The organism is Chloroflexota bacterium, assembly GCA_020850535.1.
GTDB lineage: Bacteria > Chloroflexota > UBA6077 > UBA6077 > JACCZL01 > JADZEM01.
Genome location: JADZEM010000042.1, coordinates 1 through 53,490, shown reverse-complemented (window position 1 = coordinate 53,490; position 53,490 = coordinate 1). Strand labels below are relative to the sequence as shown.

Here is a 53,490-nt window from a genome sequence, read left to right as displayed (position 1 = left end):
GCCCGACGGCGATCTTCTCCATGTAGGCGATGCCCTTCCAGGGGAGCATCGAGCCGCGCCGGGCCAGCGCCACGACGGCCACGGAGTTCGGCAGCCCCTTGGAGAGCAGCGTCGTGCCGTCAATCGGATCCACGGCGATATCGACCTCGGGCGGCAGACCGTTCCCGATGCGCTCGCCGGTGTAGAGCATCGGCGCCTCGTCCTTCTCGCCCTCGCCGATCACGACGATGCCATCCATGTCGACGGAGTCCAGCGCAAAGCGCATCGCGTTGACGGCCGCCTGATCCGCCGCGTTCTTGTCGCCCTTCCCCATCCAGCGGGCCGACGCCAACGCGGCGGCTTCGGTGACGCGCGCCAACTCGAACGAGAGGTTGCGGTCCAGGGCGTTCGCGGTCGCGCGAGTCCGGCGCTCTTCAGCGAGCATAGGAATACCTCCTCGGCGCCCTTCAGCGGGGCCAGGTCCACGCCACGGCAGTGGGGCGTGGCTTGGCAGGAATCGTAGGCGGGCCGCGCGCCGAGATCAAGGGGAGATTCCCCGACAGCCGGCGTCAGGAAAATCCTTCGTCGTGAGGCGTGAGGCGTGAGGCGTGAGGCGTGGGTCGTGGGTCGTGGGTGTTGGTGAAAGCGTGCGAGTTCCAGTTGTCATCCTGAGCGCAGCGAAGGATCTCACCCGCTGACCGTCATCGTCTGCCCTACGCGCTGACCGTCATCGTCTGCCCTACGCGCTGACCGTCATCGTCTGCCCTACGCGCTGACCGTCAACATTCGCGTCAGCGGGTGAGATCCTTCGCTGCGCTCAGGATGACAACTGGAACTCGCACGCTTTCACTGACATGCTCGCACGACGCACGACGCACGACGCACGACGCACGACGCACGACCGTTACTCGACGGGGGCCACGACCGCCGAGAACCAGCCCAACGCCTCGAACTGCTGCCGATTCAGCGTCTGCTGCCCGTAGCGCGGGCCCGTGCCGCCGGGGTTCGCCAGCACCAGCACGTCAGCAGCCGCGTCGTAGCCGCGGACCGCCGTCCAGTGGTTCCAGGCCCGGCCGCCCATCGCCACGGGCGCGCGGCCGGCCCAGCCGGCGACCGCATCGAAGGTGACCGGCGAGCGGTTGAACGCCCGCACCCCCCACCGCTCTCGGAGCACCGCCACGATACCGGCGCCGGTCGCGTCGAGCAGGCCGACGTCGCTCCGCACGTACTGTGGGGACATCGCGTCCTGCGCCTCCTCCGGCGTCACGGCCACGCCCAGCGACTTCAGCATCCACATGGTGGCGCGAATCGCACAGGTCCAGTCCTGGCGCTGCAGCTCGGTCGGCGTTGTGGGGTCGAACGGCTGCCGCCCCTCCCCGTGCGGCTCCGGCCCTGACGGCAGCTCGAGCGGCGCTGCCGCAAGCTCCAGATACCGGCCGGCGGCCCAGCCTTCCATGCCCTCCGCCGTCTGCACCTGCACCCAGAGCAGGCCGTCCACGGTCGCCGCCAGCCCGAGGGGGCGCAGCAGCATGTCCTCGGCCAGCCGCCCCACGATGGCCGCCCCGATCCCCGGCCCAGCCCGCAGGTTCAGCGAGTCCGGGCTGACCCGCGCCACCCGCAGGGAGAGGGCTGTCAGGGAGACGCCCGCCCCCGGTGGGGCAGGGCGGTGGTCCGATTGGCCTGCATACGCTGACCGGATGATCGGGCCGGCCAGCCGCCGCCGCGCACCTGGGCGCTCCACAGTCGCCTCGCACATGCTGCCTCCCCGCGCCATGATGTCTCCTCCTTCGGATACCCACGCGCTCGCCGGTCGTCTCCCCAGGCCGCGCCGCGGCCGCTCCTCGGCGGCCCGCCGTCGAGCCACACGCAGTGTCAGAGCGGAGCGGCGTCACAGCGGGATGAGATCACCAGTGAGCGTAGGAGCGCGCAGGATGCTCCAGGATCGGGAAAACTCCTGACGATGGCCCGCACCCTGCCTACGGAACGTCGGGAGATCGGCGCATTCACGGCAGAACCCGAGGCAGGATCGCGGAAACAGCAGCGACATACAGATGATGGGGCGGCGTCTGGGTGTCGAATCTGCTACCTTACGAGCATCGACGTGCAGCCCAGCCAGCCGGCCCCGGGCACGACGCAACCAGGCTCACCGGAGCGGCGCCCACAGCCCTGTGTCCGCCAGCCGACGAGCACGCACACCACGCTGGACGAAAAGGAGCCCGTGGCCCTGCGCGCAGCAGGCTACGGACTCCGAGCGCGAGCTCACGACGACGTGAACCGATGAGGAGGAACAGGGTCATGACCACCGGATCGGCAACCAATGGGAAGCCGGCGCCGGATCCCGCGACCAGCGGTCTGGAAGGGATCGTTGCCGCGCGAACGCCGCTCAGCGAGGTCGATGGTCTGCATGGTGTCCTGACGATCCGTGGCTACGACATCGAGCAGATCGCCAGCAAGATCAGCCTTGAAGAAGCGGCCTTCCTGCTCTGGCATGGCAAGCTCCCGACCCAGCAGGAGCTGGACGATCTGCACCGCCGGCTGGTCGGCTACCGCCGCCTGCCCGACGAGGCCCGGATGGCCGTCCAGGCGGCCGCGAAGCGGATGCTCCCGATGGACGCGCTCCGTTTCGCCGTTGCCGCGCTGACCGCCGACGACCCAGACCCCGGCAACAACGCGCACGAGGTCAACCTCACGCGCGCCGAGATGCTGGTGGCCCGCGTGCCGATCATCGTCGGCATGTACCAGCGGCTCAGGAGCGGCGGGCAGGTCGTCGAGCCGCGCGCCGACCTCGGCATCACCGCCAACCTGCTCTTCCAGATGACCGGCGAGGAGCCGGACCCCGCCAAGGTGCGCGGTCTGGAGACCTACTTCGTGACGGTCACCGACCACGGCATGAACGCCTCGACGTTCACCACCCGGGTGATCGCGTCCACGGCGTCGGACATGGTCTCGGCGGTCGTCGGCGGCGTCGGCGCGCTGAAGGGCCCCCTCCACGGCGGCGCTCCCGGCCCGGCCCTGGACATGATCGAGTCCATCGGGACGCCGGACCGCGCCGAATCCTGGATGAAGAACGCCGTGGCGCACGGGCAGCGGCTGATGGGCTTCGGGCACCGCGTCTACAAGGTGCGCGACCCGCGCGCCGAGGTGCTCTACCGCGCCGCCTGGCTGCTGGCCGAGCAGACCGGCGAGCAGACCTCGCTGGAGCTGGCGCGCGAGGTTGAGCGGGTGGCCATCAACGTGCTGGAAGAGGCCAAGCCCGGCCGCAACCTGAACACGAACGTCGAGTTCTACACCGCCCTGCTCCTGCGCGATGTCGGCCTGACGCCGGACCTGTTCTCCTGCGCCTTCGGCATCGGGCGGACGGTCGGCTGGACGGCCCACGTCATCGAGCAGCACGACAGCGGCCGGCTGATCCGCCCGCAGTCAGAGTACAACGGGCCGCGGGGCCTGGAGTTCGTGCCGATCGAAAAACGATAGGTCAGCCATCAGCCAAGAGCATGTCATCCTGAGCGCAGCGAAGGATCTCACCCGCTGACCGTCAACAATCGCATCAGCGGGTGAGATCCTTCGCTGTCCTGGTCTCAGTCGTTGTCGTTGCCGTGCCCCTGGCCGTCGTTGTCCAGGCCGCGCCCGCCCTTGACGCCGAAGCCGCCGACGGCCACCTCTGCGCCATTCACGTAGACCCGCACCTCGTAGGCCGCGCCCGGCAGGTTGCCGTGGCCGCTGCGCTTCTCAATCGGGAACGCCGCCCGGCCCGAGCCGCCCTTGCAGCAGTCCAGCGTGCCCCAGCGGTAGTCCTCGCCGTTCGCCCGCACGAGATACGTCACCTTGGCGTTGCCGTCGTGATCGGTGTAGTCGAACGAGGCCCACACGACCTCTGTCCCACGGCCGAACTCGACATCCGGGTGAATCGCGCGGGCGTCGGAATCGACGCTCTTCGAGAAGGTCAGCCCATTCGTCGTGGTGTCAGCCGGCGCGGCAGCCACCATGGTCGGCTGGAACGCGCTCGACGCCCCGCGCCACGGCATGCCGATCACCACGAACGTCGCCAGCACCGCCGCGACCAGTCCAATCCTCACTACCATGACGAGCCTCCTCAGACCCAGCGGAGCGTTCCCAATCACCCGCGAACGCGCGGTGTTCGACAATTCTTCCTGATGCCTAACGACCAGCCTACGTTCAACGGGCCGCTCCGTCTGTCACGCTGACGACATCTGGTCAGCGTGCTTTCCGGCACGTCGAGCGTACCGCATCCATGGGAGGGTTTGTCACAGTGACGCACATGTCATGACGCGGCGTCGGGGATACGCTCCAGATCCTCGTCCAGCCCGGCGACAATCAGCGCATCCCCAGCCGCGAGGCGCTCCGCGGGCGCCGGGTTGAGGATCACCGTATCGGTCCGCGCCAGCGCCAGGACGGTCAGGCTGCAGCTCCGTGGGAAGTCGAGATCGCCGAGCGTCCGGCCAACCCATCGCTCCACCAGGGCCACCCGCGCGATACCGTAGCCCGGCGCGGCGTCGAGGTAGTCCTGGACGCCCGGCGCGTGGAAGCTGTGCGCCACCCGAAAGCCCGTCTCGCGCTCGGGATACACCACCCGCAGCACCCCAAGCTGCTCCAAGATCGAGCCGTGCAGCTCGTGGGCCGCCTTGGCGATCACCCGCTGGACGCCCATGCGCTTGAGCAGCACCGTCGCCATGATGCTCACTTCCAGGGACTCGGAGACGCCGACGATGACGGTGTCGAACTCGGCCAGCCCGAGCGCCACCAGCGCGTCAGGATCGGTGATGTCGGCCTGGACAGCGTGCGTCACGTCGTCCGCCAGGTCCTGCACGATGCGCTCGTCGCGGTCCACGGCCAGCACGTCGTGGCCCAGGCGGGCCAGCTCGCGGGCCACTGCCTGCCCGAACCGCCCCAGCCCGAGGACGGCTATCTGTCGTGTCGTGGGCATGCGCCCCTCTCTTCCTGCGCGCCGGCGGGCGCGTCAGCCGATCCGCACAGCCGCCGCCGGCCAGCGCAATGGCGAACCGTGCTCGCGCGCGGCCAGGGCGAGCGCCAGTGTCAGCGGTCCCAACCGGCCGACAAACATCATGGCCATCAAGATCAAGCGTCCAGCCGGGCTGCTCTCGCCCGTCAGCCCTATCGACATCCCGGCCGTCGCGAACGCCGAGACCACCTCGAACAGCTCGCGGAGGAACGGCTGGGTGCTGGTCAGCCCCAGCAGGAAGGTCGCGACGAAGACCAGCGCGAAGGCCAACACCGTCACGGCGATGGCCCGCAGCACGTCTGGTATCGGCACGCGCCGCTCGAACGCCACGACGTCCGGCAGGCCGCGAATGGCCGACGCCGTGGCGCTCAGCAGGATGCCGAGCGTCTGGACCTTGATGCCGCCGGCCGTCGAGCCGGCCGCCCCGCCGATCAGCATCAGCCCGATCAGCACCAGCAGGCCGCCATCTGTCACCGCCGCCAGATCCACCGAGTTGAACCCGGCCGACCGTGTCACCGTCGAGTGAAAGAAGGCGTTCAACACCTGCATCCAGAACGGCATCGGGGCGAATGTGTCGCCGTTCGCACGCTCCGTGAACAGGAGCAGCCCCGTCCCGCCGACGAGCAGTCCCGCGCTGACCACCAGCACCAGCTTGCTGTCGAGCGTCAGCCGCGCAAACGACCGCCGCCGCACCACGTCCTCGACGACGCCGTAGGAGAGGCTGCCGAGGATCACCAGCACGCTGAGCGGCAGGAGCACCATCGGCGCATCCGCGAACGGCACCATACTCTGATAGCCGCCCGTCAGATCGAAGCCGGCGTTGTTGAACGCCGTGATCGAGTGAAAGATCCCCCACCAGATGGCGGTGCTGAGCGGCTGCCGCTCCAGGAAGGCGAGCGTCAGCATGACCGCGCCGGCCCCTTCGACCACCACGGTGAACAGCAGGACGCGCTGCGCCAGCGTCAGCGCCGACCCGACATCGCTTCCGCCAATGGACTCCTGGAGCAGCAGTCGCTCGCGGAGACTGGTGCGCCGCCCGGCCAACCGGAGCAGAAAGGTGGACAGGATCATGAAGCCGAAGCCGCCGATCTGCACCAGCCCGGCCATCACGACCTGCCCGAAGAAGCTCCAGTGCGTCCCGGTGTCCACGACGACCAGCCCCGTCACGCAGGCCGCCGAGACAGCGATGAATGCCGCGTCGCGCAGCGGGGTCCAGCGTCCATCGACCTGGGAGATCGGCAGCATCAGCAGCACCGTGCCGATGGCGATGAGCGCCGCGAAGCCGCCCGCAAAGACCAGCCCGGCGTTCAGCGCGCGCCGTGGGGGCCGCGTGACCCCCAACGGCACCCGCACACTGCGCCGGGGGAGCTGCCGCCCCGCGGTGAGCGGCGTCCTGGGGAGGCGGGGGATCGGCAATCGCGGCACGCGGCGCTGGCTCCGGGGCTGTCAGGATGGCGGCATCATGATACGCGCCGAGCAATTCTCAGCCGAATGATTCTCAGATGAGTGGCGGTTGCTATACTGCGGATGGGGTGGGCTGCATGCTGCTCAACCGGGCACCACTCCAGCAACCTTGTGGCGTCTCCAGTAGAGCGGAGGTGCGACACGAACGCCGAAGACGGCGAGGGTCGAGGCTCATCGTCCAGCGGGCCGGCGAAGCCCGAGCCTCCTGATACCCCGCGCAATGGCGATGTCCGCGGCGGCGAGGCCCGCGGTAGCAGCGATGCCCGTGCTGAGAAGAGGGCGGCGGACGGCAGCACCATTCCAACGGTGCACATTCGGGAGGTGCGCCAGGGCCACAAGCCGGGCGAGCGGTACGTCCGCATCCACCGGCCGTTCCACGACACCTTCCGCGAGGCCTCCGGCGACACGCTGGTGGCCCGCGACACGGCGTATGCTCCGCGCGGCACGATGGGCAAGCTGTGGGGACTGTGCCGACGCTTCCTGATCGGGAAGCCGCTGGCGTCCTCTGAGCTGGCCCATGAGCGGCTGCCCAAGACGAAGGCGCTGGCCGTCTTCGCCTCGGACGCGCTGTCGTCCTCCTCGTATGCCACCGAGGAGATCCTGCGGATCCTGGTGCTGGGCGGGGCGCTCGGGCTGACGTTCACGCTGCCGGTCGCGGCTGCCATCGGGCTGCTGCTGGCGATTGTCGTCATCTCCTACCGCCAGACGATCAAGGCGTACCCGCACGGCGGCGGCTCCTACATCGTCAGCAAGGACAACCTGGGCAACGTTCCGGCCCTGGTGGCCGCCTCATCGCTGCTGGTGAGCTACGTCCTGACGGTGGCCGTGAGCATCTCGGCCGGCGTCTTCGCGCTGACCTCGGCCTACCCCGATCTCCACGACTTTCGCGTCTGGATCGCCATCGCGCTGATCGCCCTGATGACGCTCATCAACCTGCGCGGCGTCAGCGAGTCGGGCACCATCTTCGCCGTGCCCACCTACATGTTCATCGTCATGGCGATGCTGATGATCGGGTACGGCCTCTTCCGCATCGCCACCGGCGACCTCGTGGCGAACATGCCGCGTCACGAGATGGAGCTGGCCGGCTGGGAGGCGAAACACGCCTTCGAAGGGATCGGCCTGCTGCTGGTGCTCCGAGCGTTCGCGCAGGGCTGCGCCGCGCTCACCGGGACGGAAGCCATCTCGGACGGCGTGCCGGCGTTCAAGCCGCCGGAGTGGAAGAACGCCCGCACGACGCTGCTTTGGATGGGCATCATCCTGGCGGTGCTGTTCCTGGGGATCTCCTTCCTCTCGACCCAGCTTGCCATCATGCCAGACGTGGACGAGGCCGAGTCCGTCGTCTCGATGATCAGCCGCGAGATCTTCGGCGATGGCCTCCTGTACCTTCTGATGCAGTGGTCCACCATGCTGATCCTGGTGCTGGCCGCCAACACGGCGTTCGCGGACTTCCCACGCCTGTCCTGGTTCCTGGCCCGTGACCACTACATGCCACACCAGTTCAGCTTCCGGGGCGACCGCCTGGCGTTCTCCACGGGCATCTCGACGCTCGGCATCATCTCGGGCGTCATCGTCTTCTTCTTCAATGCAGACACCCACGCGCTGATCCCGCTGTACGCCATCGGCGTCTTCGTGGCGTTCACCTGCTCACAGGCGGGCATGGTCAAGCGCTGGTGGAGCCGCCGCGAGCCGGGCTGGCACTACGGGCTGATCGTCAACACGGCGGGCGCGCTGACGACGTTCGCCGTGGCGATCATCCAGTCCATCACCCAGTTCACGCACGGCGCGTGGCTGGTCATCGTGCTGATCCCGATGCAGGTGGCGGTGCTCTGGCGGATCCACGCCCACTACACCCGCGTGGCCGAGCAGTTGGCGATGGAGCCAACGGACGAGCCGCCGGACGGCCTGCCCGCCCCGATCCTGGTGGTCCCGGTGCCGGGGCTCAACCGCGCCGTCGCCCGGACGATCCGCTACGCGCGGGCGCTCTCCAGCAACGTGACGGCGCTGCACGTCACCGACGATCTTGAAGACGCCGCCGAGGTGCGCCGTCGCTGGAAGGAGTGGGGCACCGATGTCCCGCTGGTGATCCTGGAGTCACGGTATCGGGCGCTGACGGGGCCGATGCTGCACTACCTGGACGCCGTCTCCAAGCAGAATCCGGACACGCCGATCACGGTGGTGCTGGCTGAGTACGTGCCACGCCGCTGGTGGGAGTGGCCGCTGCACAACCAGACGGCGCTGCGGCTGAAGGGGACGCTCTTCTTCCGCCCCAACACGGCGGTCATCGACGTGCCGTACCACCTGATCCGCTGACGGCGCTTCTGGCCGTCGCAGTGCAGTGCCGCGGGAGGCTCAGCCTCGCCCCGGCCACTGAAGATCCTGGAACTGCTCCTCCACGATGCGGCGGAACCGCTCGACCGCTTCACGGACGACGGGCTGGTACGGCCGGCGGGTGGTCGGCGTCGAGATCAGGAATGGTGAGGCCTCGGTCACGGCCTTGCCGATGATGCCGTGCAGGTTGCCGGTCTCCTGGAGTACGTCGATAGCGCCGATGAACGCGTGCAGCCGTTTCTGACGCTGGCGCGCCGAGTCCCAGCGCCCCGCGACCACGTCGTTGTAGAGGTCGAGTACGAACCGCGGGTTGAAGTTCGTGAACCACGAGTTGATGCCGCGCCCGCCGAACATGAGGTACGGCGCCATGACGCCCTCGCCGACGAGGTGGCTGATCTGTGGCGCATCCGCCATCACCGACATGAACTCGGTGAAATCGACGCCGACGTGCTTCGTGCCGATGAGCTTCGGGAAATCGCGCTGGAGGACGGCGTAGTCCGGTCCGCGCAGGTAGTTGTGGCAGCGCGGCGTGTTGTACTGGACGAGGCCGAACCCGTCAGGCGCCGCTGCGCTGATATCTTCCCAGAACCCTCGGTACGATGCAGCGGTTGACGGCATGAAGAACGGGTGGCCGACGTGCGCGCCCAGGATGCCCCGGTCCACGGCGTGGCGCAGCCGGGCCACGACGCCCTCGGTGTTGCACCAGGTCACGCCGACCATGGCCGCCGCGCCGATGCGCTGTGTTTCGTCGGCAAACACGTCGACGATGTGCCGAAACTCGTCCAGCTCGATGGCGTAGAACTCGCCGTCACTGTCGGTCGTGTAGATGCCGTGAACGCCTGCGGCGTGCAGCCGCCGAATATTCTCGCGAAAGACCTCCTCGTCGAACCGTTCACGAGCGTCAAACGGGGTGCCAATCGCGGCCCAGACCCCGTGCAGGTTCTCGCGGGTGAGGCCTGCGCGCATCGATTCGCGTGTGAGCTGCGCCAGTGGCGTCAACATGGTCGGACTCCCGCGGCTCCCATCACCCGCTCGCACCAGAGTCCCGGTCGGGTAGCTGGAAGACATCGCCACTGGCCGGCGCACACCCGCGTCGGCGCAGTCCTGGATAGCTGGTCACGAGCTGCTTGACGCATGGCGGACTCTGTGCGGGTCATCGTATCGCAACAGGGCATGCCCACACATCGGCGCTGCCCCCATCGGATGCGGTACACCATTGGCCGTATGACGACGCACACACAGCGTGACGCGGCAGCATGAGGCGGCGCACTCCCGCGCTCGACTTTGCCGCGCTCCCGTTGGACGAGGCGACCGGCCTGCTGCGCGATCTCGGGCTGGGGCTGCTGCGACAGGCGTTGCTGGCGAACGCCGACGACGAGCGCCCCTCCCTGGCCGATCTCCTGCCAGACGGCGTCGCGCGGAAGCTGGCGACGCGCCAGGGCCATCGGCTGGCCCCCGTCAGCTACCGGGTGACCGTCGCCCGGGCCACCAGACGCGGCCTCTCACCGGCCGTCTGGCAGCGGCGGGTCTGGAGCCAGTTGCGGTCCCGAATCGGGCAGACCACCCCCGGCTACCTCCCCGACTTCCTCTGGCCGACGGTCGCCGAGCGCGCCTGGGCCAGCCCCGCCTTCCAGCGCGAGGCCGCCCTGCTGGCGAGAGGCGTCCTCCAGGAACAGTACCTCTTCCCGCAGGGCGGCCTGCCCACCCCCGTCTTCGCGCCGGGGACATTCTGGGCGCTGCTGGCGCTGGCCCAGGCGCCGCACACACCAGCGCTCGGGCCGGCGCTGCGCGGCCTGTTTCGGAGAGACACCCTGCGCTCCCCGGGCCGGCTCGCGGCCCAGCTCGGACGCGTCGGGTGGACGCTCTGGGGCCGGCTGCCGTTCAGCCGCTGGGAGTGGATCCCCACCCGGGCCACCCGCCGGCGGCAGGCCGCACGCGCCCTGGGACAGCAGGCCAGTGTCCAGACGCTGGCTGTCAGCGGCTGGGCCGGCTTCTGGGACCAGTACGTCATCATGCAGGCGATCCTGGCCTGGCACGGCGGGCATCCGCCCCTGCCGGCCGCGCTCCGCAAGGGCCTGACAGACCTTCCCGTTGTCAGCGAGGCGCTGGGACACGTATCCTCGCAGCGCACGGACGCTCGGGGGACACCGCCGGTGACCACGCTGCCGCTGCTCGCCCATCCGTCGTGGGAGGCCGACCGGCCAGCCTGGTTGGCCAGCCAGTACGATCCCCGGGCACTGGTCGGAGGATAGCGGCGCCCATGGTCTTCCCCGCACAACCGCTGATCTGGCTGGCGCGGCAGCACGGCGAGCTGTTCGGGCAGCTTGGGCAGGTCGAGGACGAGCTGAAGGGCCGCTTCTCCGGCCTGGACGAGGCGATTGACGCCCTGATGCTCTCGATCCTCAGCGGCGAGGCGCTGCTGCTGGTCGGGCCGCCCGGGACGGCCAAGTCGCGGCTGATCCGCGCGTTCTGCAACCTGCTGGGCCTGCTCGACCTGGAGAACCCGCAGGTTCGCCACCCGCACTACTTCGAGTACCTGCTGACGCCGTTCACCGAGCCGGGCGAGCTGTTCGGGTTCTACGACGTGGCCCAGGCGGCCACCCACGGCCGGCTGGTGCGGCTGTCCGGGGACTGGCTCCAGTCGGCGCGCGTCGTCTACCTCGACGAGGTCTTCAACGGATCGAGCGCCATCCTCAACTCGCTGCTCGCCGTCATGAACGAGCGCGTCTTTCACGACCGTGGCGAGCGCACGCCCGTCCAGTTGCAGTGCCTCTTCGCCGCCACCAACGAGATCCCCGACACTCCCGAGCTGCGGGCCGTCTTCGACCGCTTCCTGCTGCGCTGCACCGTCAAGAACGTGGACGTCCACGTCCCTGGCGGGCCAGAACGGGTCGGGACGCTGCTGACGCGCGGCTGGGCCGAGACGTTCGGCAGCCGTGGCGGCTCGCGCGTCTACACCACGCTGCTGGAGCTTGCCGACGACCTCCGCGACGAGATCCGCGAGCTGACCGACCGTGGCGTGCTCCAGCCCCAGGAGCGCAGCCCATTCTTCCAGGAGCTGGCCCGCCTGATCCGGATCACCCGCGACGACGACCTCTCCGAGATGTCGAATCGGCGGCTGGTGAAGATGCTCCACATCATGCTGCTGCACTGCGTGTACCGTTCCGTGCGGCGCGGTGAGCTGGACGAGCGGTCGCTGACGCTGGGGCCGGCCGAGCTGGGGCTGGTCGGGCGGTTCTTCCTGGACCGGGCCGACGACGAAGTGGTGCGGAAGCTGAACCGAGCGCTGGTCAGATAGAGGAGCAGCAGGCCCGTGCCTCCCCCGCCCCCGGCCCCGCTCAGCGAGCTTCAGGTGCGGCTCGTCGCGCCGCGCGTCTGGCAGCCCCAGGTGGCCGATGCGTTCGCCATGCTGGCCCCACACGGACCGGCCGCCGCGCGCCTCGCCGAGACGGTCCTCTGGACGCTCCACAATCGCCACGTCGGGATCACCCCCTGGCTGGTCTCGCAGCTCGTGCCGCTGCTGCTCGATCCCCGCACCAGCGCGCGCGGCGGGGCATCCGGCGGTGAGCGCGGCTGGCAGGTGGTGCTGCGGCGGCTGGTCCAGGAGATCACCCCACCCGCACGGGACGGCCCGCGGGCCGGCCAGTACCACGGCGGCATCGCCCTGGGCGCGTCTGGCACGTACACCGTCCTGAAGGTGTTGACGCCGCTGATCCTGGCGGCCTGCGCAGAGATCGGGCAGAACTGCCTGTTCGCCGCCGACGACGCCGGCACGTCAGTCTCGCCCGAGGCGTACACGCGCTACATGCAAGAGCTGGCAACGGCGATCCTCGACCGGGCGTCGAAGGTTCCTGCTCCCGATCCCGAGACCGGCGAGCTGCCCCGCGATCCGTTCTGGTTCGAGCCGGCCGCCACCCTCGCCGGGCTGGTGCGGCGAGGCACGGATGGGTCAGGCTCGCGGGCGCTGCCGTCCTCGGACCCTGTCGAGCTGGGGCTGCTGCTTCGGCTGCGTCCCCGCCTGACCGACAGCGCGTGGGCACGCCGCCGACAGTTGCCCACCCCGACTGCCCCAACCGGCGGCCAGCGGCGGCGCGAGGCTGGCTACGTCGGCATCCACCTCACCCACCGCGACGAAGATCTGCCGGCCATGCTCCTGAGCGAGATGATGATGCCGAGGGCGATCCGGCTGGACCGGTTGCTCAACACCGGCTACTACGCCCTGGAGCGCAAGCCGCGCCGGCAGCGCGTCCGCGACGTGCTGGTGGTCGGGATGCTGCCGCCGTCGCTGGCCGGGCGGGCCGGCGGCGATCTCGTCAAGGCGAGCTGGGTAGACTTCGCGCTGCGGCTCAGCACCCTGCTGCGCCAGCACCAGCTGCTCAAGAGCGAGCTACGGTGGCTCGAAGGAGACGCCTTCGAGCGGTTCCGCGCCTGCACCTTTGGCCTGGAGGACATCCCGCTCTCGGACGCCGCCGACGACCCCGTGCAGCTGAGCCAGGGCCGGCGCGAAGGGCTGCTGAACGCGATGCGCTGGCTGCCCGGCTACGTGGACGAGCGCGCACACTTCCAGGGCGACACCCCTATGCCGCCTCGCGGCGCCTCAGTAGATGAACGTGGACAGCTTCAGGGGGACTCCCCGCTCCCGCACACAGGGATATCGGCGACACGGAGAGGCGGCGCAGCCGAGATGATGTCGGCGAAGCCGGTATTCGCACCGCGCAGCGGAGGGACGGGGGGTGAGGGCCATCCCGGCATCCCCGATCCCGACGACATCCTGCTGGAGTCCACCGGCCGCTCTCTCGTGCCCGAGTGGGTCGTCCAGTGCTGGCGCGCGCAGCAGCCACGCGGCGGCCACGCCAGCTACACCGTGCGCGGCTCCGGCCGGGCCACGCACCAGCGGAACGGCCGGCGTCCGCATCCGGGCGCGCCCGCCGACGCCGCCCCCGTCGAGAGCTTCGCCTACGTCCACGTCATGCTCTTCCTGCCGGCCGCCATGCGCCCACGCGACGGCCTCGGGCTGGACAGCGCCCGGACCGTCATCCGTGAGCTGCGGGCGCGGCTGGGGATGGGCGCACGGGCCGACCGGCAGGTCAGCGTCACCTGGACGCCCGACGACCTCTCGGACGCGGGCGGCTGGACCGTCGACACTCGTCGGCGCGTCGGCGTGCGGCTGGCGGACGAGGACGCGCCGCCTGACACCCTTGACGAGCACGAGCTGGCTGGACGGCTGGTCACCACCTGGCTGACGGGCGTCACGGAGGATCTGAGCGGTGGCTGAACGCAGCCTGTTCCTGGTGCTCGACAACCTCAGCCCGCTGACCGCGCTCCAGATCCTGGCCGGTGCAGCGGTGGGGCTCCGCGCCGCCCGCCTCGATCCAACCCCCCTGTTGGAGGTGCGGGTCAGCATCGAGGTGCTCGGGGCGATCGCCAGCGCGACGCTGCTGGCTCCGGTCGCTGAGGGCCGGGGAGCGGCGCCCGGCCGGCAGCAGGCCACCGACGCCCTGCTGCGGGCCTACAGCGAGCGGGTGGGCAACATCCTGCCGTCGCCCCGCGGCATCTCCACCGACGACACCTGCCCGCTGGCCGAGGGGCTGGCCCGGCTGCTGCTCCAGCCCTCCGACGATCCCGTGCCGCCCGAGCCGTCGGAATGCCTGCTGGTCGCCGAGGGCATCGACGGGGAACGGGCGGCGCAGATCCTGGAGGATGCCGCCTTCGACGCGACGAGCGTCCGGACGCTGGTGGCCGAAACGCGCGGCGACCGCTGGCCGAGTCCGGCGGGCGGGCGTGGCGGCCTGGAAGACGCCGGCGTCTTCCTCTTCCACATCCGCGACGACCGTGGCCGCCGCTCGACGTTCCAGGGCGCGCTGGCCGGCGAGTGGTTCGCGGACTGTGTGCAGCTGGCCTGTTTCGACGCGGGCGGCGGCGCGAAGGTCTTCCTGCCGGCCGCGCTCGCACCCGGCCGCGCCGAGCTTGCCGCCTTCCGGGAGGTCGTGCGGGCGCTGCCGCTGACGAGCGGCGCTGGCCCCGTCACCGCGGTCGGCCCCGCCGCCCCGATGACGACTGCAGCCCCACCCCCTGCTGGCGCACGCCCCGACCGCGACGAGCGACTGGTGGCCGTCTACCCGGGCGGCCCCGACACGGCCCGGTTCGCCGTGGCCTACCTGGCCGGCCTCCAGTTCCGCGACCGCGTCGACCTGGAGCCGCGCCGCCGTGCAGGCGCCTTCGAGGTCGTCGATCTGCGAAGCAGCCCGGCCATCGCCAACCGCCTGCGCGATGTCATCGAGCGGTCTGGCGCGGGCATCGGCTACCGCCTGGAGCTGCGCCCGACCGACTACGCCGAGCCGCCCGAGGAGGGCGAGCTGGCCCGGCTGGACCAGGAGATCTTCGACCTCGAGCTGCGACGCGCGGCCCTGCGGAGCATCACCCTCCAGAAGCCGGTCCTCTACCGCTTCAGCCAGCAGCAGTTGGCGGGGCTGGCCGACGTGCTGCGCGCCTACCCGCCGCGCGTCCTGGCTGAAGGCCACTTGCAGTACGCTTTTCAGCCGGCCGCTGGCGCGCGCGGCGGCGAGCCGGTCCCCGGCGAGCGCTCCGGGCTGCACTACCTGCTGGTCGATCCGTCGCTGACCGGCGCGATGACCGAGAAGCTGCGGTTTCCGGAGATGCCGCTCGGCGGCCCGACGATGCGCTTCTGGCTCGACCCGTACTGGGCGCGCTACTACCTCGACGAGCAGAGTGAGCGCGACGACTGCCTGGTCTTCGTGCCGTACGGGACGGCCCTGTTCCCCGCCATGCACGACTGGAACGTCGGGGAGATGCGCGAGTACCTGCGGTTCGCCGTGAGCCGCTGGTTTGGCCCGACCGCTGGTCCGATGACGGGGCAGTCTATCGATCCGGACGCGGACGACAGCCTGCCCGAGCGTGCCGTCTACCTCTTCGACGGCCCGGCCGACCTGCACGCCACCATCCACGTCAGCGTGCTGGACCGCGACGGCTTCGTGCCGCTCCAGCAGCGCATCGGCTGGATCAACACCAACCTCGAAGCGATGCGCCCCGATCCCGACGTCGATGACATCATCGCCGAGATCGCGGACGCCCGCACCCGCGAGGCGGTGGTCGGGACGATCACCGCGCGGGCCGACGCCGCCGAGGAGACGTTCGACCGGACCGTTGAGGCCGCCAACGCGCACGTCGCGGCCCGCCTGCGCGAGCTGCTCGACGCCCTGAACAAGGAGATGGCCGGCCTGATCGAGCGGGCGCAGCGCACCACCACCGACGTGGTCCGCCTCAAGAACCGGCTGCGCGATCTCGACACGACCCGCCTGGACATGCGCCGACTCGACGCCGAGGTGACCGGCATGGCTCAGGAGGCCGGCGCGGCAGCCGACGGCCTCAACGCCTACTACAACGCGCAGTTGAGCAAGGCCCAGCAGGCCGTGCTGCGCGCCGACACCGTCCGCGTCACCGCCAACAAGGAGATCGCGGAGGCCGCCACGCGCCTCAAGGCGACCCGCGAACACCTCGAAAAGCTGCTGGACGAGCTGCTGTGACGGCGGAAGCTTCGACGCCGGCCCCGCCGCGCCGCCCGGAGCTGGGCCTGCGCGCCGTCTACCGTCAGCCGGCCGACCGGCTCGCGGATGGGGCCGCCGAGGCCGCTGCGATCATCGAGATGGGCGAGGCGGTCGTCGCGGAGCCGCCGCGCTGGCGGCTGGACCAGACCCCTCTCTGGACGGCACGGCTCTCGTTACGGGCGCAGCGGCTGGTCCGGACCTGGGTGCTGTTCCTGACATTCGGGCTGGTGCGGCTGGACAGCCCGCCGCGCGGCGTCGAGCCGGACCGCTGGACGCTCCGTCAGCAGGTGCTGGAAGACCGGCTGCCGGCCCTGCGCCGCGAGATCGAGGCGATTGGCCGCCGCCGCCATCCGATTGACCAGCGCGCCATCGGCCACGAGCTGCACGAGATCGGGCGAGTGCGGGCGGCCCTCTGGTGGAGCGCCCGCGCCATCCGCCTGCGCCTCCGCATCCTCAGCTTGCAGCTCCAGATCGCCATCGTCTGGCTGTGGGTCAACCGTGAGGCCATCCTCTTCTACGGCGTCGTGGCGCTGATCGTGGCCGGACTGGTCGGGCTGATCTGGCTGCTGCAGCAGAACCAGGGCTCGATCCTCGATATGATGGAGTCGGTGCGGTCGGCTGCGCCGCGCTTCGACCCGGTCCGCTCCGAGCCGTTCTTCTCGGGAGACGACTGACCGGTGGCCGCAAGATTCGACTCCCGTAGCCGTACCCGCCCCCCGGCACGTCCTACGGGCGAGCAGGCCGGCACCATGCAAGCAGGGCCAGGGGGCGACGGGCAGCCGACCCACCCGCAGGCCGCGCCCAGCCCATCGGCCACCCCTGCCCCATCCGCCCCGCCGCACGCCGGCATCCGCTCCCCGATGCTGGCGTCGCTGCCGCAGCCGCCCACCCTCGGCCGCCGGCAGCGGATCGTGCGGCGGGCGACTGTCGCCGGGGGTGTCGGAGGGGCGTTGCTGCTGGTGGTTGGCATCGTGCTGGGGCGGCTGGTCCCCCGTGAGGGCGCCCTTGGGCAGGCCCTCTACGGCCTGCATGACGGCGTCTTCCTGCCGATCAAGGGGCATGCCTACACGGCGTTCCTGCCGACCAGCCTGATCTGGTGGGGCTTCGCGGCGCTGCTGCTGGCGCTGCTCCTGGCCTCCTGGCTGAGCGACCGCTCGTTTGTGCGCCGGCCGCACGCCGTCATGGCCCGCTGGATAGTCGGCTGGCCGCTGCTGGATGGCGTACTGGTGCGGTCGGTCGGCGTGCTCCGGCGGCGCGGCCTCGCCTGCGAGCTGCTGCTGCGGGTCGCCGACCACGAGCGCAAGCAAGCCGTCCGCCGCCTGCTGACCCATCCGAACGCCGGCGGCATCGCCTGCCGCCGCGCCATCCGCCTGACCCTCCTGACCATCCGCCTCACCATGCTGTCGCCATTTGCGCCTGGACCGCTGAAGCCTCATCTGGACGACTTTGATCGCGCCGGTGATGCGTATGGACTCCCCCTCTCCCGCGCGCGGGAGAGGGGGGCGGGGGGTGAGGGGCGATCCGTTGTTCCGTCCCTACTGCCGCTCCAGGTCGCAGCGATCTGGTTGCGCGGTCTGCTGGCGGTCCGCATCCAACGACAGGATGCCCTGGCCGGCCCGCTGCTGGACGTTGCGCCGCTGCTGCTGGACGGTTTGCGTTCGGCTCAGGCCGGGGCTGACGCCGCCCCCTCCGACACGGGCTTCACCCTGGCGGCCTTCGCCCGAGACCTGGATCTGCTGACCGAGATCGAGCGGCGGCTGGCGCGCGCGGCGCAGTCAGCCGAGGCGCGCGGGGATCGGGCGCGCGCCCTGGCCGAGGCGATCCCGCTGAGCCGGCTCCGCGCCCTGGCCGTCGCCGTGGACGCCCGCCGCGACCTGCTGGAGCGGGTGCGCGGCATCGTCGAGGTACGGCGCTTCGGGGCGCGCGGCGGGGGGAGCGGTGGCGGGAGCAGTCTCCCGCTGCCGTTCGGCGCGAGCATCCCGCCGGAGCAACTGGCTCTGGCCGGGCAACTGCACCTCGATCTTGCGCTGCTCGTAGCCGATCTCGGGCAGGCGCCGGCCCTGGCCGAGGCGTCGTTGGAGGCTGTCGAAGCGCTGGCCCTGAGCCTCGACCTCTACGCCGCCCTGTCTGGGTCATCCGACCTGGAGCCACGGCTCTCGGGGCTGGTGGCCGGCCTCCCGAACGCCGAGCAGTACGCCGTCTGTGCGCGCATCGCCGCTGCCGACCCGCACGGCCGGCTGGAAGGGTGGGCGGGCAGGGCGTCCCCCAACGGCGTCGTCCACCCCGACGATCTGGCCCTGGCCCGCCAGCGGCAGACGGCCATGCAGCTTGCGGGCGGTCCGGACGCATGATCCCCCGCTGGCACACGCCCGGCCGCACGCCTGACCGCCGCTCCTGGCTTACCACCTGGGCCGCCCTGCACACGCTGCCGCTCAAGCGGCGGATCGATCCGATCTTCCTGGTCACGATCGGGTTGCTGCTGGGCGGGCTGGTCTTGCTCTGTGTGGGCGTCGTCGAGCTGGCCGACCGGGCCGGCTGGCTGAACGCCTGGACCGCTCGCCCGGTGGCCGACGAGCGCATCCTGACCAACCTCCGCGACCGTCTCCCCGCCGATCCCCTCCTGTCGGCTGTCCTCCACGCGCCGGAGGGGGCCGCCTACACGGCGCAGCGCGGCGGCACGGTCCATCGTTACGATCCCCGCACGGGCCTCTGGCAGACCGAAGATCCGCTCGCTGATCGGCTGCTCAACCGCGACTTCCTGCAGCTACGCTCCGGCTGCGGCAGCGATCCACGCTCACGGGAGGCCGGCCGCTGCCCCGATCCGTCCTCGCTGTGGGCGCTCAACGGGGACGGCGGCCTGGCGCGGCGGGCGGGCGGCGCCTGGGGCGTGGTGGTCGGGGACAGCAGCCTGCTCGGGCAGACCGGGCAGCCGCTGGAGAATGCCGACCTGACCGCCGCCGCCGTCTCGGCGGATGGGCGCTGGCTGGCCGTGGGCACGCGCCAGGACGGCATCGGCCTGTACGACGTGCGCGAGCATCGCTGGCTCCCGACTGCCGAGATCAGCCGCCAGCTTCCGAGCCTGCGGGTCACCCACCTCGCGTGGTGGCGCGACCGCTTCTGGATCGGCGGCACGGCGGGGCTGGCCTCGCTGACGGCGAGCGACGGGGGCGCGCGGGTCGAGTCCGTCGCCGGGGTCACCGGCGAGATCGCCGGTCTTGACGCCGATCCTGACGGCTCGCTGTTCGTGCTGGCGCGGCAGGCCTGCGAAAACGGCATCACCGGCTGCCAGCAGCTGGTGGCACTCGATCAGCTCGGCGGCCCCCTCCGCGAGATGGTGGCCGAGCGCCGTCTCTACCCAGAGCTGAGCCTGACCGGCCTGAGCTTCGCGCAGTACGCTGGCAACACCCTGGCAGTGGCCGGCCAGCGGGGCGTCTACGCCTACGATGCCCAGCGTCACGCCTGGGAGCAGATCGCCACGGACCCGATCCTGGCGACGCTCCCCCTGCCCGATGGCTCGGGGTTCTATTTCGCCTTCGCCGGTGGCGCGGGCCTGTTCCAGGAAGTAGACCAAGACCGCTGGTCGGTTGGCGACGAGCGGATCGTGCGGCTGGCCCCGGGCGCACCGAACGAGGCGCTGGCGCTGACCGAGCGCGGCAACGTCTACAGCCTGCTCCGGAATGCTGACGCCCGCCTCGTCTACGCCGGGACCGGCACGCACCTCGCACCGGAGCTGCTGCGGACCGGCTTCGCCGTTGGCACGACGGTCGTCCTGTTCGGCCCCGACGGCGCACTCCTGCACGATGTTGCCCGCCGCCGCTACGAAGATGTCCCGGCCGCCAACCTCCCCGACTGGCTCAAACAGCCGGGCCTCCGCTTCGTCAGCGCGTCCGACCGGCTGTACGCCATCCTGCCCTCGGCCACCAGTACGGCGGTCTTCACGCTCGACGGCGCGCGGCTGGCGGACGGCAGCTACTACAGTGGCGACTTGCGGCAAGCCCAGCCGGTCGTGGCGCCGGCCAGCCTGCCGGACGCCGACGCCCGGACCTGGGTCTGGCCCGATCAGACGCTCGGGCTGCTGGCGACGGATGGCAGCGTCTACCGGGTCACGAGCGCGGCTGTCCAGCGGCTGACGGGCGCGGCTGTGCCAGCACTGGACCGTGCCCGCCTGCTGGACGTGGCCGACGAAGACGGCGGGCTGATCGCGGCGACGGACGCCGGCCTGCGCCGCTACAGCGCCACCCGCCGCGAGTGGTCCGACACCTTCCGCATCCTCGGCAAGGAGATCGTCGAGTTTGCGCGGCCGGCCGGCCGGCTGCTCGGGCGGACCGCCGACAACCTGCTGGTCCAGGAGGGCGGCCAGGGTGTCAACGCCGCCGTGCTGATCGGGGAGAGCGGCTTCACCATCGGCGATGGCGGCCTCAGCGACGCCCTCCTGCGGGGCAACGATCTGTTCCTGGGCGGCCAGGGGCGCGTCGAGCGGTACGACCTCCCCACCCGGCGCGTCGGGGACCGCTGGACCCTGGCCGGCAACGAGCCTGTCGCGATCCGCGCCCTGCTGGACGGCAGACCGCTCAGCCTGACCGGCGGGCAGGCGTTCCTGGCCGACCGTCCGCTGGACCCGGACGGCGGGACCGTCCGCAGCCTCTCCACCACCGCGGGGCAGATCGTCGCCGTCCGCGAGCGCGACAGCCACCCCTACCTCAAGCTGTACGAGATCGCGAACGTCGCTGCCGCCCGCTGCTTCTTTCGCGCGCCGGCCGCCGAGGGCGCCACCCGCGTCACCGACGCGCGCGGCTTCTCGGATGGGACGGTGGCCGTGGCGACAGACGCCGGCCTGCGCTTCTACAGCAGCGCTGCCCGGTCCTGGCTGCGTGGCCCCGCCAACCTGCTCCCACACGGCGGCCGACTCTACACGCCCGGTGGCAGCCACCTCGTACTGGTGGACGACGCGCAGCCCGAGGGTCGCCTGACCATCGCGCCGATCCCCGGGGTGCGCCTGCCGGAGAGTTGTTCGACGGACCCCGTGACCGTGCAGGGCGAGTCGTTCGCGGTGCGCGCGGTGGCCGTAGACGAGGCGTCTGGCCGCGTCGCGTGGCTGACCCCGGATGGGGCCGTGCTGGAGTGGACGCCCGGGCAGACCCCGCGCGAGATCCTCGCGCCCGCCGGCGACGCGCCAGCCATGGCCGATCTCCGGCGGGTCTACGTCCGTCAGACTGGCGCAGGCGGCACGATCCTCGCAACCACCGACCGGCCTGACCGCCCGCTCTGGCGGTACGACCTCGCCGCCCGCCGCTGGACGCCAATCCAGCCGCGGTTCCCCGGACCAGTCTCGCAGATCGTGGATCTGAACGTGGAACGGGCCGGCGACACCGAGACCGTCCTGGCGCAGACGGACGGCGGCAACGCCTTCGTGGGCACGCTTGGCCCGGCCGACCCGGCGGTGACGCTGACGCCGGTCTTCACGCCGAGCACGGCCGGCAGCGCCACGCTCGGCGCGCCGGCCTCGTCGATCCTCGACGTGCAGGACTGGGGCGGCGGCCGCTGGACGTTCCTGCTGCCGGACCGCATCCGCACCTACGATCCCGGCCGTCGCACCTGGACCGGCGAGGCTGCGCTGCCGAGCGCCGACCCGTCCGCACAGCTTGGATTGGCGCTTGGCCGGGCCGTCGTGACCGCCGAGAACGGACGGGCCTGGCTGGTCGGCACGGGGCTGGGCGAGACGCCGCCGGGCTTCGCGCGGGCCGAGCTGCGGCCCGGCGAGCAGGCCGGCATCGACGGCAACGGGACCGTCTGGCGGCTGCTCCCGAGCGGCGAGGTGACCCGTTGCGACCTGTCCAACGGCCAGTTCGCCTGCCGGACGGCGACGCCTGCACCAGCCACGCTCGACCCGGCCGCCGTGCTCCAGGCGTTCGAGGTGCGCCCCGAGCTGTTCGCGATCGTCGGGGCGGACGGTGTGCGCGGCTACGACCCGCGCACCGGGCAGTGGGCCGACCTGCCGCCGGCCGTTGCGGCGCTGCCGGGGCCGTTGACGGCCTACCGCCAGGGAGCGCGCCTGCTGCTCCTGGGCGGCGAGTCGCTGGCCGTCCTGACCGACGAGGGCGCGCGTGGCCTGCAGGCTGACACCCTGAGCGGCGTTCGCGAGCTGGTGCTGGACGACCTTGGGCAGGCCTGGGTACGCCTGGACGACGGCTGGCAGAGCTGGAACGGCCAGGGCTTCACGCCGACGCAGTCCACGCCCGCCCTTCCCCCCGCTGGCGCGGCGTCCGGCGGCCTGCCGGATCGCTGGCCGACCCTCCAGAGCAGCGTGGCCGCCACGCCGGGCGGCGTGCTGGCGCTCGATCCGGTCACCCGGCTGGAGGTTGACCAGGGAGGCGCGCTGCTGGCCGTCCGCCCGACGACTCGCACCCGGCTGGCGGATCGCGGCGCGCTCCAGGTCGATCCGGCCCCGCCGCTCAACGTGCGCTGGCTGCAGTGGGATCGGCAGACCGCCAGCTTCGTGCTGGCCGGCCCGAACGGTCCGGTCTCCCTGTCTCGATCCGACCTGATGATCGGGGACCGGCTGCTGTGGGAGGTCGCCGACGCCTTCCTGGCCGAGCGCGCCGACCTGATCCACGTCGCCAACGCGCGCGGCGTCCTGACCTATCGCCGCGCCGACCTCCTGCTGACCGACCAGAACACGGTCTTTCAACCGCTGGCGCTGGCGGGACCAATCGTCGGCGCGCATGGCCGCTTCACCACGCCGGCCGGCGAGATCCCCCTCAGCGGGGGGCGGCCCGGGCCGCTCCAGGCTGGCGCCGGCGCGCTGGTACAGCAGATCGGGGACGTGACGCTGCGTGAGGAGCCGAGCCGGGGAGTGGCCGCGACACTCGCCCTCGGCGGGAGCGCCGTCGACGCCCTTGCCGAGCGAGGCTTCCTCTGGGACGCCGACCGGCGCGGCCTCGCCTTCGAGGACGGCCGGCTGCTGCTCCAGAGCGCCGCCGGGGTCCACCCCGTCGATGCGCTGGCTGGCTTCGACGGCGGGCCGAACGGGCTGGGGACGGGCGCCGGGCGCCTCCGCTCCGAAGGGACCAGCGGAGCCTTGCTCGACGGCGGCGCGGCCGGCCTCTGGCGTCGCGCGGATGCTGCCGCCCGCCAGTGGCAGCCCCTGCCGGCCGATCCAGCCCTCAACCGCCCGCTGCTGGACGACGCTGTCTGGTCGTGGCGGCTCGCGGACGGCCAGATCGGGGTGGCCCTGCGCGGCGACGCCCAGGCATTCGCGGCGGCATTCGGGCCGGACGGCTTCGGGTTCACCTCGGACCGCCTGCTGACCGGCAGCGCCCATGCTGGCCGCCTCCACCTGATGACGGTCGGTCTGTTCGAGATCGCGGACACAGCGGACGCCCTCAAGGGGCTGGCCGGCCGCCGCCTCGCGCCCAGCCCGGCCGACACCCTGGAAGACGTGCGCTTCGCGGACGGCTCGACGGGCCTGTTCCGGCGAGCCGGCGGGGCTGTCGGGCGTCTCGACGACGCGACCGGCCAGTTTCAGGCGGTCAGCGGGTCGGCCGATCCGTACGCGACCCTGCCGCTGGTGGCCGCCGACCGCCTGCGCCTGACCCGCACCGGTGGGCAGACCGGGAAGGAGCTACGGCTCGATCTGGCGGGCGGCGGCTCGGCCTGGGCGGCGTTCAGCTTCGTGCAGAGCGGCAGCGCGTTCCGCTTCCCGTTCGACGTGGTGACCAGCGTCGCGACGGTCGGCAACGACCTGTACGTCGGGACCGCGGCCGGCCTGGCCGTCTCGGCGGGCGGCTCCGGCCTGGCCGATGTGCAGGGCCTCTACGCGCTGAGCGACCCGTCCGCGCCGGGGCTGGCCGCTGTCACCCGCGTCGGCCAGCCGCTCGGCGATCCGTCTCGGCTGATGGCCCGGTCCGCTGCTGCCTGCATCGAGCGGAGCGGCGGCTCGGGGGCAGCGTTTGCGCCCTGCCGCGACCCGGCCCTGCTGGACGAGCGATTGCGGGTGCAGAACGCCTTCTGGCAATGGTCTCAGGACGGCGGCGGCGAGGTTCGAGGCTGGTACCGCGACCTGACGGGTCGGCCCGCCAGCCCGCTGGCCTTCGCGAACGGCCGGCTGCCGCACGACGCCCTTGCCGACGCCGCCATCTGCGACGGGAAGGTCTTCACGCTCTGGCAGTCCGGCTGGCTGACCGGACACGCCGGCAGCAACCTGAGCCTGTCTCCGCCGGTCGGCAGCACGCCCCCGGGAGAGCAGACGCCCCGCCGGCTGGTGTGCCTGGCTCAGCCGATCCCGGCGTCTGCACCGGGTACGGCAGTCATCGCGCCGGGACTCTACGGCGTGACGGACGACGGCCGCTGGCTGATCTGGTCGCAGGCCGGCTGGAGCATCCTCGCCGATGCGACCGTGCAGCAGCGGCTGGAGGAGCGGCGCGCCCGCCCGCCGATCTTCGAGCGGCAGCGGCTACGGCTCCTGCCGATTCAGGACGGCGTCGGCCCGATCTTCGAGCAGCAAGCGCTCGACGGTCACTGGCAGCCGATCTCCTGGTCGGCCAGCCCCAGCGGCGACCGTCGCCTCGCCATCGACCGCTGGTCAGCCGTGCTCCAGCGCGGCAACGATCTCTGGGCCGCCACTGAAGCCGGGCTGGTGCGGCTCGGGCGGGAAGCGAGCGGGCGCGCGCTTCTCGATCCGGATACGCTGGCGCTCATCCGCGAGCCGCGCGACGGTGACCGGCCCTGCACCGTCACCGACCTGGAGGCCACGCCAGACGGCCTGATCCGCGCCCGCTGCGGTGACAGCAGCACGCTGGTTTTCTCTACCGCGCCGGGCGCGGCGTTCGACGGACAGCGGGATTCGGGGCTGTTCTCCCTGCTCCCGGGGTTGCCCGCCGCCGATCCGTTTGCCGAGCGGACCCTGATCGCACCGGAGGCGGCCGGCCGCTGGCGGTGGCAACTGACCGGCCGACGGGACGGCCAGCCAGGCACACTGACGGCCCGCTGGCTCAGCCGCGACGCGCCCGGCGACCAGGGCGAAGACCTCCAGATCGTCGGCGGGCGGTTCACCTTCGACCGGCTGTCCTCGGTGGCATTGGCGCGAGCGGGGACCGTCGAGGTCGGGACCGATGCCGGCTGGATTCAAGCACCACGCAGCCGCTACCACGCGCTCGATCTGCGGCGGCCAGACGTCGGCAACCTCGATCCGACCGCCTTTGACGCCGTCAGCACGACCCGCGTCGAGCAGCGGACGGCGCTCTGCCTCCGCGCGACGGTCGGCGGCTACCTGCGCCTCTTCGACGACGGCTCGCGCGACAACCCGCAGGCGTGTCCGCAGCACCTCGCCGACGACGACCTCTGGCGCTACGAGCGTGACCTGACCCAGCCGGGGCTGCTGCCGATCCGTGCACGGGGAGGCGGCGCGACACGCCAGTTGCGCACCGGGCGCTTCACCGACGATCTGGTGCTCGGCCTGCCGGTCACGAGCCTCGTGGAGGGCCGTCCGGGCTACCTGCTGCCAACCCAGGCCGGCGTGCTGCGGCTGGACGAGCGGCTGACGCGGACGAGCATCGTCGGGGAGGGGTTCAGCGGACTGGCGGCCAGCGTTGCCGGTGCGGGTGGTGTCCCGGCCACGCTGGCAATGCTCGATCCTACCACCCCTGCCTACGTCGGCGACGACGGCCTCTACCGGTTGGAGCAGCCGGGCGCGTCCCGCGAGCCGCTGCCGCTGGCCGTGCCGCGGGGCGCGCGGTTGCTGGCCGTTGAGGACGGGCCATTCGAGTTCGTGCGCATCCGCTGGACTCCCGATGGCCCCCCCCGCCCTGGCATCAGCCTGATCTCACGGGACGCGCCGGGGACGGGGGTTGTCGGGCGGACGCCGCTCGACGTGGCGGACTACCGTCCGTTCACCGAGCGGCGGGCAGCGCTCGGGAACGCCTCGCCGTGGCTCTGGGTCGAGGTACGCCCGAACATGCTGCTGCTGACGCGCCAGGACACCGGGGCCAGTCAGACCGTGGGGCTGCCGCCGGGTTGGACGGCCCTGGAGTCAGTCGCCGTCGGCGGTCCGGGACGGCATCGCCTGCTGCTCATCGGCACGACGGATGTGCTGGAGGTCAACCTGGATCGGCTGGTCGAGGAGCTCTACGCCGGGCCGTAGGGATCGTGGATCGTGGGAATTATGTGAAAACATGCAAGCTTCAGTTGTCATCCTGAGCGCAGCGAAGGACCTCACCCGCTGACGCGAACGTTGACGGTCAGCGGGTGACGCGAATGTTGACGGTGTGGGAGGGGCGCACGATGACGGTCATCCGCTGACGCGAGCGTTGACGGTCAGCGGGTGAGGTCCTTCGCTGCGCTCAGGATGACATGGGAACTTGCGGCAATATCGGCCTACTGCTTGCCGCGGTTGTAGACGATGAACCCTCGGATCACGTCCAGGTAGTCGTCGTGCTCGTCGGCGGCGACGGAGTGCGAGCTGTTCTCGAAGATCCGCAGGTCGGCGTGGGGGATCAGCCGTGCGATCTCCTCGGACAGCTCGGGCGGGCAGATCCAGTCGTGCCGGCCGCCGATGACCAGCGTCGGCGCGGTGATCTGGTGAAGCTCGCCGGAGATGTCGTAGGTTCGCAGGAAGCCGCCGAAGCCCTCGTTGATGGCGTCGATGGAGCGGATGCCGCGCTGACGGCCCTCGGCCGCCTTCGCCGGATCGTGCTTCAGGGAGTAGAGCGGACCCATGACGGCGTAGTACTCCTGGAGCTGCTCCTCGCTCTCGAAGGCGCCGGCCCAGAGGATGTCGCCCATGCGCTTCTGCTCCTCACTGCCACGCTCGTTCAGGATCGCCTTCGCCTTGTCCAGGAAGCGGTGGCTGGGCGACGTGACCACCGCGATCAGGTGGGAGACGCTGTCCGGGTAGCGAGCGGCGTAGGTCAGGGCCACCATGCCGCCGTAGGACACGCCGATGACGACGACCTTCTCCAGCCCGAGATACTGGCGGAGCGCTTCGAGGTCGTCCACGTTGTTGTCGAGGGTGTAGGTCTCCTTCGGGCCGCGCGCCGAGCGCCCCTGCCCGCGGTGATCGACGTAGATCAACTGCATCTTCTCGGCGAGTGGGGAGTAGGCTGGCTTGAAGCCGGAGTGATCGCCGCCGGGGCCGCCGTGGAGCAGGAAGGCGACGGGCTTCTCGCGCATCCTGGGGCCGTCCGGCACCAGGGCCGCGCCCTCGACGTCAAAGAAGATCTCGGTCCCGCGAAGCTTCGCGCGCATCATGCACCCCTGAGGCCGGGCGTGTTCCGGCGGTTACGGGCGATGAAAGCCCACGGAGCGGGTCGGCGTCAACGCATGGACGTGGGTCGCGGGGCGCGCGGCGCGGGGCGCGCGGCGCGTGGCGCGGGGCGCATGGACGTGGGGCGCGTGGCGCGTGGCGCGTGGCGCGTGGCGCGTGGCGCGTGGCGCGTGGCGCGTGGCGCGGGAGTGTACCGGCTGACGCGCGCCGCTCTGATGCAGTAAAAACGCAACCCCCCATGTCGTCCTGAGCGCAGCGAAGGACCTCACCCGCAGTCGTTCAGGTTTCGTGTCAGCGGGAGAGGTTCTCCACCGTCCTAAAGGTGGAGCCACGGCGACCGTGCTCCCTGACCGTCGATGTTCGCGTCAGCGGGTGAGGTCCTTCGCTGCGCTCAGGATGACAACGAGTGTTGCACGGTTGCTACAAGGAGGCGGCGCGAGGGTACGCTCCCACGATCCACGCCCTCAGGGTGCCGGCAGGATCTCCTGCTTGCAGTTGTTGATGTAGTCGCCGTCGAGCTGGATGCGGTACGTGAACCGGACGTACTGCGTGTGATCCAGGTTCCAGCCGTAGATCTGCGCCACGATGCCCTCGGTCTGCCGGCCGCCCGTGGCCGGATCGACCTCCTGATTCCAGCACTCGACGGGATACCCTCGGAACATCGCCTTGTAGGCCTCGCCCCAGTGCGCGAACGAGAACGTCTGGCCCTCGAAATCGCGCTGGATGTAGCACATCAGCCAGGAGTCGCTCATCGGCTTGCCGACGGCGATCAGCTCTGGGGGCGGGCCGGGGATGGTGGTGCTGGGCGGGCCGCACTCGCCGGGCGTGAACGGGAAGGCCGGGCCATCGGGGAGGGGCGTGGCGCTGGCGACCTGGGGCGTAGACGGCCCAGGCGCCCCCAGGATCGCGACAAGGATCAGCAGGCTGGCGAGCAGCGGGCGCAGCCGCCGGGCTGTGAGAGGTGACATCGACAACGGATCGTCCTGGAGCGGGGGTACCGTCACGGTTGCTCGGCGAGCAGACTGCCCAATCGTGACGCTTCTGTCTTCTCTTCTCTAACGGATGGCGTGGTGTGGCGTTGCAGGCTGGCGGGCGTGCGCCTCGCCCGGAACCGTCCAAACCGGGCGGGGGACACGCTCCTGTGCCACCTGATGTGCCCGGCGTCCCGGCCGCTCGCGGCGTCGAGTCCGCGCGGGCCGGCCTCATGGGGTGATCCGGGCATTCCGTACCGGTTCAGGCGGTGCCGCGTGGCGCGAGCCTGACCGGGAGTACCTCGGTTGTCGCGCCGTTGGGGCCGCCGTCGATCAGGTCGAGCACCCGCCGTCCGGCCTGCCGGCCGAGCTCTCGAAGGGGGATCTGGACCGTGGTCAGCGGCGGGACCATCTCCTGCGCCAGCGGGATGTCGTCGAAGCCGATGACGGCAAGGTCGTCTGGGATGCGGCGTCCGCGCGCCCGCGCCACCTCCACCAGCCGGAAGGCGAGGCTGTCGCTGGCCGCGAAGATGGCCGTCGGTGGGTCTGGCAGCGCCAGCAGGGTGTCAAGGGCCGCGTCCACCGCGAACGGCGCCCAGGAGCCGCAGACCACCAGCTCCTCGTCGGGGGGCAGGTCGGCGGCGGCGAGGGCGCGCCGGTAGCCGGCTTCGCGAGCCTGGGCGCTGGCGTAGCGCCGGTCGCCGGCGATATGGGCGATGCGCCGGTGGCCCCGCTCAGCAAGGTAGGCGACGGCGTCGAAGGCGCCGGCCTCGTCGTTCACCACCACCGAGCTGAAGCCGTTGCGCGGATCGGCTGGCCGCTCGATGCAGACGCACGGCATGCCCGTCGCCGCGATCATCTCCAGCAGCGCGACGGTCGCCGGGGAGTCCTCGACCAGCCGCACGACCAGTCCGTCAAGCCGTCCGCTCCGCAGCAGCCGCTGCAAGGGCGCGGCGTCCTCGCCCACCTGGATCGGCGAGATCAGCAGATGATAGTCCCGCTGGCTCAGCTCGGCGGTGAGGCCGGTCAGGATGGCCGCGCTGTACGGCGAGACGAAGACGTCCAGCGGCGCGTAGTCACTGTCGACAAACCCGATGGTCTGGGTGCGCTGGACGCGAAGCCCGCGCGCCAGCACGTTCGGCTGGTAGCCCAGCTCCTGAATCGCCCGGAGGACGCGCTCGCGCGTGTCGGGGGCGGTGGTGCGCGGGCCGCCGTTGATCACGTAGGAGACGACGGCCGGCGAGACGCCGGCATGCCGGGCCACGTCGCGGTGGGTGGTCCGGCGCGCGCGTCCGGCCGCCGTCTCCAGGTTGTTCGCCTCTGAACCGCCGTCGGTCACGGCTTGCCTGCTCCTTCGGTGTCGAGAGTGTCGCCCACGCTCGCGGCAGTATCGCCCGTCCGCGGGGCGCTCGCGTTGTGCCTGCACGCCTCGCCAGCCTGGCGAATGGCCAGTTCTGACGCCCGCCAGCATGACGGGTTGTCGGCAACAGTGTAGTCGCGCGACGTTGACACCAAAGGCTACAGACGCTTTAATCGGGGTGTCAAACCGATTTGATACGCGGCTGCCGTCGTCAGACCCTGGCGGGCCGCGTCGGTTGGCACGCGGGCGTGTCCGACCATCTCCCCGCCATCACACGAAGAAGTGGGCCATGAGCATCACCGACATTGCAGGCAGCGATGCCCCGCGCTCCCTTTCCCGCGACCGACCGACCCTGCTGACGCGTCTCAACAAGGCGCTCCCGTTCGAGATCCTGTGCATCCTGCCGGCGCTCATCGCCACGCTGCTGGTGATCGTGGTGCCGCTGCTGTACTCGCTCGGGATCAGCTTCTACCGCTACATCCTGACGGACCCGGCCAACATCCGGTTCATCGGGTTTGCCAACTACGTGCAGGCGTTCGGGGATTCGTCGTTCGTGAGCGCGCTGCGGACCACGGCGGTGTTTACCATCGGGACGGTGGCCGCGCAGTTCGTGCTGGGGATGGTGTTCGCGCTGGTCGTGCACAACCTGTCGTTCGGGCAGGGGCTGGTGCGGACAGCGATGCTGGTGCCGATCTTCATGACGCCGGCGGTGGCCGCCTTCATGTGGCGGTTCATGCTGCACCCGGACCTGGGGATCGTCAACTACTTCGTCTCGATGGTCGGCCTCGGCAAGCCGGTCTGGCTGGGCAATCCGAGCCTGGCGCTGTTCGCGGTGATGGCGGTGGACATCTGGCGAAACACGCCGTTCATGTTCCTGATCTTCCTGGCCGGCATGCAGTCCCTGCCGTCCGAGCTGTACGAGGCCGCCGCCGTGGACGGCGCGTCACCGGCGCAGCGCTTCTTGCGGATCACCCTGCCGTTGCTCACGCCGCTGATCATGGTGGCGCTGATCATTCGCGGCATGGACGCCGTCCGTGAGTTCGACATCCTGTTCATCATGACGGGCGGCGGCCCTGGCAACGCCACGGAGACCATCGCGCTGGCAACCCACCGCTACAGCTTCCGGGTCTACAACATGGGGCTCGGGTCGGCGGTGTCCTACATCATCTTCGTGGTGGTGTTCGTGGCCAGCATCTTCTTCGTGCGCCGCATGCAGCGCTCGCAGGCCGACTAGCCGGTTTCGGAGGAGAAGGCGCATGGCAACTGTCGATATCGCTGCGCTGCCCCGTCCCGCCACGAACCGCCGGCTGGGCCGGCGGGTCTGGCAGACCGTGGCGGTGGCGTTCATGCTGTTCTGGGCGCTCGGCCCGATCGCCTGGATGTTCCTGACGAGCATCAAGCCGGAGAACATCGTGGCGTCGATGCCGCCGGTCTGGGTGTTCCCGCCGACGTTCCAGCACTACATCGCGCTGTTCGGGTCGGCGGACTTCCAGCGGTACTTGATGAACACGCTGATCGTGGCGACGGTCACGAGCCTGATGGCCACGGTCTTCGGGTTCCTCTCGGCGTACTCGTTCACGCGGTTCAAGTACCGAGGCTCGCTGTTCCTGCCGCTGTTCTATCTGGTGGTTCGGATGGTCCCGCGGATCAGCCTGGTGCTGCCGTTCTACGTGATCCTGACCCAGATCCAAATGCTCAACACCAAGACGGCGCTGATCCTGTCGTACACGACGTTCGCGCTGCCGTTCGGGATCTGGATGATGATCGGGTTCCTCAAGGAGCTGCCGATTGACCTGGAGGAAGCGGCGGCAGTTGACGGCTGCAACCGCTGGCAGATCCTGACCAAGGTGGTGATCCCGCTCTCGGCCCCGGGCATCGCCACGACGGCGATCTTCGCCTTCCTGCTGGGCTGGAACGAGTTCCTGTTCTCGCTGATCCTGGCTGGCCCGGAGAGCAGGACGCTGCCGGTGATGGTGGCCGGCTTCGAGACGGACCGTGGCATCCGGTGGGGTGAGCTGAGCTCGGCGGCGATGTCGATCATGCTGCCGGTGGTGCTGGTCGCGCTGTTCTTGCAGCGGCACATCGTGAAGGGGCTGACGATGGGGGCGGTGAAGGGGTAGCGCGCCCGTCGCCCCAACCACGCACCCCTCACCCCCAGCCCCTCTCCCTCAAGGGGCGAGGGGGAGGAGCGAGGGGAGCAGCTATCCATGTCCAGATCGCTATGTGATTCCAGGGAGGTACCGGTATGACTGCGCTCTCTCGGCGCATTTCTGGCCCGATTGACGTCGGCTCCAGCCCGAAGGCTGTCCTGCACACGCTGCCCGGCAACGCCGTGACGTTCACAGGCGGCATCTGGGCGAAGCGGCAGGAGGCGAACCGGCGGTCGGCACTGCCGCACGGCTTCCGCAAGCTCGAAGAGGCCGGGAACTTCGAGAACCTGCGCCTCGCCGCGAAGGACGCCAGCAGCGGCTACCGTGGTCCGGTCTTCATGGATTCGGACGTCTACAAGTGGATCGAGGCGGCCTCGTTCGAGCTGTCCCGCGAGCCGAGCGCGGAGATCGCCGCGCTGATCGATCGGGCCATCGACATCATCGAGCCGGCCCAGAAGGCGGACGGCTACCTGAACTCGTTTTACACGGTGGCCGAGCCGGGCAAGCGGTGGATCGACTTCGGGCACGGCCACGAGCTCTACTGTGCCGGGCACCTGTTCCAGGCGGCGGTGGCGCACCACCGGGCGACGGGCAGCGACCGGCTGCTCAACGTGGCGCGGCGCTTCGCGGACCACATCGACGCGACCTTCGGCCCCGGCAAGCGCGTGGCGACGCCCGGCCATCCGGAGATCGAGACGGCGCTGGTGGAGCTGTACCGTGAGACCGGCGAGCGGCGGTATCTCGCGCTGGCCGGGTTCTTGCTGGATCAGCGCGGCTACAGGTGGCTCGGCCCGAGCTTCCGCTTCAACAGCCACGCCTACTACCAGGATCGCGTGCCCGTGCGCGAGGCGTCCGAGGTCGAGGGGCACGCGGTGCGGGCGCTCTACCTGACGGCTGGCGTGGCCGACGTCTACCTGGAGACCGGCGAGCAGGCGCTGTTCGACGCGCTGGAGCGCCAGTTCACGGACATGGTGACCCGCAAGCTGTACCTGACGGGCGGCGTCGGGGCGCGGCACCATGCGGAGTCGTTCGGGAAGCCGTACGAGCTGCCGAACGATCTGGCCTACTGCGAGACCTGCGCGGCTATCGCCAGCATCCAGTGGTGCTGGCGGATGCTGCTGATCACCGGTGAGGGCCGCTTCGCCGATCTGGCCGAGCGGACGATCTACAACGCGGTCCTCTCGGGGGTCTCGCTGGACGGCTCGCTCTACTTCTACGTCAACCCGCTGGCGGACAACGGCGAGGAGGAGCACATCCACCGGGGCGGCCCGAGCCGCAAGCCGTGGCATCAGGTAGCCTGCTGCCCGCCGAACGTCATGCGGCTGTTTGCCTCGCTCGGGCACTACCTGGCGACACGGGACGGCAGCGGTCTGCAGATTCACCAGTACGGCCAGACGGAGATCGCGGGCGACCTGGCGGATGGCGGCACGGCGGCCTTGCGGATGGAGACCAACTATCCGTGGGATGGCACGGTCCGGCTGTCGGTGACGGCGGCCACGGGCAGCACCTGGACGCTGAGCCTGCGGATTCCGTCGTGGGCGGCGGGCGCGACGGCCATGGTGAACGGGCAGTCCGTCAGCGTGACGCCCGACGCGAAGGGGTACGCGCGCATCGAGCGGGCCTGGGCGGCTGGCGACGTGGTGGAGCTGTCGCTGCCGATGTCGCCGCGTCTGGTGGAGGCGCACCCGTGGGTCGAGGCGACGCGCGGCTGCGCGGCCGTCGAGCGTGGGCCGCTGGTCTACTGCGTGGAGCAGTGCGACCAGTCCGCCCCGATCTACGATCTCCAGATCGACACAGCAGCCCCCCTGGAGGCAGTCTGGCAGGCGGACCTGCTGGAGGGCGTCCAGGTGGTGAACGGCTCGGGGTACGTCATCGACCGCTCGGCCTGGGAGGGCCTGCTGTACCGGCCGCTCCAGCAGGACGGCGCGGCGGCCCGCACGCCGGTCTCGCTGACGATGATCCCACACTACGCCTGGGCGAATCGTGGGGTCAACGCGATGAAGGTCTGGCTGCCGCGCGCCTGAGCCGCGGCCCGGGGTGCGGACCGAGGCATCGGTCCGCGCCCGACCTTCGTGCGATTGCCGGTAGACGCCGTTGCTGCTGTCCACCACCTGCACCGTGCCGTCGATCATCGCCGACCTCGGACTCTGGCCCGGCGTCGGCGCCTACACCGACACGACCCAGCCAGAACCCGTGGAGGATGTGCGGGGCTACGTCCAAACCCTCCACAAGCTGACGCTCGGCGGTGGATGGCCGAATCGGCGCTATGCCTTCGAGCGCTGGGTCTTTGGAACGGTCTGGCTGGCATCGCGAGGCGTGCTTTCCGACGTGAGGATCGTGCGACGCGGTGGTGCTCGGGACTGGGATGTCAGGGTGACCCTCCAGTCTTGGAGCTATCACACTGCCGGTGTGCCCCTGGACCGTGTTGCCCGGGGCGGCGCCAGGGCGATTGCATGTTCATTGGTGTACCCGAAGCATCATGGAACGGGCGGTCGGGGACTGAAGTCCCCGCCTACAGTCACGCCGTCGCTGCGCGACGGCCGTCGGGAACGGCCAGGGACTGGTGAGACTACAGCGTCGCGCAGCGACTGCAGGAGTGTAGGCGGGGGTTTCAACCCCCGACGAGGCGGCACGACGACATCAACATGCAATCCCCCTGGGGAGGGCGCCGACCTTCTGGCGCAGATCGGCCGCGCGCTCTATCCTCGGATGCGGCCGTCCATCGGCCTGATCTACGGCGTGGGCGATGATGACATCGACATGCCACCCCCGGTCCTGCGCCGGGAACTGCTCGTCGGGTGGCGGACCTGGTTCGGGCCGGAGTACGTTGAGAAATACGGGCGCGATCTGCTGCTGGGGCTGCCTGACCGGGCCGAGCCACTGGACCTGGTGACCGGGAAGCGCGGGGTCTACGCTGGCGTCGGTGCGTACCTGACGGAGCACGATATCCGTCCGGCCTGGCCCCGGCTGCCCCGGCCGAAGTCCGGTGCCACGCCGCGCCGTGGGTGGGCGGCGCAACCGGTGTCGGACAGCTCCGGCCCGCCAGCCCGGTCTCAGCGGTAGACCCCGTTGTGGCCGAGGCTGAACCGGCCCGGCTGGGGGAAGTAGGTCAGGCCGTGTGGGGCGGCTCCGGTCCGTAGCTGGTGGAGCACCGCCCCGGTGTTGCTGTCCACGACCTGGACGGTGCCGTGGTTCCGCGACGAGATCCAGATCTGCTGGCCGTCCGGGGAGACCTGGACCATGTCCGGGCTGCCGCCGATCCTCCAGGTGCGGGCGATCCCGAACGCCGCCATGTCGATCACCGCGAGCGTGCCAGCGTGGTGTATATGGGCACCGCATCACCCAATCGGGCTGACTCTCATCGTAGCGCCGTCTCAGCGCGCTCTAGGCACCCGTTCTGACAAGTGTCAGTTCCCGGTGTCGTCGCGTTCGGGAATTGAGTGTCAGATGCTGGAGATGCAGCATGTCTCCGCGCTACGGTGTGTTACGCCGTCGTTGCCAGCGTGGCTTGATTGCCCTGGTGATGCTTACGATGCTGACACCCCAGGCACCGGCCTGGGCAGCGGCGCCCCCCTCGACCGCCGCGGTCACCCCTACGGCCACGCCACGACAGACGAATACCCCGTCCCCGTCGACGCCGCCGCGCTCAGGAACCGTGTCGACGACGGCGGCCGGCTTCCGTCTCGGGCCAGCCGATCCGCGTCCACCCGTCGGCACACCAGAACCGATCAAGCCGTTTGCGATGCCGACGGCGGCGCCACAGTCCGGTGCTTCACCGGAGCCCGCCGCGACGCCCGCGCCACTACCAGCTCTGCCGCCAACCAGGGGAGTCACCGGCGCGCGCGAACTGCCGGTTCGGCCACGGGCGGCCACGCCAGCTGAGGGTGAACGGAGCAACAGCGGCTCGCCGGCCTACAACGTGGCGACGCGTGGCGGCGTCGCGGTCGACTTCTTCGAACCAGGCCGCGCTACGGCGACCGTCAACATTCAGAAGCCGCGCCAGGGGGTCGCCCTCGAATTTGAGCTGCCACCGCCCACTGACATCCGAACGGCCAAGCGTGCCACGGTGGTGGCGCGCGCAGGTGACCTGACTGCCCGCTGGACAAGCTACAGCGACCGACTCAAGGAAGACCTGGTCGTCGCGAAGCGCCCCGCCGCCGACCGGATCGTACTTGGGATGACTCGGCGCGGTCTCGACCTGGCTCCGGACAATAGGGGCGGCTTCGTCGGCCATGACAGTCGCGGCCGGCCGCAACTTGCCATCGAGGCCCCAACCGTCGTCGACACGAACGGGCGGCAGGGCAAGGTCGCGCTGACCGTGACCGCGGACTCGGCAACGCTTCAGCTCGATCCGAACTTTCTGGCCTCGGCCACCTACCCGATCGTCGTCGATCTCACCATCCTCTACCTTGAGGAGAGCGCAAGCCTCTCGTCAGGCGGCTATGCCGGGCTGGTGCTTGCCGATGCACCGATGGCGTACTTTCGCCTGAACGAATTGGCGGGTGCGCCCGGTGTTCCGGTCACCGTCCTGGACTCGATCGGCACCTACACGGGGAGGACCGTCAACGACGTCACATCGGGTCAACCGGGCGGCCTCGCGGCCGGCGGCGACAGCGATCCGGCAATGCGATTTGAGGGTACGAATCGTGGGCATATTGTGCTCTCGCCCGGGTTCGCGGACTTCAGCGGCGGCGCGGCGCTGGAAGCCTGGGTCTATCCGACGGCAGATACCGAGTGGTACCGCATCCTCAGCCTCGGAAACCTGAGCTTCTGGACCGGTGCCACCGACACCATCTCCATCGGACGGTATAGCCGGGGCGGCCCCAACGAGATCTTCTTCTCCACGCCGACCGGCAGTGTCACGGTCCCGGGAGGCCTTCCGCTCAACACCTGGGTCCACATCGTCGGGAGCCACGACGACACCGGTGCGGTGAAGCTGTACATCAACGGGCGCCTGGTCGCCAGCAGCACGGCGACGGGGCCAATTCCGGGCCCGGTGACGCGAAGCACCAACTACATCGGCAAGAGCGCCCAGGCCTCGTGGGACGGTCCGTTCGTCGGCACAATCGATGAGGTCGCCATCTACGGGCACGGGCTGACGGCCGCGCAGGTGCAGGCCCATTACCTGGCCGGCCGACCGGAAGCGCCGCCAGCGGTCAGCGAGTACGCAAACGCCGTGCTCGCCGACGCACCGACTGCCTACTGGCGCATGGACGACGCAACGGTGCCCGTCGCGCGTGACGCTACGCTGGCTCACGACGCGATGTATATCGGGCCAGTCGGCGTCGGCCAGAACGGTGCGCTTGTCGGTGGTGACGGCGCCGCCATTGGGCTTGGCCAGCCGGGAGCCTACGTCGATCTCCCGTCGGACCAGACCAGTTTCAGCAACGGTTTGACCCTCGAAGCCTGGATCATGCCGACCGAGGTCCGCGCATGGACACGGATGTTCATGTTGAACAACAACACCAACGGCAACGGCAACCAGCCAATCGGATTCCTCCGGAATGGCGGCACCAATAACCTGGTCTTCGCCATCCCGAGTGCCGGCCTGACCGCACCCGGAGTGCTGACCCTCAATACCTGGCGGCACGTGGTCGGAACGGTGACCGGCGGCGGCTGGGCGACGCTCTACGTGGATGGGCAGAAGGTGACGGAGGGCCAGGCCCAACCGATCCCGACGACGGTGCGCGGTCTCGGGTACATCGGCAAGAGCGAGTGGAATCAAGACCCACTGTTCGCCGGCGGCATCGACGAGGTCGCCCTCTACAACCACGCGCTGCTGCCCGATCGCGTCGCCATGCACTACGCCGTTGGGCGGGGCGCACCGCAGCCACCAGCGATCAGCGTGGAGGCTGGTGAGAACCCGATCACGATCTCATGGACCCCGCGTGACGGCGTCGTCAAGTACGACCTCTGGTACCAGGTTGACCAGCTCCCGGCCGCCCACCTTGCCGAGGTCGATGGTACCACGACGAGCCTCGGCCTCCACGTCAGCAACGATGCGGAGTACCGGTTCGGGGTTCAGGCCACCAACGCCCTCGGCGTGGGTCCGATCAACTGGTCCCCCACCATTCACACGGTGTTCGCAGGTGACGAGAGCGAGGATGATGACATCTTCGATCCGGCCGCCGAACCACCGTGCATCCCGGTCGGGTATCCCGATCCGTACAACTTCATCCAGCGGCTGCTGCTCAGCCGCCTCGTCTGCGGGGCCACGCAGGAAGTTGGCACCTGGCGTCAGGCCTCGCCACTGACCGATCTGATGTGCCCGAGCCTTGGCGCGATTGTGCCGAGACCTGGGGCGGCCATCCTCTCAGTCAACGACCCCGTCTGCCAGTCGCTGACAGGTACCGCCACTGCGAGCGTCGGCCAGCAGCCCAATGAAGGCCCGCTAGAGCGCATCCAGCGAGCCGTGAATGAGATGTATAGCAACGCGGCGGCCTGGGGTATATCGGCGTCAGCGCTTGAAGGGATGGACAAGATCCTCAAGAAGGCCCACGATTTGGTCAAGGGAGGATGGTACCACGGCCTCAACGGCTACGAGAGTCAGAGCATCCGCGCGGTGGTCTATGCTCAGAGCGGCAACCTGATCGACGTCGAGGCTAAGGCCGCGAATTGGCCAGGCTTGCCGGCGACAAGAGCGCCCGACCTTGTGGTGCGGATGTTCGAGCGCCTGAGTGGTGGTGGCACCGTGACGAGGAACGTCTTCGTCGAGGTGAAGCATTGGATGCAGAGCACGCTGGTCGATGACACCAAGCGCGAACGCTTACAGGGCCAGCTCCTCGCATATCTGCGAGATCCGAATCATCGGGTGGTCCTTGAGTTTGTCCAGACGAAGAATGACCCGATCACAAAGTCACCGAGCCAACTCGCCCAAGATCTTCGGCTTGCGGGTGCTGGCGTGGATCTCACCCGGGTCGAGATTCGCATTCTGCAGCAGGCCATTAGCCCGGCCGGCCTTGAGTTTCAGTCGGTGGTGACACAGCCGTGAGTCGACTTCGAGATCTGATTCTGGATTTTCGTGAGTGTGCGGGCCTCGCGTCAGAGGCCGATGTGCTGGACGTGGCTCGGATCATCGCCGATTGCGGGCTCCGGCCCGGGATTGGCGCGTACACCGCCAGCGGACAGCCGCGGCTGGTCGAGGACGTCGAATCGCACCTGCGCTCGATCCGCCTTGTCTTCGACGGCTACGGACCAGTCGATCGACTTCACATGGTCGAGGAGTGGAGCTACGGCGCGGTCTGGCTAGTGGCACCGGGGACACGAACGATTGTCTCCATATTCCGTCGTTCTGAGACCGACTGGGACGTCAAGATCTCAATCAGTACCTGGAGCCATGAGGATGCGGGTGTCCCACTTGAGGCGTTTGCCGGTGCGTCAACCGAGATGCTGACACGAATCGGCAAGGCCCTCTACACGAGAATCCGGCCAGCGCTCGGCATCCTCTATGGGGTGAGCGGTGAATTGAGTCTTCCCGCTGTCGTGCTGCGGCGCGCCCTCGTGGTCGGGTGGCGGACCTGGTACGGGCCAGCGTACGTTGAGAAATACGGGCGCGATCTGCTGCTGGGGCTGCCCGACCAGGCCGAGCTGCTTGACGACGGCGGCGTCTTCCAGGCGCTCGACGTGGACGCCCTCGACCTCGCGACCGGGAAGCGGGGGGTCTACGCCGGCGTCGGCGCGTACCTGACGGAGCACGATATCCGTCCGGCCTGGCCCCGGCTGCCCCGGCCGAAGTCCGGGGCCACGCCGCGGCGCGGGCGGGAGGCGCCCATAGTGGTGGACGACTTCACGGACGACGAGACCAGCCTGGCAGAGTCTCAGGATACGGAGTTTCAGGACAACATCCAGGCGCTCCTGAGCACGGTGATCGTGCTCGACACCGGCTTGCGCGTCCTGATGCTGCCGCTGCCCTGGTCCGAGCTGGACGAAGCCCGGCAGGTGATCGCGTACCGCCAGCTGCTGTACGCGGTCCAGACACTCCGGACCCGGCACCCAGACGGGCGGGTCCGGATCGAGTTCCCGGAGATCCCGGCCGATCTCGCGGCGATGCTCGCCACGAACTACCCGGCCGGCGGCCCGGTCAGCTACGGCCTGCTGACCGACCCGCCGCTCCTGTAAGCCCGACTGGCGGGTCGGACAGCTCCGGCCCGCCAGCCCGGTCTCAGCGGTAGACGCCGTTGTGCCCGAGGCTGATCCGGCCGGGCTGGGGGAAGTAGGTCAGGCCGTGTGGGGCCGCTCCCGTCCGTAGCTGGTGGAGCACCGCCCCGGTGTTGCTGTCCACGACCTGCACCGTGCCGTGGTTCCGCGACGAGATCCAGATCTGCTGGCCGTCCGGGGAGACCTGGACCATGTCCGGGCTGCCGCCGATCCTCCAGGTGCGGGCGATCCCGAACGCCGCCATGTCGATCACGGAGAGGGTGCCGGCGAGGCGGTTGGTCACGTAGAGGGCGCGGGTGTCCCGGGCGATGGCCATGCCGTGCGCGCCAGCGCCGGTCGGCAGGAACGCGACCTCCGTCATGGTCTCAGGCTCGATGACCATGACGCCGTGCCGTCCCTGGTCCGCCACGAAGAAGTGAGTGCCCTCGGCGTTGAGCTTCACGTCCACGGGGAGCCGGCCGCCTCGGAAGACGCCCAGCACGGCCGGCGGATTCGTCCCGACCTTGACCACCTGCCCGCCGAACTCGCAGCTCACCAGCAGGTACGAGCCGTCCGCCGAGAAGTCCATGTGATCCACGCCTGACCCGGGGATCGGCAGCCGGCCGATGACCTCCCAGGTACTCGGGTTGTGGAAGTCCAGGCGGTTGAAGCGCTCGGCGGCCACGATGGCCTTGGAGCCGTCCGGGGTGAAGTAGAGGTTGTAGGGGACGGCGGCCGGGAGGGTGCCGGTCGGCTTGCCGGTGCGCGGGTCGATCACGGTGAGGTAGTTCGAGTCCATCACGTTGACGTAGAGCTGGGTCAAGTCCCAGGACGGCGCAACGTGGTGGGGCGTCCGGCCGACGTAGTAGCGGTCGATGATCTGCATGGTGAGCGGGTCGATGACGGCCACGTCGCCGCCCAATTCGTGCGGGACGTAGACGCGCGGCGGCAGATCGGCAAGCTGGGGCGGGATGTCATTCGAGGCGGTGGCGGCCCAGACGTTGACGGGCGCGGGCGTCGGGGCGGGCGAGGCTGCCGGTTCGGGCGTGGGGGTCGCGTCCTGCGCGGCCACGCCCTGCGAGTCTGCACTGCCGCCGGTCAGCAGCAGCGGGGGCCGGCGCGCCTCGGAGCCGGCTGCCGGGCGGGGGTTGGCAGCGGCGGCAGCCGGCTCCGTCAGCGCGGCAAGCGCGCCAGCCGCGAGCGTTGCGCCGAGCGCGCGGACGTACATCCGTCGAGAGAGTCGGGTCGGCATCGAGAGCTCCTGCGCTGCAGCATCCCTGGCTGCGCCGGGTGGTGCGGGTCGGTCGGTGTACGGTCGAATGCACCAGGCGCCGATGGCAGACTGATGCATGTACCCCTGTCGCTGGCGCGAGCAAGCGAGGAGGTACGGCGGTCAGAGGTTGCCTCAAAACGCCCCGCCGTTGGGGCACACGCACTGTAGCCGACAGGGGGCCGTCGTGACCGCCATTTCAGGATAGTGCGTGCTGGCTCGGAGTCCGTGGTGAACCTGGAGGGATGGTGCGGTAGCATGCACGCAGGCAGCATGTCGTACAGGGAGGCTGATACCGATGTCACCAGCGGGAGGCTGGCATTTCAACCCAGACGCCGGTGGCCGCAAGGTGCCGGACGGCGTGAAGCGACAGACAGAGTCACAGCTGCGGAAGTACGCTGGGGAGCATTTTGCTGGACGGTACACGCGGCTGGACATTCGGTTTCGGGGGCAGTTCTGCTATGTCGATGCGTACACCGAGCCAGAACCGCTGACGCCGAGTTGGCCGCCGCCGGACTGGCCGGAAACACGCGAGGAGTACCTCGAACGGCTGCGAAACACACCGACGCACCTCTGCCGTCTGCGCTACTTCGGCCCCGGCGACCGCTGGACGTTCGGGTTCTACACCTACAGCAACGAGCGCTATGAGCTGGCCATGTTCCCGTCTGGCGAGTTCTTCGGGAAGGCCGAAGACGCGTTCGAGGTATCAGCCAACATGTACCTGCGCTGACGATACGCTGGAGCGGCGGGGTCCGGAGCGGCAGCGGCTGTCTCGGCTCGCAGGGGCGAATCGGGCATAATCCGGCCCCGTGACTGCCGGACCGTTTCGCCATCTGCCGTCGCCGGGGGCCGAGCCGCCGCGTTCGTCCGTCCCCGCCAGCAGATGCGCCGTCTTTCTGGACCGCGACGGCGTCCTGGCCGAGGCCATCGTCCGCGCGGACGGCAAGTCGTACGCGCCGACCCAGGTGGCCGACTTCCGCATCGTGGCGGGGGCCGGGGCGCAGGTGCAGCGGCTGCGCGAGGCCGGCTTCCTGTGCATCGTGTTCACCAACCAGCCCGAACTGGCGAACGGCGAACTTCTGCGCGCCGACCTCGACACCATGCACCAGCAACTGGCGGCAGCCGTCCCGCTCGACGATATCTACGTCTGCCCGCACGACAAGTCCGAGGGCTGCCCGTGCCACAAGCCGGACACGGCCATGCTGGACGAGGCGGCGGCCCGCTGGAGCGTCGACCTCTCCCGCTCGTATGTCGTCGGGGACCGCTGGCGAGACGTGGACGCCGGCCGGAACGCCGGCTGCTACTCGATTCTGATCGACCGGCCGTATAGTGCAGCGTCCTGGGCTGATGCCCGCGTGCAGACGCTGACCGAGGCCGTAGACGCCGTGCTGCGCCACGCGCAGGCGGGCCAGACGCACGCGCCGGTGAGCGCTGCCCACCGGCCGGGGACGGGGAGCGAGGCTGTGGATTTCGTCACGCGCTACTTCCAGGAAGTTCAACAGGTCGCAGCCGGCATCGACACGGCTGTGGTCAACCGCATCATCGACCTGATGGTGAGCGTCCGCGACAGCGGCGGTCGGCTGTTCATCCTCGGGGTGGGCGGCAGCGCCGGCAACGCCGGGCACGCCGTCAACGACTTCCGCAAGATCGCCCATTTCGAAGCGTACGCCCCGACCGATAACGTCTCCGAGCTGACGGCGCGTATCAACGACGACGGCTGGGACACCTCGTTTGCAAACTGGCTGAAGGGCAGCAAGCTCTCGAACAAGGACATGCTGCTGATCCTCTCGGTGGGTGGCGGCGACCCGCGGCGCAACGTGAGCATGAACCTCGTCAAAGCGATGGACGTCGGCGTTGAGGTCGGGGCAAAAATCGTCGGGATCGTCGGGCGGGACGGCGGCTACACGAAGAAGGTGGCGACCGAGTGCGTGATCGTCCCGACGATCAGCCCGGAGACGGTGACGGCGCACAGCGAGGCGTTCCAGGCGGTCGTCTGGCACCTGTTCGTCTCGGACCCGAGGCTGCAGGCAGCGCCGATGAAGTGGGAGAGCATCCACGAATGAGCGGTAACGGAACGGGGGCGGTCGTCCTGCTGGGGGCGACGGGCTTTCTCGGGCAGGCGATTGGCGCGCGGCTCCAGGCGGACAGCGTAACGGTCCACGGGTTCAACTCGAAGACGCTCAACCTGACGGACCGTGCGGCCTTCGGCGTGCTCGACGCCCTGGCCGGCCCCGACACCACGTTGATTTTTGCCTCGGCGGTCACGCCGGACAAGGGCCGGACGGTGGACGCCCTCGACGCCAATCTCCAGATGGCGCTGAACGTCGGGCGGTACGTCGAGGGGCATCCGTTCAAGAAGGTCGTGTACGTCAGCTCGGACGCGGTGTACCCGATGAGCGACGAGGTCGTGACCGAGACCTCGGCGGTCGAGCCGGCCGACTTCTACGCCCTGGCCAAGTACGCCGGCGAGCGGGTGCTGGCGAACGTCTGCGGCGCGGCGAAAGTCCCGCTGGTGATCGTGCGGCCGACGGGCGTCTACGGCGCGGGCGACACCCACAACTCGTACGGCCCGAACCGCTTCATCAGCCAGATCATCAGCGATGGCAAGCTGAGCATGTTCGGCGAGGGCGACGACATCCGCGACCACGTCTACGTGGACGACGTGGCCGCGATCGCGGCGGCGCTGGCCGCATCCGACGCGACGGGCGTCTTCAACGTCGCCTCGGGTGAGAGCCGCGACTTCGGCTCGATTGCGAGGCAACTGCAGGCGCTCTCGCCCAGGCCGTTCGAGATCGTCAACCTGCCGAAGTCTGGTGGGACCAGCCGCCGCGACTTCGACATCGGCAAGCTGCGGTCGGCGCTGCCGGGCCTGACGCTGACGCCGTTCGCGGACGGCCTGAAGGCGACGGTGGCGGCGCGCCTGGGCGGCGTGAAGTAGGACGCGGGTGAGGGCCTCTTGAGAGAGATCAATCGGCTGGCTCGCTACCCCGTCTCGAAGGGCCGCAACCAGCTTCGGCCGCAGGTGCTCGAAGAGGACCGCCGGATCGCCAAGCAGTTCGGGCAGGCGTACTTCGACGGCCCGAGGACGCAGGGGTACGGCGGCTACACCTACCACGAGCGCTTCTGGACCGGCGTGGCTGAAGACCTGCGCGATGCGTACGGCATCGCGGCTGGCACGCGGGTGCTGGACGTGGGCTGTGGCAAGGGCTTCCTGCTGCACGATCTTCGTCGGGTGGCCCCCGGCGTCGAGGTGGCCGGCCTGGACATCTCGGAGTACGCCATCGAGCATGCGATGGCGGACGTCAAGCCGTACCTCAAGCGGGGGGCGGCCTCATCGCTGCCGTTCGCGGACGCCTCGTTTGACGTGGTGCTCTCGATCAACACGCTCCACAACCTCCCGCTGGAGGAGTGCAAGCAGGCGATCCGCGAGCTTGAGCGGGTCAAGAAGCCGGGCGGGCACGGCTACCTGCAGGTGGACTCCTGGTTCACCGAGGAGCAGCACCGGGCGTTCGAGGCGTGGCAGCTCACGGCGCTGACCTACTTCGACCGTGAGACCTGGGTGCGGATCTTCGAGGAGTGCGGCTACACCGGCGACTACTACTGGACGGTTACCGAGTAGCCAGGGTCGTGGGTCGTGGGTCGAAGGGTGGCGCGCGATGGTTCGCGGCAGCCCGGTGTGCGCGGTAGGTCGTGACGGGTGGCGTGACTGAGCCGACGCGGGCGACGACCGGAGTGCGGCTCGCTACTCCGCGAGCGCCCGCAGCACGGCCGGCGCGGTGATCGGGATCTCGGTCAGGCGGCGGCCGGTGGCAGCATGGACGGCGTTCGCGATGGTGGCGGCCACCGGGATGACCGGCGGCTCGCCGACGCCGCGCAGCCCGTACGGCCCGGACTGCGACGGGATCTCCAGGATCACCGACTCGATGGGCGGGATCTGGTGCGAGCCGGGCAGGGTGTAGTCCAGCAGGCTCGACGTGACCAGCCGGCCGCCCTCGTCGTAGAGCATCTGCTCGTAGAGCGCCCAGCCGATGCCCTGCGACACGCCGCCGTGGATGTTCTCCTCGACCAGGGCCGGGTTGATGGCCCGACCGACGTCGTGGACGGCCACGTACTCCAGCACCTCGACGCGCCCGGTCTCCGGATCGACGCGGACCCGCGCAAGGTGGGCGGCCATCGCGGAGGCGCGTACCTTCAGGATGACGTTGCCGCGCCCCAGGACCGGCGGATGCTGTGCGTACATCATCGCCGTGAGCTGGTGGATGCGGTCCAGCCCGATGGTCCGCTCCGGCGCGCCCCGCACCCGCACACGACCGTCGACGAGCTCCAGGTCTTCGGGGGCCGCCTCCAGTTGATCCGCTGCGATGTCGAAGACCTGCTGACGGGCGTCCGCGCAGGCCTCGGTGATGGCCGCGCCGACCACCAGCGTGATCTTGCTGCCGCCGGACATCGGGGAGTGCGGCGCGCCGGTGCTGTCGGCATTGGAGAGCGCGACCCGCTCGATGGGCAGCCCGAATGACTCGGCGGCGATCTGCAAGAGCGCCGTGTTCGAGCCGGAGATGTCCACCGAGCCGACCACGGTGGTGATGGTGCCGTCCGCCTCCAGGCGCACCAGCGCCGAGGCCGACTGGAGCGTCACCATCAGGCCGCCGAGCGCCACGCCGACGCCCTCGTTGGGACCGGTCTGCTGCGAATCCCGCGTCTGCCAGGCCCGATGCTCGCGCAGCGTCTCCAGGCACTGGCGCAGCCCGATCCGCGCCCAGCGCTGCCCGTGTGGCATCAGGTCGCCCTCGACGATGCAGCTCTGCAGTCGCAGATCGATGGGGTCGCGGCCAAGCTCGCGCGCCAACTCGTCCATCGCCTGCTCGATGGCGAAGACGCCCTGCACCGCGCCGGGTGCTCGATAGGCGCCCTGGGGGATGGTGTGGGTGACGACGTCGTAGCCGCGCAGCCGCAGGTGCGGGACGCGGTAGAAGCCGCCGACGTAGATCATCGCGTTGGTGACGGGTGAGCCAGGGTAGAGGCCGGCGTCGAAGACGATGCGGGCGTCGATGGCCGTGAGCGTGCCGTCCCGCTTCGCCCCGAGGGTCAGCTCGATCTGGCAGCGCGGCGCGGGCGTGGCGGCCAGGAACTCGTCCATGCGGGTCATCACGATCCGCACGGGCCGAGCGAGCATGACGGCCAGCACGCCAGCCAGCGGCTCCAGCAGGACGCCCTTGCCGCCGAAGCCGCCGCCGACCGTCGTGGGGATCAGCCGGATCTGCGAGTCCGACCAGCCGAGCACGCGGGCCGTCTCCTCACGGGGCAGGAAGACGCCCTGGGTGGACGACCAGATGGTCAGGCCGCCGCCCGGCTCCGGCGCGGCGAGGGTGGCGTGCGGCTCGACGTACCCCTGGTGCACGATGGGCGTGCGGTAGGTGCGGCGGATCGTCACCTCGGCCTCGGCCAGCCCGGTAGCGATGTTTCCCCGGTCCATCCGCTCGCGCGCGGCGACGTTCGGGGAGTGGATGGGCTGCCCGTCGCCGTCGCCACGGCTGGCCACGCCCGCACCGGCGGCTTCGACGCCGTGCCCGGCCGCTTCCGCGCCGACGCCGGGGATGCCGTCCGGCCAGACGGCAGGGGCGCCCGGGACCAGGGCGTCGTCGGCGGTCAGAACGGCCGGCAGCTCTTCGTAGTCGACGTCCACCAGGGCCAGGGCGTCCTGGGCGATGGCCTCGGAGACGGCCACCACGGCCACGACCGGCTGCCCGCAGAAGCGGACCTCGCCCTCGGCCAGCAGGCAGCGGGCCCGTGAGAGCGGGGCGCTCTTGACGTACGGAGCAAGGTCGGCCGCCGTCAGCACGGCGACGACGCCCGGCACCTCGCGCGCCTCGGCGGCGTTCACCGAGAGGATGCGCGCGTGCGCGTGGGGGCTGAGCAGCAGCCGCACGTGCACGAGGCTGGGCAGGGCGATGTCGGCGGCGTATCGCGCCTCGCCGGTCAGCTTGGCCGGGCCGTCGGGCCGCTTGAGCCGCGCACCGATGTACGAATCTGCTGAATCGGGAGTCGCGGCCATCGTGAGCCTTTCCACCGGTCTCGGCTGCGAGATACCACCGCGCCGAACGGCCCAGCGCGATCATGGCGGGTGCGGTGAGGATACCGTAGGTTGCACGGTTCTGGCGCTGGCCGGCGTTGCTCGACGGAACAGGTGTCGTTTGGGCTACTATTCGGTCGCCGTTCTGTGAGCGTCGACCCATCGCCGCGCCAGCGTCTCGTATGGCGACCGGAGATCGAGGGATGCGCTGATGGAATGCTGACTGGAGGTGCGGCGGTCGCGATGGCAGTGCGCGCAATGGCCTGGAGATCCGGGGCCGTTCCGAGGAATCGTTCTCAGCACGGCGCTCCGTGGATCGTTCCCGTCCTGGCGATACTGCTGGCGGCGCTGCCCGTCTGGCTGGATCTTGACGTGCAGTTGCCTGCGCCCTGGGCGCGGGAGCTGCTGACGTTCACCGTGTCGGAAGCGCCGCGCCCGGTTCCGGTGGTGGAGGCCCCGGCCGAGATCGTGCCGCTGCCGCAGCCGATCGCCGTCGAACTGGAGCTGCCGCCGGCCCCCACCCGCGCCGCCCTGCGCCGGCCATCGTTCGCGGTGGTCGGGGTGGGCCTCCAGGGGCTGGTGATGCGCTCCGAGCCGGGCGCTGGCGAGAAGATCCGCCTGGTGGACGAGGGCACGGATGTCCGCGACCTGGGCGAGGAGCGTGAGGAGGGCGGCCGTCGCTGGCGTCTGGTCAAGCATCCTGACGGCCCGCAGGGGTGGGTTGCAGCGGACTTCCTGCTGTCCTGGGACGGGGTGGACCGCACTGCGCGGACGGTGGCGCTGCTGAAGCGCACGGCCGGCGTCGAGCCGACGGCCCCGAAGGATCGTTCCTGGGCTGAGCAGCCGCCGGAGCTTCGCTCGATCACGCCGGACCAGTTGAAGGACGGTCAGCGGCTGTCCAACTGGGAGTCGTACGCGGCCTGTGCGCCGGCGGCCGCCGTGGCGTTTGCGCGGGCGGTGGGGCAGGACCTGACGCTAGATCAGGCGGTGGCGGCTGCGCGCTACGTGGGCTGGAACCCGTGGCTGGGGATGACCGGCCCGCGCGGGCAACTGGCTCTGCTGGCATCGCTTGGGATACCGTCGCACCAGCAGGGCGAGTCGATGGACTCCATCGACTGGGACCGCGTGATCGCCGATGTGCGGGCGGGCCTCCCGGTGATCGTGGTGGCCTCGGAGCACTACTACGTGGCCGAGGGCTACGACGACGCCACGGGCCGCTTCGACTTCGGCAACTCGGCGTCGGTCCTCGCGGCGGCACGGAAGAATCGCTGGTTCACGCCGCGCGAGCTTGGCTGGCTGGGGTTCGGGACGCCGTTCACGGTGATCCATCTCGGCCCTGGCCCGCAGCCGTCCGAGTACCTGCAGACCGAGACGCTCAACTACTGATGCCGCCTGGCCGACCTGCCAGCACCCGCGGGCCTCGACGTTCGAGGCCGCGGCCGCGTCACGACTGCTGCCCCCGAGTACCGCTCTCCGTAGCCTGACTGCGCGATCCCGTCCTGCGATGGCGCGGGCGCCGTTACTCCGTGAGCTGGGTCAGCAGGGCGATGGCGGCGTCAAGGTCGCCGACGGTCAGGCGATAGCACTCGACATCCTGCAGCAGGTCCGTCAGCGTCCCGATGCCGAACGCTCCATGCTTGGGCACGCTGAACGACTGCTGCAGGAGCACCTGGAGGGCAGCCGAGCGTGGCAGCGGCTCCAGCGTCGTCTCGGCGCCGGCCAGGTAGCGCGGCACCACGACGGCTCCCACCGGCGTCGGCGCAGGCAGCCAGCGGTCCGTCGGCGGACGGATGTACCAGACCTCTTCGCCGCCGAACCGGTGGTGCGGCGCATCCGCAAGGAGCGCCGGATAGGCGTGCGCCAGGGCCTCGCGTGAGCCGTCCTTGATGCAGATCCCGCGCACGAACGGCAGCACGTCCAGCGTCAGCGGATCGAGGACGGTGACCTCGTCGCTGCCGAGCAGGAAGCCGGCGCTCGCGAGGCCGGCCGCCAGCGTGCTCTTGCCGCTCCCAGAGCCGGCCGGCAGGATGATGGCCCGACCGCCGCGCGCGACCGTTGCGCCGTGGAGCAGCAGGTAGCCCTCGCCCAGCACTTCGACGGCGACGCTGGCGATAGCCCACTCCAGCGTGGCGAGCAGCTCACCGCCTACGTCCACCGTTGCGCGCGCGCCGCCGTGCCCCTCCACCTCGACAACCGCCGCGCCATCCTGGGTGCGCGTCACCGCGAAGACCGGCACGCCCTCGGCTTCGGCGATCTCGCGGCCCCGCTCGACGGTCCAGGCTGGCGGATCTGGAAAGAGATCGCGGAGCGCGGCGACGATGTCCGGCGGCCCGAGCACGCGCGCCTGCAGCTCGAGGATCGCGATGTCGAGGACGGCGATGGCGTCGTCAGGCATCGACGGATCTCGCTGGCACGGGCCTGATCACGGAAATCGAGTCATAGAGAGGCTCCCGGTTCGCTCAGGCGAGGTCAGCCGCGGCCGTCACCAGCCCGACCGCCGCCAGGTGCTCGACCAGCTCGCGAACGTCGGCCAGCACCTGCTCATAGGCCTCGCCGTAGGTCTCGGCGATCTCCCGGGCGACGGCTGCGTCGGTGCGCGTGCCGTCGAGGAGTCGCCAGACGCGCGCTGCCGTGTGATTCAGGATGAACGCCTGCCCATCCGTCGGCGTATAGAGCACCAGCTCGTCGTCCAGCGGATACGACGAGACACTGGGAACGGCCTTCCGGCGCGCATCGACTTCTGGCATCTGCATCTCGGAGGATAATGGCCCGACCGGGCGCACAGGCATCACAGGTGAGTATCAACGACCGGAAACGGCGCCCGGCGCGTCAAGGGGATGCGCTGCTGCACCATCCCGCGGGGTGGGTGGACGGCCGGATCCGACTCGTCACCGTCATGCGGGCTGGCCGCGGACGCATCAGCGGATGGAGACCATCCGGGGTCGGCTCGGGGTCGATCTAAGGTTCCAGGTCCAGCCGAACAGCCGCAATCCCAGCCGAGCGGCGACATGCTGCGATGATGTGTTGTCCCTGCTGGTGCTGTAGAAGAGAAACCGCCCACTCGGGCGGAGAATGTCTGCCCACGCCGCAGTCACGGTGGCGGCGTGCCCTCGCCGACGGTAGTCAGGGTGCGTCCAGACACCACACTCGGCGGCTCGCTCGCTGAGCGGTCGCGGCGTATGGCAAATCGAGACCACCTGTCCATCTGCGAGCCCCATCGCCCACGGACCGAGCGTCCCGTCGATCAAGCAGTCCCACTCGTTGGGATCCCAGTTGCCCGGGTTGAGGTCGCGCAGGAGCTCCTGGCCAGGGCCGCTTGACCCAAGCACCTGGACACTCCCGGGCACGCGGACCTCGTCACCGAACACATAGTACGGTCCATCGTGCTGATCGAGCGGCCCGCACGCCTCCTCGAGCAGTGAACGACACGACGCGAGGGCCGGCGGCTCGTCATCCAGCGTCCGGGCGACAGGAGCTTGCTTCAGAGCGGTGCGCAACTTCACGGCAAGTTCGGGCGGGATCCGATCTCCAATCAGTAGGACGTGCCCGTCACGGGCCGTTCCAAGCATGATTCCACAGCAATTCGCCAGGCGCCCTTCTTCGTCGAGCAATGCCTCGGCCTGAATGATGAGCAAGTCACGGTCGGACGCCGCCTGTGGGCGTTTCACCTGGGACGTTTCTCCTCGTGTACACGCCGATCGGCAACCGCCTCACTCGATCGTTGGTTCAGCAGCGCCCCGACTGGTGACTCGTACAGGGTCAGGCGATGGCGTGGGTGGCCGCCGAGTGCCTGGATCGTGGCGGCGGACGCCGCGTTCTCGTCGGCGATCCAGGTCACGGACAGCGCCCGGTAGCGGCGTCGGCGCAAGTTCCTCACCAGCCGATGGTGCAGCACCCGCATGATGCCCTGGCCCTGGAGTCGCCGCTCGACGCCCTGGACGATGAGGCAGGCGTCACGCTGCCACAGCCAGCCGGCCGCCGCTGGCAGCGCCTCGACCGCGCGGCGCCCCGTGAACGCGCCGCCCAGCTGCTTGAGCAGCGGGTTGACGTCTGGCATGGCCAGCACGAAGCCGCGCGGCACGTCGTCCATCTCGGCCACCAGCAGCAGGGACGGGTCGAGGTACTGACGGTACGCGCCCACCTGAAATAGCAGCTCGTCCGCCGTGAGCGGCACGAAGTGGGTCAGCTCGGCGAAGCTCTCGTTGAGGAGGCGGCGCAGCGTCTCCAGCTCCTGCTCGAACTGCTGCAGGCGGGCCGAGCGGACCGTGAGCCGCCGCTCCATCGTCAGGATGCGGTGGCGCTCCCCGAGCAGCTCCGAGAAGTCGATGGCATGGACGTCGTCGATGCGCCAGGTGGTGTGGGGAAAGGTTCGCTGGAGGCCGGCCGTCTCCAGCAGCCTCGGGTAGTAGGGCGGCGTGTAGGTCTGATCGACGGCCGGCGGGTACTCGTAGCCGTCCAACAGGATGCCCATATCCTGCATGGCCGTCAGGTTGAAGGGGCCGCGCAGGGTGGAGCAGCCCCAATCGGCGGCGGCGCGGGCCGCCGCCTGCACCAGCGCCGTGGCTGCCGGCCGATCGTCCTGGCACTCGAAGCAGCCGAAGAACGCCGTTCGCTCGCCGTGGCGCTCGTTGTGGGGATGGTAGATGTGGGCCAGCACCCGCCCGACGATCCGTCCATCCCCATCGGTCGCCAGCAGGGGCATCGCCTGCCCCTGGCGGAAAAACGGGTTGCGGGCCGGATCGAGCAGTCGGAGCACGTCGCTGTCGAGGGGCGGGGTCCACGGGCTGGCGAGCGGATAGACCCGCCGTCGTGGGAACTGGACCCAGGCCAGCAGGTCGGCGGTCGAGGCGGCCAGCCGCACCGTGACCGTCATGATGTATGCGCACTCCCCACGGTGTACCACCGCGTGATCCGTCCGTCGTTGCCGGCGAACGCCCCGAGCCGCCGGCACCTCAAGCTGGGTCGAGAGGGTGTGCCGCAAGCTGATCCCGAGGGGCGAGTGCGGCAGGTCAGCCGGCTGCGCGACGCGAACTCGGCAGCGCCGCCCACCGGGGCCGCGCTGGCGTCGAGCATGTAGTGGGTGTCCGCCATGACCGCGAATTCGAGGTCGGCGGGGGGCAGCAGAGGCCGGTCGAACATGCGGTGAGCGCTCCCTGACGGACCCTGGGACAGACGGCGTCCCCGGCCAGCAAGAGCGATGGTAGCCGGGCGCGGGCGGTCAGCGCCCGGAGGCTACCTCACTCCCCCGACTGCGCATCTTGCAATGATCTGGGAACACCAACGAACAGGCAATTGCCCTGGGGTGAGGGCTTCCCGGGCTGGCTCACGGCAGACACAAAGAAGCGGCCTGGTCGATGAGGAACCGGGCCGCCGCAGCTCGAGACTATGGTGCCAAGGAGCAGAATCGAACTGCTGACACTGCGATTTTCAGTCGCATGCTCTACCTACTGAGCTACCTTGGCAAGTGGGCGAGGCAGGGCTCGAACCCGCGACCCCCTCGGTGTAAGCGAGGTGCTCTAGCCAACTGAGCTACTCGCCCCAGAAGTGAGCCGGCACGTCGGGCAGATGCGCCGCATGGCGACGACGCTGCTGTCGGTTACCGTCTCCCCTGGTGCCCTCGACTGGACTCGAACCAGCACGTCCTTCCGGACACAGGCCCTCAACCTGCCGCGTATACCTATTCCGCCACGAGGGCAAACTCGCAGGAAGAGTATACGCCGGGTTTTCCGGGGTCGGCAAGCGGTCGTATTCCCTCACCAGGGCGATTGCATGTTGATGTCGTCGTGCGGCGGCGTCGGGGCTTGAAAGCCCCGCCTACCATCCTGCAGTCGCTGCGCGACGCTCCAGTCTCACCGGACGACGGCTGTTCCCGGTGTCCGTCGCGCAGCGACTGAATGCGTGTAGGCGGGGGTTTCAACCCCCGACTGCGCGTCTCGTCGCGCTTCGGGAACACCAG

At 70.0% G+C, this 53,490-nt stretch carries 37 protein-coding genes and 3 tRNA genes; 21 read left to right on the top strand and 19 right to left on the bottom strand.

Going from position 1 to position 53,490, the window contains the following annotated elements; genetic code table 11:
- Positions 1 to 424 (bottom strand): fructose-bisphosphatase class II (locus IT306_06795; protein ID MCC7368109.1); only part of this gene is annotated, 424 nt, incomplete at its 3' end.
- Between the two features lie 459 nt (positions 425 to 883).
- Positions 884 to 1,735, bottom strand: a complete 852-nt coding sequence (locus IT306_06790) for an SH3 domain-containing protein (GenBank protein ID MCC7368108.1) — start codon at positions 1,733 to 1,735, stop codon at positions 884 to 886.
- A 539-nt stretch (positions 1,736 to 2,274) separates the two neighbouring features.
- On the opposite strand from IT306_06790, the gene IT306_06785 reads away from it, so the two are divergent.
- Positions 2,275 to 3,453 carry a citrate synthase/methylcitrate synthase gene (locus IT306_06785; protein ID MCC7368107.1) on the top strand — a complete coding sequence of 393 codons (1,179 nt, stop codon included), beginning with the start codon at positions 2,275 to 2,277 and terminating at the stop codon, positions 3,451 to 3,453.
- 104 nt (positions 3,454 to 3,557) lie between these two features.
- Here the strand turns inward: IT306_06785 and IT306_06780 are convergent, their stop codons facing one another.
- The 3 genes from IT306_06780 to IT306_06770 form a co-directional block, all read right to left on the bottom strand.
- Positions 3,558 to 4,061, bottom strand: coding sequence for a hypothetical protein (locus tag IT306_06780; GenBank protein ID MCC7368106.1), 504 nt, complete (start codon positions 4,059 to 4,061; stop codon positions 3,558 to 3,560).
- Between the two features lie 200 nt (positions 4,062 to 4,261).
- On the bottom strand, positions 4,262 to 4,924 hold the full coding sequence (locus tag IT306_06775; GenBank protein MCC7368105.1) for a TrkA family potassium uptake protein: 663 nt from the start codon (positions 4,922 to 4,924) through the stop codon (positions 4,262 to 4,264).
- 33 nt (positions 4,925 to 4,957) lie between these two features.
- Complete coding sequence (locus IT306_06770) at positions 4,958 to 6,385, bottom strand: Trk family potassium uptake protein (protein ID MCC7368104.1); 1,428 nt, start codon at positions 6,383 to 6,385, stop codon at positions 4,958 to 4,960.
- Positions 6,386 to 6,487: 102 nt separating this feature from the next.
- Between IT306_06770 and IT306_06765 the strand changes: the two genes are divergently transcribed.
- Positions 6,488 to 8,734, top strand: coding sequence for an APC family permease (locus tag IT306_06765; GenBank protein ID MCC7368103.1), 2,247 nt, complete (start codon positions 6,488 to 6,490; stop codon positions 8,732 to 8,734).
- Positions 8,735 to 8,773: 39 nt separating this feature from the next.
- On the opposite strand, the gene IT306_06760 is transcribed toward IT306_06765, so the two are convergent.
- A complete protein-coding gene (locus IT306_06760) occupies positions 8,774 to 9,754 on the bottom strand; it encodes a dihydrodipicolinate synthase family protein (protein ID MCC7368102.1) in 981 nt (326 codons plus the stop codon).
- Between the two features lie 254 nt (positions 9,755 to 10,008).
- Here IT306_06760 and IT306_06755 point away from each other — a divergent pair, with 254 nt between their 5' ends.
- The 7 genes from IT306_06755 to IT306_06725 all read left to right on the top strand — a co-directional run bounded on the left by IT306_06755 (position 10,009) and on the right by IT306_06725 (position 26,455).
- Complete coding sequence (locus tag IT306_06755) at positions 10,009 to 11,004, top strand: hypothetical protein (GenBank protein MCC7368101.1); 996 nt, start codon at positions 10,009 to 10,011, stop codon at positions 11,002 to 11,004.
- Positions 11,005 to 11,012: 8 nt separating this feature from the next.
- On the top strand, positions 11,013 to 12,050 hold the full coding sequence (locus IT306_06750; GenBank protein ID MCC7368100.1) for an AAA family ATPase: 1,038 nt from the start codon (positions 11,013 to 11,015) through the stop codon (positions 12,048 to 12,050).
- Positions 12,051 to 12,065: 15 nt separating this feature from the next.
- Positions 12,066 to 14,027 carry a hypothetical protein gene (locus tag IT306_06745; protein MCC7368099.1) on the top strand — a complete coding sequence of 654 codons (1,962 nt, stop codon included), beginning with the start codon at positions 12,066 to 12,068 and terminating at the stop codon, positions 14,025 to 14,027.
- On the top strand, positions 14,020 to 16,296 hold the full coding sequence (locus IT306_06740; protein ID MCC7368098.1) for a hypothetical protein: 2,277 nt from the start codon (positions 14,020 to 14,022) through the stop codon (positions 16,294 to 16,296). The genes IT306_06745 and IT306_06740 overlap by 8 nt, the downstream gene beginning before the upstream one ends.
- Positions 16,293 to 16,991 carry a hypothetical protein gene (locus IT306_06735; GenBank protein MCC7368097.1) on the top strand — a complete coding sequence of 233 codons (699 nt, stop codon included), beginning with the start codon at positions 16,293 to 16,295 and terminating at the stop codon, positions 16,989 to 16,991. The genes IT306_06740 and IT306_06735 overlap by 4 nt, the downstream gene beginning before the upstream one ends.
- A gap of 75 nt (positions 16,992 to 17,066) precedes the next feature.
- On the top strand, positions 17,067 to 18,668 hold the full coding sequence (locus tag IT306_06730) for a hypothetical protein (protein ID MCC7368096.1): 1,602 nt from the start codon (positions 17,067 to 17,069) through the stop codon (positions 18,666 to 18,668).
- The gene (locus tag IT306_06725) at positions 18,665 to 26,455 is read left to right on the top strand and encodes a hypothetical protein (protein MCC7368095.1); all 7,791 of its coding nucleotides are present in this window, start codon (positions 18,665 to 18,667) and stop codon (positions 26,453 to 26,455) included. The genes IT306_06730 and IT306_06725 overlap by 4 nt, the downstream gene beginning before the upstream one ends.
- A 233-nt stretch (positions 26,456 to 26,688) precedes the next feature.
- On the opposite strand, the gene IT306_06720 is transcribed toward IT306_06725, so the two are convergent.
- From IT306_06720 to IT306_06710, 3 genes are all read right to left on the bottom strand, one after another.
- A complete protein-coding gene (locus IT306_06720; GenBank protein MCC7368094.1) occupies positions 26,689 to 27,558 on the bottom strand; it encodes an alpha/beta fold hydrolase in 870 nt (289 codons plus the stop codon).
- 483 nt (positions 27,559 to 28,041) lie between these two features.
- A complete protein-coding gene (locus IT306_06715) occupies positions 28,042 to 28,545 on the bottom strand; it encodes a hypothetical protein (GenBank protein MCC7368093.1) in 504 nt (167 codons plus the stop codon).
- A 265-nt stretch (positions 28,546 to 28,810) separates the two neighbouring features.
- The gene (locus IT306_06710; GenBank protein ID MCC7368092.1) at positions 28,811 to 29,887 is read right to left on the bottom strand and encodes a LacI family DNA-binding transcriptional regulator; all 1,077 of its coding nucleotides are present in this window, start codon (positions 29,885 to 29,887) and stop codon (positions 28,811 to 28,813) included.
- Between the two features lie 310 nt (positions 29,888 to 30,197).
- On the opposite strand from IT306_06710, the gene IT306_06705 reads away from it, so the two are divergent.
- From IT306_06705 to IT306_06690, 4 genes are all read left to right on the top strand, one after another.
- The gene (locus tag IT306_06705) at positions 30,198 to 31,142 is read left to right on the top strand and encodes a sugar ABC transporter permease (protein MCC7368091.1); all 945 of its coding nucleotides are present in this window, start codon (positions 30,198 to 30,200) and stop codon (positions 31,140 to 31,142) included.
- Positions 31,143 to 31,164: 22 nt separating this feature from the next.
- Positions 31,165 to 32,028 carry a carbohydrate ABC transporter permease gene (locus IT306_06700; protein MCC7368090.1) on the top strand — a complete coding sequence of 288 codons (864 nt, stop codon included), beginning with the start codon at positions 31,165 to 31,167 and terminating at the stop codon, positions 32,026 to 32,028.
- Between the two features lie 125 nt (positions 32,029 to 32,153).
- A complete protein-coding gene (locus IT306_06695) occupies positions 32,154 to 34,082 on the top strand; it encodes a glycoside hydrolase family 127 protein (GenBank protein MCC7368089.1) in 1,929 nt (642 codons plus the stop codon).
- 685 nt (positions 34,083 to 34,767) lie between these two features.
- A complete protein-coding gene (locus tag IT306_06690; GenBank protein MCC7368088.1) occupies positions 34,768 to 35,121 on the top strand; it encodes a hypothetical protein in 354 nt (117 codons plus the stop codon).
- Here the strand turns inward: IT306_06690 and IT306_06685 are convergent.
- On the bottom strand, positions 35,112 to 35,360 hold the full coding sequence (locus IT306_06685; protein MCC7368087.1) for a hypothetical protein: 249 nt from the start codon (positions 35,358 to 35,360) through the stop codon (positions 35,112 to 35,114). The two genes, IT306_06690 and IT306_06685, sit on opposite strands and share 10 nt — an antisense overlap.
- Positions 35,361 to 35,713: 353 nt before the next feature.
- Between IT306_06685 and IT306_06680 the strand changes: the two genes are divergently transcribed.
- Together IT306_06680 and IT306_06675 are read left to right on the top strand one after the other, a co-directional pair.
- Positions 35,714 to 39,049 carry a hypothetical protein gene (locus IT306_06680; GenBank protein MCC7368086.1) on the top strand — a complete coding sequence of 1,112 codons (3,336 nt, stop codon included), beginning with the start codon at positions 35,714 to 35,716 and terminating at the stop codon, positions 39,047 to 39,049.
- Positions 39,046 to 40,176: a hypothetical protein gene (locus IT306_06675; protein ID MCC7368085.1), complete on the top strand. Its 1,131-nt coding sequence runs from the start codon at positions 39,046 to 39,048 to the stop codon at positions 40,174 to 40,176. The genes IT306_06680 and IT306_06675 overlap by 4 nt, the downstream gene beginning before the upstream one ends.
- 43 nt (positions 40,177 to 40,219) lie before the next feature.
- On the opposite strand, the gene IT306_06670 is transcribed toward IT306_06675, so the two are convergent.
- Positions 40,220 to 41,446 (bottom strand): beta-propeller fold lactonase family protein, encoded by a 1,227-nt coding sequence (locus IT306_06670; protein ID MCC7368084.1) that lies wholly within the window; start codon positions 41,444 to 41,446, stop codon positions 40,220 to 40,222.
- A 316-nt stretch (positions 41,447 to 41,762) separates the two neighbouring features.
- Between IT306_06670 and IT306_06665 the strand changes: the two genes are divergently transcribed.
- From IT306_06665 to IT306_06650, 4 genes are all read left to right on the top strand, one after another.
- Positions 41,763 to 42,194: a hypothetical protein gene (locus IT306_06665; protein MCC7368083.1), complete on the top strand. Its 432-nt coding sequence runs from the start codon at positions 41,763 to 41,765 to the stop codon at positions 42,192 to 42,194.
- A gap of 79 nt (positions 42,195 to 42,273) precedes the next feature.
- Complete coding sequence (locus tag IT306_06660; GenBank protein ID MCC7368082.1) at positions 42,274 to 43,527, top strand: HAD-IIIA family hydrolase; 1,254 nt, start codon at positions 42,274 to 42,276, stop codon at positions 43,525 to 43,527.
- Positions 43,524 to 44,402 carry an NAD(P)-dependent oxidoreductase gene (locus tag IT306_06655; GenBank protein ID MCC7368081.1) on the top strand — a complete coding sequence of 293 codons (879 nt, stop codon included), beginning with the start codon at positions 43,524 to 43,526 and terminating at the stop codon, positions 44,400 to 44,402. Before IT306_06660 ends, IT306_06655 begins: the two co-directional genes overlap by 4 nt.
- A gap of 18 nt (positions 44,403 to 44,420) precedes the next feature.
- Complete coding sequence (locus IT306_06650; protein ID MCC7368080.1) at positions 44,421 to 45,083, top strand: class I SAM-dependent methyltransferase; 663 nt, start codon at positions 44,421 to 44,423, stop codon at positions 45,081 to 45,083.
- Positions 45,084 to 45,206: 123 nt separating this feature from the next.
- Here IT306_06650 and IT306_06645 read toward each other — a convergent pair whose 3' ends face one another.
- On the bottom strand, positions 45,207 to 47,516 hold the full coding sequence (locus IT306_06645) for a xanthine dehydrogenase family protein molybdopterin-binding subunit (protein ID MCC7368079.1): 2,310 nt from the start codon (positions 47,514 to 47,516) through the stop codon (positions 45,207 to 45,209).
- Between the two features lie 261 nt (positions 47,517 to 47,777).
- Between IT306_06645 and IT306_06640 the strand changes: the two genes are divergently transcribed.
- Positions 47,778 to 48,920 carry a hypothetical protein gene (locus IT306_06640; GenBank protein MCC7368078.1) on the top strand — a complete coding sequence of 381 codons (1,143 nt, stop codon included), beginning with the start codon at positions 47,778 to 47,780 and terminating at the stop codon, positions 48,918 to 48,920.
- Positions 48,921 to 49,053: 133 nt separating this feature from the next.
- Here IT306_06640 and IT306_06635 read toward each other — a convergent pair whose 3' ends face one another.
- The 4 genes from IT306_06635 to IT306_06620 all read right to left on the bottom strand — a co-directional run bounded on the left by IT306_06635 (position 49,054) and on the right by IT306_06620 (position 52,407).
- Positions 49,054 to 49,929: a hypothetical protein gene (locus IT306_06635; protein MCC7368077.1), complete on the bottom strand. Its 876-nt coding sequence runs from the start codon at positions 49,927 to 49,929 to the stop codon at positions 49,054 to 49,056.
- Positions 49,930 to 49,993: 64 nt separating this feature from the next.
- Positions 49,994 to 50,281 carry a PqqD family protein gene (locus IT306_06630; protein MCC7368076.1) on the bottom strand — a complete coding sequence of 96 codons (288 nt, stop codon included), beginning with the start codon at positions 50,279 to 50,281 and terminating at the stop codon, positions 49,994 to 49,996.
- 171 nt (positions 50,282 to 50,452) lie between these two features.
- A complete protein-coding gene (locus IT306_06625) occupies positions 50,453 to 51,202 on the bottom strand; it encodes a GNAT family N-acetyltransferase (GenBank protein ID MCC7368075.1) in 750 nt (249 codons plus the stop codon).
- Complete coding sequence (locus IT306_06620) at positions 51,199 to 52,407, bottom strand: hypothetical protein (GenBank protein ID MCC7368074.1); 1,209 nt, start codon at positions 52,405 to 52,407, stop codon at positions 51,199 to 51,201. Before IT306_06620 ends, IT306_06625 begins: the two co-directional genes overlap by 4 nt.
- 33 nt (positions 52,408 to 52,440) lie before the next feature.
- Here IT306_06620 and IT306_06615 point away from each other — a divergent pair, with 33 nt between their 5' ends.
- On the top strand, positions 52,441 to 52,611 hold the full coding sequence (locus IT306_06615; GenBank protein MCC7368073.1) for a hypothetical protein: 171 nt from the start codon (positions 52,441 to 52,443) through the stop codon (positions 52,609 to 52,611).
- Positions 52,612 to 52,920: 309 nt separating this feature from the next.
- On the opposite strand, the gene IT306_06610 is transcribed toward IT306_06615, so the two are convergent.
- From IT306_06610 to IT306_06600, 3 genes are all read right to left on the bottom strand, one after another.
- A tRNA-Phe gene (locus IT306_06610) sits at positions 52,921 to 52,996 on the bottom strand.
- A 3-nt stretch (positions 52,997 to 52,999) separates the two neighbouring features.
- Positions 53,000 to 53,073 (bottom strand) — tRNA-Val (locus IT306_06605).
- A gap of 70 nt (positions 53,074 to 53,143) precedes the next feature.
- Positions 53,144 to 53,229: transfer RNA gene (locus IT306_06600), tRNA-Leu, on the bottom strand.
- Positions 53,230 to 53,490 lie beyond the last annotated feature (261 nt).

What these genes read in the sequence shown, in the direction of transcription:
- IT306_06760 (MCC7368102.1), bottom strand. Translation starts at nt 9,754, where the DNA reads ATGTTGACGCCACTGGCGCAGCTCACACGCGAATCGATGCGCGCAGGC.
- IT306_06720 (MCC7368094.1), bottom strand. Translation starts at nt 27,558, where the DNA reads ATGCGCGCGAAGCTTCGCGGGACCGAGATCTTCTTTGACGTCGAGGGC.
- IT306_06705 (MCC7368091.1), top strand. Translation starts at nt 30,198, where the DNA reads ATGAGCATCACCGACATTGCAGGCAGCGATGCCCCGCGCTCCCTTTCC.
- IT306_06630 (MCC7368076.1), bottom strand. Translation starts at nt 50,281, where the DNA reads ATGCCAGAAGTCGATGCGCGCCGGAAGGCCGTTCCCAGTGTCTCGTCG.
- IT306_06755 (MCC7368101.1), top strand. Translation starts at nt 10,009, where the DNA reads ATGAGGCGGCGCACTCCCGCGCTCGACTTTGCCGCGCTCCCGTTGGAC.
- IT306_06620 (MCC7368074.1), bottom strand. Translation starts at nt 52,407, where the DNA reads ATGACGGTCACGGTGCGGCTGGCCGCCTCGACCGCCGACCTGCTGGCC.
- IT306_06785 (MCC7368107.1), top strand. Translation starts at nt 2,275, where the DNA reads ATGACCACCGGATCGGCAACCAATGGGAAGCCGGCGCCGGATCCCGCG.
- IT306_06645 (MCC7368079.1), bottom strand. Translation starts at nt 47,516, where the DNA reads ATGGCCGCGACTCCCGATTCAGCAGATTCGTACATCGGTGCGCGGCTC.
- IT306_06765 (MCC7368103.1), top strand. Translation starts at nt 6,488, where the DNA reads ATGGGGTGGGCTGCATGCTGCTCAACCGGGCACCACTCCAGCAACCTT.
- IT306_06700 (MCC7368090.1), top strand. Translation starts at nt 31,165, where the DNA reads ATGGCAACTGTCGATATCGCTGCGCTGCCCCGTCCCGCCACGAACCGC.
- IT306_06715 (MCC7368093.1), bottom strand. Translation starts at nt 28,545, where the DNA reads ATGTCACCTCTCACAGCCCGGCGGCTGCGCCCGCTGCTCGCCAGCCTG.
- IT306_06655 (MCC7368081.1), top strand. Translation starts at nt 43,524, where the DNA reads ATGAGCGGTAACGGAACGGGGGCGGTCGTCCTGCTGGGGGCGACGGGC.
- IT306_06690 (MCC7368088.1), top strand. Translation starts at nt 34,768, where the DNA reads ATGCGGCCGTCCATCGGCCTGATCTACGGCGTGGGCGATGATGACATC.
- IT306_06730 (MCC7368096.1), top strand. Translation starts at nt 17,067, where the DNA reads ATGCAAGCAGGGCCAGGGGGCGACGGGCAGCCGACCCACCCGCAGGCC.
- IT306_06665 (MCC7368083.1), top strand. Translation starts at nt 41,763, where the DNA reads ATGTCACCAGCGGGAGGCTGGCATTTCAACCCAGACGCCGGTGGCCGC.
- IT306_06725 (MCC7368095.1), top strand. Translation starts at nt 18,665, where the DNA reads ATGATCCCCCGCTGGCACACGCCCGGCCGCACGCCTGACCGCCGCTCC.
- IT306_06750 (MCC7368100.1), top strand. Translation starts at nt 11,013, where the DNA reads ATGGTCTTCCCCGCACAACCGCTGATCTGGCTGGCGCGGCAGCACGGC.
- IT306_06695 (MCC7368089.1), top strand. Translation starts at nt 32,154, where the DNA reads ATGACTGCGCTCTCTCGGCGCATTTCTGGCCCGATTGACGTCGGCTCC.
- IT306_06780 (MCC7368106.1), bottom strand. Translation starts at nt 4,061, where the DNA reads ATGGTAGTGAGGATTGGACTGGTCGCGGCGGTGCTGGCGACGTTCGTG.
- IT306_06670 (MCC7368084.1), bottom strand. Translation starts at nt 41,446, where the DNA reads ATGCCGACCCGACTCTCTCGACGGATGTACGTCCGCGCGCTCGGCGCA.
- IT306_06775 (MCC7368105.1), bottom strand. Translation starts at nt 4,924, where the DNA reads ATGCCCACGACACGACAGATAGCCGTCCTCGGGCTGGGGCGGTTCGGG.
- IT306_06790 (MCC7368108.1), bottom strand. Translation starts at nt 1,735, where the DNA reads ATGTGCGAGGCGACTGTGGAGCGCCCAGGTGCGCGGCGGCGGCTGGCC.
- IT306_06640 (MCC7368078.1), top strand. Translation starts at nt 47,778, where the DNA reads ATGGCAGTGCGCGCAATGGCCTGGAGATCCGGGGCCGTTCCGAGGAAT.
- IT306_06635 (MCC7368077.1), bottom strand. Translation starts at nt 49,929, where the DNA reads ATGCCTGACGACGCCATCGCCGTCCTCGACATCGCGATCCTCGAGCTG.